This window comes from Hyalangium gracile, assembly GCF_020103725.1.
Taxonomy (GTDB): domain Bacteria; phylum Myxococcota; class Myxococcia; order Myxococcales; family Myxococcaceae; genus Hyalangium; species Hyalangium gracile.
On the sequence record NZ_JAHXBG010000004.1, the window covers coordinates 57,672 to 115,342 of the forward strand.

At 69.7% G+C, this 57,671-nt stretch carries 33 protein-coding genes and 1 pseudogene (2 of these 34 cut by a window edge); 13 read left to right on the forward strand and 21 right to left on the reverse strand.

Features of this window, described 5'->3' with window-relative positions:
* Both KY572_RS09210 and KY572_RS09215 read left to right on the forward strand, forming a co-directional pair.
* Window positions 1-15,103, forward strand: the 3' portion of a protein-coding gene (locus KY572_RS09210; protein WP_224242167.1) for a non-ribosomal peptide synthetase. The gene continues 5,024 nt to the left of window position 1, outside the view; the window shows 15,103 of its 20,127 coding nt (coding positions 5,025-20,127); its start codon lies off the left edge, out of view; it ends in the stop codon at window positions 15,101-15,103.
* Window positions 15,103-16,692 carry an MBL fold metallo-hydrolase gene (locus tag KY572_RS09215; RefSeq protein WP_224242168.1) on the forward strand — a complete coding sequence of 530 codons (1,590 nt, stop codon included), beginning with the start codon at window positions 15,103-15,105 and terminating at the stop codon, window positions 16,690-16,692. The genes KY572_RS09210 and KY572_RS09215 overlap by 1 nt, the downstream gene beginning before the upstream one ends.
* Window positions 16,693-16,804: 112 nt before the next feature.
* Here the strand turns inward: KY572_RS09215 and KY572_RS09220 are convergent, their stop codons facing one another.
* Window positions 16,805-17,380 (reverse strand): hypothetical protein, encoded by a 576-nt coding sequence (locus KY572_RS09220; RefSeq protein WP_224242169.1) that lies wholly within the window; start codon window positions 17,378-17,380, stop codon window positions 16,805-16,807.
* Between the two features lie 493 nt (window positions 17,381-17,873).
* On the opposite strand from KY572_RS09220, the gene KY572_RS09225 reads away from it, so the two are divergent.
* Entirely contained in the window at window positions 17,874-19,952 is a 2,079-nt protein-coding gene (locus tag KY572_RS09225; RefSeq protein ID WP_224242170.1) for a hypothetical protein, read from the forward strand.
* Window positions 19,949-21,289, forward strand: a complete 1,341-nt coding sequence (locus tag KY572_RS09230; protein ID WP_224242171.1) for a hypothetical protein — start codon at window positions 19,949-19,951, stop codon at window positions 21,287-21,289. Before KY572_RS09225 ends, KY572_RS09230 begins: the two co-directional genes overlap by 4 nt.
* Before the next feature lie 15 nt (window positions 21,290-21,304).
* Here the strand turns inward: KY572_RS09230 and cmdF are convergent, their stop codons facing one another.
* The 5 genes from cmdF to KY572_RS09255 all read right to left on the reverse strand — a co-directional run bounded on the left by cmdF (window position 21,305) and on the right by KY572_RS09255 (window position 27,067).
* Window positions 21,305-22,903: a tyrosine 2,3-aminomutase gene (cmdF, locus tag KY572_RS09235; protein WP_224242172.1), complete on the reverse strand. Its 1,599-nt coding sequence runs from the start codon at window positions 22,901-22,903 to the stop codon at window positions 21,305-21,307.
* A gap of 35 nt (window positions 22,904-22,938) precedes the next feature.
* Window positions 22,939-23,718 carry an aspartyl/asparaginyl beta-hydroxylase domain-containing protein gene (locus KY572_RS09240; RefSeq protein WP_224242173.1) on the reverse strand — a complete coding sequence of 260 codons (780 nt, stop codon included), beginning with the start codon at window positions 23,716-23,718 and terminating at the stop codon, window positions 22,939-22,941.
* An 8-nt stretch (window positions 23,719-23,726) separates the two neighbouring features.
* Window positions 23,727-24,722, reverse strand: coding sequence for an MBOAT family protein (locus KY572_RS09245; protein WP_224242174.1), 996 nt, complete (start codon window positions 24,720-24,722; stop codon window positions 23,727-23,729).
* Between the two features lie 84 nt (window positions 24,723-24,806).
* Entirely contained in the window at window positions 24,807-25,409 is a 603-nt protein-coding gene (locus KY572_RS09250) for a hypothetical protein (protein WP_224242175.1), read from the reverse strand.
* A gap of 95 nt (window positions 25,410-25,504) precedes the next feature.
* Window positions 25,505-27,067, reverse strand: a complete 1,563-nt coding sequence (locus KY572_RS09255) for an acyl-CoA carboxylase subunit beta (protein ID WP_224242537.1) — start codon at window positions 27,065-27,067, stop codon at window positions 25,505-25,507.
* Window positions 27,068-27,169: 102 nt separating this feature from the next.
* On the opposite strand from KY572_RS09255, the gene KY572_RS09260 reads away from it, so the two are divergent.
* Together KY572_RS09260 and KY572_RS09265 are read left to right on the forward strand one after the other, a co-directional pair.
* The gene (locus tag KY572_RS09260) at window positions 27,170-27,556 is read left to right on the forward strand and encodes a hypothetical protein (protein WP_224242176.1); all 387 of its coding nucleotides are present in this window, start codon (window positions 27,170-27,172) and stop codon (window positions 27,554-27,556) included.
* A 97-nt stretch (window positions 27,557-27,653) separates the two neighbouring features.
* Window positions 27,654-28,805, forward strand: coding sequence for a site-2 protease family protein (locus KY572_RS09265; protein ID WP_224242177.1), 1,152 nt, complete (start codon window positions 27,654-27,656; stop codon window positions 28,803-28,805).
* Between the two features lie 25 nt (window positions 28,806-28,830).
* On the opposite strand, the gene KY572_RS09270 is transcribed toward KY572_RS09265, so the two are convergent.
* The 6 genes from KY572_RS09270 to KY572_RS47100 form a co-directional block, all read right to left on the reverse strand.
* Window positions 28,831-30,966, reverse strand: a complete 2,136-nt coding sequence (locus KY572_RS09270) for a M4 family metallopeptidase (RefSeq protein WP_224242178.1) — start codon at window positions 30,964-30,966, stop codon at window positions 28,831-28,833.
* Between the two features lie 219 nt (window positions 30,967-31,185).
* On the reverse strand, window positions 31,186-32,577 hold the full coding sequence (locus KY572_RS09275; RefSeq protein ID WP_224242179.1) for a hypothetical protein: 1,392 nt from the start codon (window positions 32,575-32,577) through the stop codon (window positions 31,186-31,188).
* Between the two features lie 475 nt (window positions 32,578-33,052).
* Window positions 33,053-33,523 carry a GNAT family N-acetyltransferase gene (locus KY572_RS09280; protein WP_224242180.1) on the reverse strand — a complete coding sequence of 157 codons (471 nt, stop codon included), beginning with the start codon at window positions 33,521-33,523 and terminating at the stop codon, window positions 33,053-33,055.
* Window positions 33,524-33,949: 426 nt separating this feature from the next.
* On the reverse strand, window positions 33,950-34,993 hold the full coding sequence (locus tag KY572_RS09285; protein WP_224242181.1) for an SGNH/GDSL hydrolase family protein: 1,044 nt from the start codon (window positions 34,991-34,993) through the stop codon (window positions 33,950-33,952).
* A 35-nt stretch (window positions 34,994-35,028) separates the two neighbouring features.
* Window positions 35,029-35,172: a hypothetical protein gene (locus KY572_RS09290; RefSeq protein WP_224242182.1), complete on the reverse strand. Its 144-nt coding sequence runs from the start codon at window positions 35,170-35,172 to the stop codon at window positions 35,029-35,031.
* On the reverse strand, window positions 35,169-35,297 hold the full coding sequence (locus KY572_RS47100; RefSeq protein ID WP_263451539.1) for a hypothetical protein: 129 nt from the start codon (window positions 35,295-35,297) through the stop codon (window positions 35,169-35,171). Before KY572_RS47100 ends, KY572_RS09290 begins: the two co-directional genes overlap by 4 nt.
* A gap of 37 nt (window positions 35,298-35,334) precedes the next feature.
* On the opposite strand from KY572_RS47100, the pseudogene KY572_RS09295 reads away from it, so the two are divergent.
* Window positions 35,335-35,672 (forward strand): annotated as a pseudogene (locus KY572_RS09295) (NUDIX hydrolase).
* A gap of 3 nt (window positions 35,673-35,675) precedes the next feature.
* On the opposite strand, the gene KY572_RS09300 reads toward KY572_RS09295, so the two are convergent.
* The 3 genes from KY572_RS09300 to KY572_RS09310 form a co-directional block, all read right to left on the reverse strand.
* Window positions 35,676-36,701 (reverse strand): aldo/keto reductase, encoded by a 1,026-nt coding sequence (locus tag KY572_RS09300; RefSeq protein ID WP_224242183.1) that lies wholly within the window; start codon window positions 36,699-36,701, stop codon window positions 35,676-35,678.
* A 201-nt stretch (window positions 36,702-36,902) separates the two neighbouring features.
* Entirely contained in the window at window positions 36,903-38,222 is a 1,320-nt protein-coding gene (locus KY572_RS09305; protein ID WP_224242184.1) for a DUF1552 domain-containing protein, read from the reverse strand.
* Between the two features lie 23 nt (window positions 38,223-38,245).
* Window positions 38,246-39,913 (reverse strand): DUF1592 domain-containing protein, encoded by a 1,668-nt coding sequence (locus KY572_RS09310; protein WP_224242185.1) that lies wholly within the window; start codon window positions 39,911-39,913, stop codon window positions 38,246-38,248.
* Between the two features lie 258 nt (window positions 39,914-40,171).
* Between KY572_RS09310 and KY572_RS09315 the strand changes: the two genes are divergently transcribed.
* Window positions 40,172-41,449, forward strand: a complete 1,278-nt coding sequence (locus KY572_RS09315) for an MFS transporter (protein ID WP_224242186.1) — start codon at window positions 40,172-40,174, stop codon at window positions 41,447-41,449.
* 34 nt (window positions 41,450-41,483) lie between these two features.
* Here the strand turns inward: KY572_RS09315 and KY572_RS09320 are convergent, their stop codons facing one another.
* Window positions 41,484-43,919 carry an ABC transporter permease gene (locus KY572_RS09320; protein ID WP_224242187.1) on the reverse strand — a complete coding sequence of 812 codons (2,436 nt, stop codon included), beginning with the start codon at window positions 43,917-43,919 and terminating at the stop codon, window positions 41,484-41,486.
* Window positions 43,920-44,199: 280 nt separating this feature from the next.
* On the opposite strand from KY572_RS09320, the gene KY572_RS09325 reads away from it, so the two are divergent.
* Both KY572_RS09325 and KY572_RS09330 read left to right on the forward strand, forming a co-directional pair.
* Window positions 44,200-46,413 (forward strand): ATP-binding protein, encoded by a 2,214-nt coding sequence (locus KY572_RS09325; protein WP_224242188.1) that lies wholly within the window; start codon window positions 44,200-44,202, stop codon window positions 46,411-46,413.
* 155 nt (window positions 46,414-46,568) lie between these two features.
* Complete coding sequence (locus tag KY572_RS09330; RefSeq protein WP_224242189.1) at window positions 46,569-47,321, forward strand: hypothetical protein; 753 nt, start codon at window positions 46,569-46,571, stop codon at window positions 47,319-47,321.
* 24 nt (window positions 47,322-47,345) lie between these two features.
* Here the strand turns inward: KY572_RS09330 and sugE are convergent, their stop codons facing one another.
* Window positions 47,346-47,672 (reverse strand): quaternary ammonium compound efflux SMR transporter SugE, encoded by a 327-nt coding sequence (sugE, locus tag KY572_RS09335; RefSeq protein ID WP_224242190.1) that lies wholly within the window; start codon window positions 47,670-47,672, stop codon window positions 47,346-47,348.
* Between the two features lie 193 nt (window positions 47,673-47,865).
* On the opposite strand from sugE, the gene KY572_RS09340 reads away from it, so the two are divergent.
* Window positions 47,866-49,050, forward strand: coding sequence for a FadR/GntR family transcriptional regulator (locus KY572_RS09340; RefSeq protein WP_224242191.1), 1,185 nt, complete (start codon window positions 47,866-47,868; stop codon window positions 49,048-49,050).
* Between the two features lie 192 nt (window positions 49,051-49,242).
* Here the strand turns inward: KY572_RS09340 and KY572_RS09345 are convergent, their stop codons facing one another.
* The 4 genes from KY572_RS09345 to KY572_RS09360 all read right to left on the reverse strand — a co-directional run bounded on the left by KY572_RS09345 (window position 49,243) and on the right by KY572_RS09360 (window position 54,369).
* Window positions 49,243-51,213 carry a sulfatase-like hydrolase/transferase gene (locus tag KY572_RS09345; protein ID WP_224242192.1) on the reverse strand — a complete coding sequence of 657 codons (1,971 nt, stop codon included), beginning with the start codon at window positions 51,211-51,213 and terminating at the stop codon, window positions 49,243-49,245.
* On the reverse strand, window positions 51,210-52,790 hold the full coding sequence (locus KY572_RS47730; RefSeq protein ID WP_224242193.1) for a spermine/spermidine synthase domain-containing protein: 1,581 nt from the start codon (window positions 52,788-52,790) through the stop codon (window positions 51,210-51,212). Before KY572_RS47730 ends, KY572_RS09345 begins: the two co-directional genes overlap by 4 nt.
* Window positions 52,787-53,878 (reverse strand): spermidine synthase family protein, encoded by a 1,092-nt coding sequence (locus KY572_RS09355; protein ID WP_224242194.1) that lies wholly within the window; start codon window positions 53,876-53,878, stop codon window positions 52,787-52,789. Before KY572_RS09355 ends, KY572_RS47730 begins: the two co-directional genes overlap by 4 nt.
* A gap of 128 nt (window positions 53,879-54,006) precedes the next feature.
* Complete coding sequence (locus KY572_RS09360) at window positions 54,007-54,369, reverse strand: cupin domain-containing protein (RefSeq protein ID WP_224242195.1); 363 nt, start codon at window positions 54,367-54,369, stop codon at window positions 54,007-54,009.
* A gap of 137 nt (window positions 54,370-54,506) precedes the next feature.
* Between KY572_RS09360 and KY572_RS09365 the strand changes: the two genes are divergently transcribed.
* Both KY572_RS09365 and KY572_RS09370 read left to right on the forward strand, forming a co-directional pair.
* A complete protein-coding gene (locus tag KY572_RS09365; RefSeq protein WP_224242196.1) occupies window positions 54,507-54,992 on the forward strand; it encodes a hypothetical protein in 486 nt (161 codons plus the stop codon).
* Window positions 54,993-55,213: 221 nt separating this feature from the next.
* On the forward strand, window positions 55,214-57,671 hold the 5' portion of the coding sequence (locus KY572_RS09370; protein ID WP_224242197.1) for an aminotransferase class I/II-fold pyridoxal phosphate-dependent enzyme. It continues 611 nt past the right edge of the window; 2,458 of the gene's 3,069 nt are visible here — the first part of the coding sequence; it begins with the start codon at window positions 55,214-55,216; its stop codon lies off the right edge, out of view.

Sequence of the window (57,671 nt, forward strand, 5' to 3'; positions counted from 1 at the left end):
GGCGGCGCAGCCGAGCGTCCTCATCATCGAGGACGTGCTCGCCGCGCCTCGTGTCTCCGCACCGGCGCCGACGCGGGGCACTCGCCTGTCGGACCTGGCGTATGCGTTCTTCACCTCGGGCTCCACCGGCACGCCGAAGGGGGCGATGATCGAGCACCGGGGCATGCTCAACCACCTGTCGGCCAAGAACCATGACCTGGGGCTGAAGGCGGGGGATGCGGTCGTCCAGAACGCCTCGCAGTGCTTCGACATCTCGGTGTGGCAGATGCTCTGCCCGCTGCTGGTGGGCGGGCGCACGGTCATCGTGGATGACGAGATCGCCAGCGACGCGGGCGCGCTCCTGCGCGCGGTGGATGCGCACGGCGTCTCCATCTTCGAGACGGTGCCCTCGATGCTGCGGGCGATGCTCGAGGTGCTGGAGGCCCAGCCGGAGGCGGAGCGTCCCCGCTTCCAGGCGCTGCGGTGGCTCATCTCCAACGCCGAGGCCCTGCCTCCCGAGCTGTGCCAGCGCTGGTTCCGGCTCTATCCGCACATCCCGATGATCAACACCTACGGGGCGACGGAGTGCTCGGACGACACCAACCACTTCCACATCCTCGAGGCCCCCCAGACGGACATGCCGTACATGCCGCTGGGGCGGCGGCTGATCAACATCCGGCTGTACATCGTCGACGCGCACCTCAACCCGGTCCCGCTGGGAGTCCCGGGGGAGATCTGCCTGGCTGGCATCTCGGTGGGGCGCGGCTACCTCAACGATCCGGAGCGCACGGCGAAGGCCTACATCACCGATCCGTTCGTGGCGACGCCCAGCCGCATGTACCGGACCGGCGACATCGCTCGGTACCACTCGGACGGGCAGATCGAGTTCCTGGGTCGCCGCGACCACCAGGTGAAGATCCGCGGCTACCGGGTCGAGCTGGGAGAGATTGAAGCGACGCTGCTGGACGCGCCCGGCGTCAACACCGGCGTGGTGGTCGTCCGAGGCGAGTCGGGCGGCGCCCCCCGGCTGGTGGCCTATCTGGTTCCCCAGGCGGGAGCGACGCTCCAGCCCGGGGCGCTCAAGGAGCACGTCAAGGCACGGCTGCCGGAGTACATGGTGCCGTCCGCCTTCGTCATCCTCGACGCGCTGCCGCTCAACTCCAACGGGAAGGTGGATCGCCGCCGCCTGCCGGCGCCCACGTCCGCCGACCTGGCGCTCTCGGAGGCCTTCGAGGCGCCGCGCACGCCGACCGAGGAGCTGGTGGCGGGCATCTTCGCGCAGGTGCTCCACGTGGAGCGGGTGGGAGCCTCGGACCACTTCTTCGAGCTGGGCGGGCACTCGCTGCTGGCCACCCAGGTCATCTCCCGCGTGCGGCGCATGTTCCAGGTGGAGCTGCCCATCCGCGCGCTCTTCGAGGCGCCGACGGTGTCGGCCCTGGCGGAGAGGGTGGAGGTGGCGCGTCGCGCGGAGACGATGCCGGCCGTGCCTCCGCTTCGCCCCGTGGCTCGGGACCAGGCGCTGCCGCTCTCGTTCGCGCAGCAGCGGCTGTGGTTCCTGGCCCAGCTGGAGCCGGGCAGCGCCTCCTACAACATCCCGGTGGCCGTGCGGATCTCCGGCCCGCTGGAGCCCGCTCGGCTGGAGCGGAGCCTCAACACGGTGGTGCAGCGCCATGAGGCGCTCCGGACGGGCTTCATCGTCCGGGACGAGGTGCCCTATCAGCGCATCGAGTCCTCGCTCCACCTCCCGCTCGAGCAGGTCGACCTGTCGGCGCTCGCGGGGGAGGAGCGGGAGGTCCAGCTCCAGCAGCTGCTCACCGAGGCGGCGGCCCGGCCCTTCGAGCTCACCCGCGCGCCGCTGCTGCGCACGGTCCTGTACCGCCTGGATGCGAGCACCCACGTGCTCCTGATGAACCTGCACCACATCATCTCCGACGGCTGGTCGGAGGGCGTGCTGCTGGAAGAGGTGGGGGCCAGCTATCGCGCGCTCTCGGAGGGCGCCGAGCTCGCGCTCCCGGCGCTGCCCATCCAATACGCGGACTTCTCGCTCTGGCAGCGAGGCTACCTCCAGGGCGAGGTGCTCGAGGCGCAGCTGGGCTACTGGCGGGACCAGCTGAAGGAGCTCTCCACGCTGGAGCTGCCGACGGACCGGCCTCGGCCGGCCATGCGGAGCCACCGGGGCGCGCAGCTCTCCGTGACGCTGCCCGCGTCTCTGACCCAGGCGCTCAACGAGCTCAGCCGTCGCGAGGGCGTCACGCTGTTCATGACGCTGCTGGCGGGCTTCCAGGCCCTGCTCTCGCGCTACTCCGGCCAGGATGACATCGCGGTGGGCACGCCCATCGCCAACCGCAACCGCACCGAGCTCGAGGGGCTGATCGGTTTCTTCGTCAACACCCTGGTGTTGCGCACGAAGCTGTCGGGCGACCCAACCGTGCGGACGCTCCTGGAGCGCGTGCGCGAGGCGACCCTGGGGGCCTACGCCCACCAGGATCTGCCGTTCGAGCGGCTGGTGGAGGAGCTGCACCCCCAGAGAGACCTGAGCCGCTCGCCGCTGTTCCAGGTGATGTTCGTCCTGCAGAACGCGGCGATGCAGCTGCCGGCGGTGCCGGGCCTCGAGTTCGGCGTCCAGGACCTGGACACGGGCACCTCGAAGTTCGACCTGCTCCTGTCGCTCGAGGAGCGCCCCGACGGGCTCGCGGGCATGCTCGAGTACAACACCGACCTCTTCGAAGAGGCCACGGTCCTTCGGATGATGGGCCAGTTCCAGGAGCTGCTCGGGCAGCTGGCTGCCTCGCCCGAGGCGAAGGTGTCCCGGCTGTCGATCCTGCCGCCCGAGGAGCGGCAGCGGATGCTGGTCACCTGGAACCAGACCGAGCGCGCGGTGCCCGAGGTGGAGTCGGTCCTCCCGCTCTTCCAGGCCCAGGTCGCCCGCACGCCCGACGCGGTGGCGGTGGTGTTCGATGATGCCTCCCTCACCTACGCGGAGCTGGAGCGCCGCTCCAACCAGCTCGCGCACGCGCTGCGGGCACTGGGCGTGGGGCCAGAGGTCTGCGTCGCGCTGTCCCTGGAGCGCTCGCTGGAGCTCGTGGTGAGCGTGCTGGGCATCCTGAAGGCGGGGGGCGCGTACGTGCCGCTGGACGCCTCCTACCCGGTGGACCGCCTGGCGTTCATGCTCGAGGACTCCCGCGCTCCGGTGCTCATCACTCGCGCCGCGCTGCGCGACCGGTTCCCTGGCTACCAGGGGCACCTGCTGCTGCTCGACGGAGACTGGCCGAAGGCACTGCCCCAGCGCTTCGAGCCTCCGCCGCATCAGCTCGCTCGGGAGAACCTGTCGTATGTCCTCTATACGTCTGGCTCCACCGGGCGCCCCAAGGGCGTGGCGATGCGCCATGGCGTGCTGGTGAGCCTCATCCCCTGGCAGAACGAGCAGTCCGTGCGGGGCGGCGCGCTCACCACGCTGCAGTTCTCCTCCATCAGCTTCGACGTCTCCTTCCAGGAGCTCTTCTCCACGTGGACCTCGGGCGGCACGCTCGTGCTCATCTCCGAGGAGGGCCGGAGAGATCCCGAGCGGATGCTCCAGGTCATCGAGCGGCACCGCGTCGAGCGCATCTTCATGCCCTACGTGGCGCTGCAGAACCTGGCGGAGACCGCGTACCGGCAGTCGCGCCGGCCCGAGTCGCTGACCGAGATTGCCTCGGCGGGCGAGCAGCTCCAGCTCACTCCGCAGGTGGCCTGGCTGTGCGAGGGCTTCAAGGAGGGCGCGCTCCACAACCAGTACGGCCCCACGGAGACGCACATCTGCACGGCGCTGACGCTGTCGCGCGCGACGGCGGAGTGGCCCGTGAAGCCGTCGATCGGCCGACCGCTGGCGAACTCCCGAAGCTACGTCCTGGATGCGCACCTCCAGCCGGTGCCCGTCGGCGTCGTGGGAGAGCTGTTCATCGGTGGGCTGGCGGTGGCGCGAGGCTACCTGCACCGGCCCGATCTGACCGCGGACCGGTTCATGCCGGATCCGTTCAGCCCGATGCCGGGCGGGCGGATGTACCGGACGGGAGACACCGCACGCTACCTGCCGAACGGGGAGATCGAGTTCCTCGGCCGCAACGATCACCAGGTGAAGATCCGCGGGTTCCGGATCGAGCTGGGGGAGATCGAGGCGCTCCTGGGCCGTCACGAGGCGGTGCGCAGCTGCGCGGCGGCGGTCCGCGAGGACGTCGCGGGCGACCGACGACTGGTGGCCTACGTGGTCGCCGATCGCGAGGGCCTCAACGCCCGTGAGCTGCAGACGTTCCTCTCCAAGCAGGTGCCGGAGTACGCGGTGCCGTCCGCCTTCGTCTTCCTGGACGGCCTGCCGGTGACGCCCAGCGGGAAGGTGGACCGCAAGCGCCTGCCGGCCCCGGGCTGGTCGGACGTCGAGCGGCAGAGCCGCTACATCGCCCCGGAGACGCCGATCCAGAAGCAGCTCGCCGCGCTCTGGGCCGAGTCGCTGAAGGTGCCTCGCGTCGGGCTGCACGACAGCTTCTTCGAGCTGGGCGGCCACTCCCTGCTCGTGACGCAGGTGGTCTCGCGCATCCGGAAGGCCTTCGGAATCGACCTGCCGCTGCGCGCGCTGTTCGAGGCTCCTCGCCTGGACGAGCTCGCCGCGCGCATCGAGCGGATGGGGGCAGCCCACGCGGTCTCGGAGCCGGCCCTCGTCCCCGTGGCGCGGACCGGAGACCTGCCGCTGTCCTATGCCCAGCAGCGGCTGTGGTTCCTGGAGCAGCTCGCGCCGGGCGGGGCCTCGTACCACATCCCCGCGATGGTGCGCCTGAGCGGGCGGCTGAACCGCCACGCCATCGAGCAGTGCTTCACGCTGCTGCTCCAGCGTCACGAGTCGCTGCGCACGGGCTTCGAGGCCGTGGACGGTCAGCCCGTGCAGCGCATCCATCCCTCCGTGTCGTTCGAGCTGCGGTGGGAGGATCTGCGCGCGCTGCCGGCGGAGGTGCGAGAGGCTCGGGCGCGGGCGATGGGGCTGGCCTACGCGGAGCAGCCCTTCGAGCTGACGAGGGGCCCGCTGCTGAGAGCCGCCATGCTGGAGCTGGCGGAAGACGACCACGTGCTGGTCCTGTGCATGCACCACATCATCTCGGATGGCTGGTCCATCGGAGTGCTGGTGCGGGAGCTGGCGGAGATCTACGAGTCGCTGAACGAGGGCCGTGAGCCCCGTCTCCCCGCGCTGCCCATCCAGTACGCGGACTTCGCCGTCTGGCAGCGGCGGTATCTGCAGGGCGCCGCGTTGGAGGCGCAGCTCGGGTACTGGAAGGAGCGGCTCGGTGGGGCACCGCCGCTGCTGGAGCTGCCCACGGATCGTCCGCGCCCGGCGGTGCAGACGCATCGAGGCGCCCAGCTCATCTGGAACCTGCCGGCGGAGCTCCTGCGGTCGCTCCAGGCCGTGAGCCTGCGGGAGGAAGCGACGCTGTTCATGACGCTCCTCACCGGCTTCAAGGTTCTGCTCGCCCGCTACTCGCGGCAGGACGACATCCTGGTCGGCACGCCCATCGCGAACCGGAACCGGGCCGAGGTCGAGGGGCTCATCGGGTTCTTCGTCAACGCGGTGGTGATGCGCACGGATCTGTCCGGCAACCCCTCGTTCCGCGAGCTGCTGGGACGGGTGCGGGAGACGGCGCTCGCCGCCTATGCCCACCAGGATCTGCCCTTCGAGCGGCTCGTCGAGGTGCTCCAGCCGGAGCGGGACCTGCGCTGGAACCCGCTCTTCCAGGTGGCCTTCGTCCTCCAGAACACGCCATTCGAGCCCATCGCGCTGCCTGGCCTGACGTGCAGCTACATGGAGCCCGAGAGCCACACCGCGAAGTTCGACCTGGGCCTGGCGGTGACGGAGGGCGCGGAGGGGCTGACGATCGTCGCCGAGTACAACGTCGACCTGTTCGACGCGGCGACCATCCAGCGCATGCTGGGCCACTACCAGCGGCTGCTCGAGTCGCTGGCGGCGCAGCCCGAGCAGCGGATCCTCGAGGCCCCGCTGCTGTCGACCGCGGAGCTGCGGCAGCTCGCGGCCTGGAATGAGACGCACCGGCCGGTGCCCACCGAGCTGTGCCTGCACCAGCTCGTCGAGCAGCAGGCCGCGCGGACGCCCCAAGCCGTCGCCATCGCCTGGAAGGGCCAGGTGATGACGTATCAGGAGCTCAACCGACAGGCGGACCTGCTGGCCGTCTGGCTCCAGGCGCAGGGCGTGGGCCGGGAGACGCGGGTGGGCGTGCTGCTGGATCGCTCGCCCGAGTACGTCATCGCGACGCTGGCCGTGCTCAAGGCCGGTGGCGCCTACGTCACGATGGACACCGCCAACCCGCGCGAGCGCATCGCCTACATCGTCCGGGAGTCCGGCGCGCCCATCGTGTTGACCCGGGAGGGCTGGGGGGAGGGTGTCCCGCCCGAGGGCGTTCGCGTCATTTCATGGAGCGAGGACTCCTCGCTGTGGACCTCGGGCGATCCGAGCCGCCTGACTCCGGTCCCGAGCTCGCTGGATGACCTGGCCTACGTCATCCATACGTCGGGCTCGACGGGACAGCCCAAGGGTGTCCTCGTCCCCCACCGGGGCGCCATCAGCCTGGTGCTCTGGTACGTGGACCAGTTCCAGCTGACGGAGAAGGACCGCGCTCCGCTGCTGTCCGGGACGGCGTTCGACGCCATCATCCTGGAGGTCTGGCCCATCCTGGCCGTCGGCGCGACGCTCTGCATTCCGGAGAACGAGGTGCGCCTGCAGCCCGCCACCATGGCCGCGTGGCTGCGCGAGCAGCGCATCACCTTCACCTGGCTGCCCACCCCGATGGCGGTGGCCATGCTGAACGAGCCCGGAGTGGAGTCGCTCGAGCTGCGCTCCCTGGTGACCGCGGGCGATGCGCTCCCGGATGTGAGCTTCTCTCCGCTGGCGTCGCGCGTCGTCAACAACTACGGGCCCACCGAGATCACGGTGTGCGCGACGTTCATGCCGCTCGCGAAGCTGCCTCCGGGCGTGTCTCCGCCGCCGATCGGCCGCCCCATCTGGAACACCACCGTGCATGTGCTGGATGCCCGGCTCCAGCCCGTCCCCGTGGGCGTCCCGGGAGACCTGTACATCGGAGGCATCGGCGTCACGCGCGGCTACCTGGGCCGCCCCGAGCTCACCGCCGAGAGCTTCCTGCCCGATCCGTTCAGCAGCACGCCGGGCGCGCGCATGTACCGCACCGGCGACATCGTCCGGTACCTGCCGGATGGACTCCTGATGTTCATGGGGCGCGCCGATCGCCAGGTGAAGCTGCGCGGCCTGCGCATCGAGCTCCAGGAGATCGAGGCCGTCCTGCTCGCCCAGCCACGAATCCAGGAGGCGGTGGTGCTCCTCCAGGAGCGCGGCGAGAAGCACCTGGTGGCCTACGTGGTGCCCCAGGAGCTGGAGGGCTTCCAGGAGGCCGCGGTGCGCGCGGAGCTCCAGCGCCGGCTGCCCGCGTACATGGTGCCGAAGTTCTTCATCCCCCTCGCGAAGCTGCCGGTGCTGCTCAGCGGCAAGGTGGATCGCCGGGCGCTGCTGGAGCTCAGGCCCGTGGCGCCCACGAACGCGACGGAGGAGGAGCCCCCCTCCACGCCGACCGAGCGGAAGCTGGCGGAGATCTGGCGCGAGGTGCTGGGCGTCCAGCAGGTGGGCGCCCTCGACAACTTCTTCCTGCTGGGAGGGCACTCGCTGCTGGGCACCCGCGTCATCGCCCAGGCGCGGAGCGCGTTCCAGGTGGACCTGCCCATCCGCAGCCTCTTCGAGAACTCGACGCTTCGGGAGTTCGCCGCCTTCATCGAGGCCCTCGTCGCGAAGCGAGGCTCGCTCCAGGCGCCGCCGCTCACCCGTGCTCCGGCGGGAGTGACGTCACCGCTCTCCTACGCGCAGCAGCGCCTGTGGTTCGTCGATCAGATGCAGCCGGGCAACCCCGCCTACAACGTGCCGGGAGCCATCCGCATCTCCGGCCCGCTGGACCCGGACCGGCTGCTCGCCTGTTTGCACAAGGTGGAGGAGCGGCACGAGATCCTCCGGACGAGCTTCCAGCTCGTCGGGCACGAGGCGGTGCAGGTGGTGCACCCGCCGCATCGCCTGGTGCTGCCCGTGGAGGATCTGCGGACGCTGCCCAGGGAGGCTCGGGAGGAGGAGGTGCGGCGGCGCGCCCGCGCGGAGATGCTGCACGCCTTCGAGCTCTCCGCTGGCCCGCTGGTGCGCGTGCGTCTGCTGCGGCTCGAGGAGTCGGAGCACGTGCTGCTGATCAACATGCACCACATCATCTCGGATGGATGGTCCCTGGGCATCCTGATCCGGGAGGTGCTGGCGCTCTATGAGGCCGCGCTCGCGGGTACGACGGCCACGCTGCCCGAGCTGCCCATCCAGTACCGGGACTACGCCATCTGGCAGCAGTCCTGGCTGAGGGGCGAGGCGCTCGACGCGCAGCTCTTCTGGTGGCGCGAGCATCTGGGCGAGGCGCCGCCGGTCCTCAACCTGCCGACGGATCGGCCGCGGCCCTCGACGGTGGACCAGTCCGGGCGCACCCAGACGCTGGCCCTGCCGCCCCAGCTCTCCGAGCGCCTCCACGCGCTGAGCCGGCAGGAGGGCGTGACGCTGTTCATGACGCTGTTCAGCACCTTCCATGTCCTGCTCCACCGCTACACGGGCCAGGAGGACATGGTGGTGGGGACCTCCATCGCCGGGCGCACCCACGCCGAGATGGAGTCGCTCATCGGGCCCTTCCTCAACCTGCTGCCGCTGCGCACGCGGTTCGCCCGCGAGGAGAGCTTCCTCGAGCTGCTGCAGCGGGTCCGGCAGAACACGCTGGGGGCCTACGCGCACCAGGAGATTCCGTTCGAGCGGCTGGTCGCGGCGCTCGTCAAGGAGCGGGACACCAGCCGCGCTCCGTTGGCGCAGGTGCTGTTCGTCCTGCTGAACGTCCCCATGCCCCGGCTGGAGCTCTCTGGCGTGAAGTTCGAGCCGCTGAGCATCCCGGGCCAGACGTCGCAGGTGGACCTGACGTTCATCTTCGATGACGGCCCCGAGGGGCTGGTGGGCACGGTCGAGTACAGCACCGCGCTGTTCAACGACGACACCATCACCCGCATGCTGGGCCACTTCCAGACCCTGCTCGAGGCGATCGTCGAGACCCCAGGGGCGTCGCTCCAGGTGCTGCCGCTGCTGAGCGCTCCTGAGAGGGAGCAGCTCCTGCGGAGCTGGAACCACGCGCCAGTGCCTCAGCCCCTGGCTGGCACCGAGCCCATCTCCCTGGACACTCCCGTCGCCCAGCTCTTCGAGGCGCAGGCGGCTCGGACTCCCGATGCCGTCGCCGTCCAGAGCGGGGACGTCACGCTGACCTACCGGCAGCTCAACGAGACGGCCAACCGCCTCGCGCACGCGCTGAGAGAGGACTACCAGGTCCAGCCGGGCGAGCCCGTGGGCATGATGCTGGAGCGCTCCGAGCGGGCCCTCATCACGATGCTCGCCATCCTGAAGGCGGGCGGCGCCTACGTGCCCATCGACCCCGGGTACTCGAGCGACCGAGTGAAGTACCTGCTCGACGACCTGCGCCTGCGGACGTTGCTGATCGAGTCGCACTCCATGCACGAGCTCCCGGACTTCGAAGGGAACGTGTTCGCGGTGGATCTGCAGCTCGACTCGCTCACCACCTCGGAGGCCAACCCGGCGCCGGTGAACCGTCCGGAGGACCTGGCGTACATCCTCTATACGTCCGGCTCGACGGGACAGCCCAAGGGCGTGTCGGTTCCGCACCGGGCGATCGCGCGGCTGGTGTCGGACACGAACTACCTGCCCGTGCGTCCGAGCGACTGCTTCGGGCAGATCGCCACCATCACCTTCGACGCGGCGACGTTCGAGATCTGGAGCGCGCTGCTGTATGGCGCCCGGGTGGTCGTCATCCCGAAGGAGGTGCTGCTGTCGCCCGAGGCCTTCGCCGCGGCCATCGAGCGCCACGGCATCACCGCGATGTTCATGACGTCCGCGCTGTTCAACCAGGTGGCCCAGCGGGTGCCGCACGCGTTCCGCACCATGCGGACGCTGCTGGTGGGAGGCGACGTCGTCGATCCGCGCTGGGCCCGCGCGGTGCTCCAGGCCGGAGCGCCCGAGCGGCTCCTGAACGGCTACGGCCCCACGGAGTGCACCACCTTCGCGCTCTGGTACCCCATCCACGAGGGCTTCAGCGGCACCACCGTGCCCATCGGCCGGCCCATCGCGCACACCTCGGTGTACGTGCTGGACCCGGCGATGAACCCGGTGCCGGTCGGCGTGCCCGGTGAGCTGTACCTGGGCGGCGTGGGCCTGGCGCATGGCTACTGGAACGCTCCGGAGCTGACCGCCCAGAAGTTCGTCCCGAACCCGTTCCAGGATGGCCTGAGCGAGCGGCTCTACCGGACGGGGGACCTGGTCCGCTACCTGCCGGACGGCAACGTGGAGTTCCTGGGCCGCGTCGATCACCAGGTGAAGATCCGTGGCTTCCGGATCGAGCTGGGCGAGATCGAGACGGCGCTCCGGGCCCACCCAGCGCTGGCCGAGGCGGCGGTCCTGCTCCGGGTCAGCCCCGAGGGCGACAAGCGGCTGGTGGCGTACGTGCTGCCGCGGCAGGGCGAGACCGTGACGGTGCTCCAGCTGCGCGCCTTCCTCCAGCAGACGCTGCCCGAGTACATGCTGCCGGCGACCTTCGTCCTGCTGACCCGTATGCCGCTGACGGCCACGGGCAAGATCGATCGCGCGGCGCTGCCGGTGCCGGACCTCGCGCGGCTGGAGCTGGGTGAGGCCTACGAGGCGCCACGCAACGACATCGAGCGGGCCATCGCCGAGGTGTGGGGCGAGGTGCTGGGAATCGAGCGCGTGGGCATCCACGACAACTACTTCGCGCTGGGCGGGGACTCCATCCTGAGCATCCGCGTGCTCGCGCTGCTCAAGGAGCGGGGGCTCGAAGCCTCCCTCATGCAGCTCTTCGCCCAGAAGACCGTCGCCGAGCTGGCGGCGGTCGTGACGGCGGAGCCGGTGTCTGTCCCGGAGCAGGGGAGCACCCTGGCCCCGCGGACGTCACCCTTCAGCCTGATTGATGCGGAGGTCCGACGCGGCCTGCCGCCCGAGGTGGAGGATGCCTATCCCCTGTCGATGCTGCAGGCGGGCATGTTCTTCCACGGCGACTTCGACGGCTCGACGGCCTACCACGACATCTTCTCGTACCAGGTGCGGACTCGATACGACCACGGCCGGCTCGTGGAGGCGCTGCGAGAGCTGATGGCGGCCCACCCGGTGCTCCGGACCTCGTTCCACCTCACCGGCTTCCGCGAGCCGCTGCAGTGGGTCCACCGTGAAGTCGAGCCCGTGGTCTCGGAGGAGGACCTGACCGCGCTCGGCTCCGCTCAGCAGGACGCGGCGGTGCGCGCGTGGTTCGAGGCGGAGAAGCAGCGCGGCTTCACCCTGGAGCAGGCCCCGCTGATCCGGGTGCGGCTGTTCCGTCGTGGTGAGGCGCACTTCGAGATCGGCCTGAGCTTCCACCACGCTCTGCTCGATGGCTGGAGCTTCACGCGGCTGCTGTCGGAGCTGCTGAGCCGGTACCAGGCGAAGGTGACGGGGGCCCGGGCGGAGCTGCCCGCGCCGTCCCCGGTCTCCTACCGGGACTACATCCAGCTCGAGCGGGAGGCGCTCGCCTCGCCCGAGAGCCGTGGCTTCTGGGGCCGCTACCTGGAGGGAGCCAGCTTCATCCACATCCCGCGCTCGCCCGTGCCTCCCACGTCTGGGGCGCGTCGTTCGTTCTGGCGGACCGTGGCGCTCGGAGAGTCGCTCTCCAGCGAGCTCCACCGGCAGGCGGCTGCCTGGGGTCTGCCTCTCAAGAGCCTGCTGCTCGCGGCGCATGGACGGGTGCTGGGGCTGCTCGCGGGACAGCAGGACATCGTCACCGGCATCATCACCAACGGTCGGCTCGAGGCGACTCGAGGCGAGGACGTGCTGGGACTTCACCTCAACACCGTCCCGCTGCGCCTGCGGCTGGACGCGGTGAGCTGGAAGGGCCTCGCCGCTGAAGCCTTCGAAGCGGAGCAGCAGCTCATGCCCCACCGACGCTTCCCGCTGGCGCAGATCCAGCGCGTGCTCGGTGGCCAGCCGCTGTTCGAGACGGCGTTCAACTTCCTCAACTTCCACCAGCTCTCGGAGGACCTCGGCGGCTTCGCCGGGCTCGAGGTCTCCGAGGGCCTCAACTTCACCGAGACCCACTTCACCCTGGCCGCCACGTTCGCGATGAACCCGCGCACCCGGGGGCTGGATCTCGCGCTGGAAGGGGCGAGCACCGAGCTGACCGAGGCGCAGGTGGACCGCTTCGCTCGCTACTACGTGCGCTGCCTGGAGGAGCTGGTGTCCCAGCCGGAGGCCCGCCACGCACGGGCCGTGCTGCTGCCGGAGGCGGAGCGCCATCAGCTCGTCGTGGAGTGGAACCAGACCGAGGCTCCGCTGCCCGAGCCGACCCTGGTCCACAGGGACATCGAGGCGCAGGCGGAGCGGACTCCCGATGCCATCGCGGTGAGCTTCGAGGGCACGCACCTGACCTTCCGACAGCTCAACCAGCGCGCGAACCAGCTCGCCCACGCCCTGCGGGCGCGAGGCGTGGGGCCGGAGTCGCGGGTGGGCCTGTGCATGGAGCGCTCGCTGGAGCTGGTGGTCGCCATCCTCGGCGTGCTCAAGGCCGGGGGCGCCTATGTCCCGTTCGATCCGCAGTACCCGGCGGAGCGCCTGCGGTACATGTTCGCGGATGCCGGAGCGGCCCTGCTGCTCACCCAGGAGCACCTGAAGCCGCGCCTGCCCGCCGCTGGAGCCGGGGCCATCGCCCTGGACACCGACTGGCCGACCATCGCTCGCGAGAGCCCCGAGAACCCGCGGGTCTCCCTGAGCGGCGACAGCCTGGCCTACGTCATCTACACGTCAGGCTCGACGGGCACTCCGAAGGGCGCGATGAACACGCACGCCGGCCTCTACAACCGGCTGCGCTGGATGCAGGACGCCTACCGGCTGACGCCCGCGGACCGCGTGCTGCAGAAGACGCCGTTCAGCTTCGATGTGTCGGTGTGGGAGTTCCTCTGGCCGCTGATGACGGGCGCCCGGCTGGTGGTGGCTCGCCCTGGAGGCCATCAGGATCCGGCGTACCTGGTCCAGCTCATCCAGCGCGAGCAGGTGACGACGCTCCACTTCGTGCCGTCCATGCTGCACTTCTTCCTGCAGGAGCCCGGCAGCGAGCGCTGCGACAGCATCCAGAGGCTGCTGTGCAGCGGAGAGGCGCTGTCGCTGGAGCTGCAGCGCAAGTGCGCCGCTCGCCTGTCGTGCGAGCTGCACAACCTGTACGGCCCGACAGAGGCAGCCATCGACGTGACGGCCTGGCACTGCGCGCCGGACCATGGCCTGTCGACCATTCCCATCGGCAAGCCCATCGACAACATCCGGATCCACCTGCTGGACGCGATGCTGAACCCCGTGCCGGTGGGCGTGCCGGGCGAGCTGTACATCGGTGGCATCGGGCTGGCTCGCGGCTACCTGGCGCGGCCGGAGCTCACCGCGTCGGCGTTCGTGCCGGACCCGCTGGCGACGCGGCCCGGCGAGCGGCTGTACCGCACGGGAGATCTCGCCCGTTACCTGCCGGGCGGAGAAATCGAGTACCTGGGCCGCATCGACCACCAGGTCAAGGTGCGAGGCTTCCGCATCGAGCTGGGGGAGATCGAGTCCGCGCTCGCGGCCTTCCCCGGTGTCCGCGAGGCGGTCGTGCTGGCTCGGGAGGATGTGCCCGGGGACAAGCGCCTGGTGGCCTACCTCGTTGGAGACGTCTCGCTCACGGAGCAGCTCGACGCGCTGCGCTCGGCGCTGAGGGAGCGGCTGCCGGACTACATGGTGCCGTCCGCCTTCATCCGCCTGGAGAGCCTGCCCGTCACGCCGAACGGGAAGCTCGACCGGCGTGCCCTGCCGGCACCGGAGCAGCAGCGCGTGCCGCGCGCGGCTCGGGTCGCTCCGCGCACGGAGTGGGAGACGTGGCTCGTCGAGCTCTGGAGCCGGCTGCTCCAGGCGCCGGAGCTGGGCGTGGAGGACGACTTCTTCGAGGTGGGCGGCAACTCCCTGCTCGCGCTGCAGATGATCGCCACGCTGCGCGAGGAGCGGGGCTGCCAGCTCCCGGTGGGAGCCATCCTCGAAGCGCCGACCATCGCGGCGCTGGCCCGCCGCCTCGAGCAAGGCGCGGAGGGCCACCGTCCGTCGCCCCTGGTCCGGCTCCAGGCGGACGGAGTCCGTCCGCCCTTGTTCCTGGTCCACCCGGTCGGTGGCGGAGTGTCCTGTTACGCCGCGCTGACGCGCCACCTCGGCCCCGCTCAGCCAGTCCACGCCTTCCAGGCGCCGGAGCTGGAGACGTCCGGAGAGTCCCAGGTCGAGCTCTCCGAGCGGGCGGCGCGCTACCGGGAGGTGCTCGAGCAGGCCTGGCCCGAGGGCCCGGTACTGCTCGGAGGCTGGTCGTTCGGCGGGCTCGTCGCCTACGAGATGGCGCGGCAGCTCGAGGAGAAGGGGCGCCAGGTGGCCATGGTGGCGCTGATGGACAGCGCCGTGCTCTCCCACCTCACGCCCGAGCAATTGGACGAGGAGGCGTTGTTCCGCTACTTCGCCGTGGATCTGCTCGGCCCCGGCATCGAGCAGCTCTCGGAGGAGGCCGCGCACCTGAAGGCGCTGCCCGGTGAGGAGCGGCTGGCCTACCTGCGCGAGCGGGCCATCGCGCTCGGACAGCTCTCTCCGGCGCTGTCGCTGGAACAGCTCGAGCGAATCCACCAGGTCTTCACGAGCAACCTGAAGGCCGGCACGCGCTACGAGCCGCGAGGCTACCGGCGCAACGTGGTACTCCTCCAGGCGGCCGGGGCCTCGGCGGAGCAGAAGGCGCGGCAGCTCGAAGGCTGGAGGCAGGCCACACAGGGAGCGCTGAAGGTGATCGGAGTCTCCGGAGAACACTACACACTGCTGGAGTCGCCCCACGTGGAGCCGCTCGTCCAGGCCTTGGCCGCCGAGCTGGAGCGCGCGCTGGAGGCGGTGCGGCAGCAGGCCGCTGGAGAGGCGCGGAGTCGGTGATGAGTGACAGCCCGGTGTACGTGAAGCCGAACCTGGTGATCGAGCCACTGTTCAACCAGTGGTACGCCTGGTCCTACCTGATCCCGCCGGCGACGGCGGCGATGCTCACGGCCCATCAGCACGTGAAGATCATGAAGTCCTACGTGCAGAACCCGAAGCTGCACATGGCCGCGGTCAAGCAGCCGGGGATGCTCGGCGGGCCGGTGATCGACTACGAGACCGATCGCAGCGCGGACGTCCGTGAGCTGCTGAAGCGCACCCAGGCCTCGCTCGCCGACCTCCTCCAGCTCGCCGAGGCCATCTCGGAGGCCACGGCCCTGCTCGAGCGCGAGGCCGTGGGCTACTCGATGGACGCGCTCTACGCGAAGCTCCCCGACTGCCTCCGGGGCTTCGTCGAGCTCACCTACGACTCGGCGAACCGCCCCGGGCTGCGCTTCCTGGAGGGCCTGCTCTACCGCGGCCGCTACTACCGGAGGGACTTGCAGAGCGTCATGCTCTATCCCATCGAGCAGGACCAGCGGCCCTTCATCCTGAGCACGCCGCGGCTCGAGCAGCCGGACCGACTCCACCTGCCGCTGCCCTTCGACCACTCGGGCATCGACACGCTCTTCCAGATGCAGCGAACCCCGAGGCCCGCGGGTGAGCTCTACGAGGCGCTCGGTGTCTCCTCGGGGCAGCGGAAGCTCGTGGACTCGCTCCTCACCCCGACTCCGCCGCGGCGCACGCCCCGTTACGAGGGAGAGCAGCCGAGGGTCCGATACTTCGGCCACGCCTGCGTGCTGTTCGAGAGCCGGGACGTGTCCATCCTGCTGGACCCGTTCATCAGCTACGAGTACCCGAGCGACGTGCGGCGCTTCACCTTCCAGGACCTGCCCGACACGCTCGACTACGTCGTGCTCACGCACAACCACCAGGACCACGTGCTCTTCGAGGCGCTGCTCCAGCTGCGCCACCGCATCAAGACGCTGGTCGTCCCCCGGAGCGGTGGAGATGCGCTCCTGGATCCGTCGATGCGGCTCATCTTCAAGCAGCTCGGCTTCAAGAACGTCATCGAGCTGGAGGAGCTGGAGGAGCTGGAGGTGCCGGGCGGCTCCATCATGGGCATTCCCTTCATGGGGGAGCACGGAGACCTCAGCATCCGGAGCAAGCTCGCCCACCTCATCACGCTCCAGGGGCGGCGCGCGCTGTGCGTCACCGACAGCGCCAACCTGGACACCCGGGTGTACCAGCACGTCCACCAGCACGTCGGCAACGTGGACACGCTGTTCCTCGGGATGGAGTGCGAGGGCGCGCCGCAGTCCTGGCTCTATGGCGCGCTGCTGACCCGGAAGCTGGAGCGGAGCATGGACCAGAGTCGCCGGCTCAACGGCTCGGACAGCCAGCGAGGCCTGGAGCTCATCCACCAGTTCGGTTGCCGCAACGTCTACGTCTACGCGATGGGGCAGGAGCCCTGGCTGAGCTACGTGGCGAGCATCCGCTACACCGCGCAGTCCAAGCCCATCGTCGAGTCCGACAAGCTGATGGCGCAGTGCCGCGGCGAGGGCATCACCGCGGAGCGCCTCTTCGGCTCCAAGGAATTCCCCCTGTAGCTTCCGCCGCTCCCGCTGTTCTGGCGGGCGTTGAGGCCAGACAATGACAACCACGGTGGGAGTGGACTCCCACCATGGCGCGCGTCATGGGAATGGCAGACGCTGCTTCAAATCACTGGATGCCAACGCCCACGAAGAGCTGGCACGAGGTGGGATCAACGGCCGAGCCGGTGTCGATGTGGCACAGCCCTCCCTGCGCGCCGTACGCGGTCACGCTCACGCTCGCCGTACAGGCGCCGTTGACGACGTTGACATTGACGGTCCAGATGCAGGTCTTCGCCTGTCCAAAGGGATCGGACGGGTTGGTGGTATAGCCAAACGTCTGGGTCCACGGGGTGAGGACTGGTACGAGCGCCTGGGCCGCGCCCGAATAGGTATATGGCGTGGTGAAGTTCAGGGGGTTGGGCAGCGGGTACGGAACGCTGGAGCCCGTCAGGCTTCCGCCCGCGTAGGTGACCACGCCCGTCCAGTTCCCGATGTAGAAGGTCTCCGTGGTGTCCGCCAGCATCGGAGCGGGCCGCCCCTCGCTCCGCATCTCGCGCAGCTCCACCGTCTCGGTGGGCCGCAGAGGCGTGTACTCCGACCGCTGGGAGACGAAGTCCTCCGCGGCGGGTTTGGCGGCAACCGCAACCATGGGCGCAAGGGAAAGAAGGGGGAGGGCCAGGAAACGCTTCACGTTCCTCGTCATGAGCACTTCTCCTATGTCTGTTTGGGGTTTGGCCAGCGGCCGGGCAGATTCCTAACATGAAGATTTCCCCAATGGCAATTCATAACGAGGAAAACCTGCAATTCTTTGTTGGTGGAATCTTTGAGTCTGGGACGAACGTAGGGGCAGGCCCAAGGCACGCTGCGTCAGGGATTGCATGGCATTTCTGCGATGATTGTCCTCTCAGGGCCTCCCCGCAAAAGAGACGTCTGTAAGAAGGTAAGTCCTCACGTGAGAGGGCGCGTCATCGAGGAGCGCCGCGCTGTCCAGTCTCCTCCTCCTGGGAGGCGCCCTGTGCGCGGGCTGGTTCCCGACTGGTATGACAAGCAGACCAGTACATACAGGCCGCCAGACCGCGCCAGACTTTCCGTGGCGTCGTCGGCGAGGGCAGCGCTGTTCTAAGGTGGAGCCTTCGGAGGGGGGGATTCACATGAGGACGCTTCGTGCCTGGGTTTTGGCGCGCCCGTGGAGGGGAGTGGGCGCGTTGTGGCTGTTGGCGTGGGTGCTGGCCATGGGCTGCGCGACGGTGCCGGCGCCGCGCGGCTCGACAGGGCTCAGCCGGCAGCGAGCGGAGCGCCGGGAGCTGGCCCTGGCGTGGGGCCTGGGGCCGCTGCCGGCAACGCGGAGGGGTGCGCAGGAGGGCGAGCAGGGGGAGGCGTCGGCCGCAGGCTGTGAGCCCGTGCCCGAGGGCTGGCCGCGGGAGGCTGACAGCGACGAGGAGCTGCTGGCGCCGCTGCTGGCCTGCCCTTCGGTGAGGGAGTACCTGGGTTTGCAGCGCGGTGTGGGGATGGCGCGGCTGGTGGAGCGGTTGGGGGACTGGAGCGCGGTGCGGCTGGGCGCGCAGGGCCCCATGGTGGACGCGAAGGCCTCGCAGGCGCTCATCGCCAAACGGGCTGCCTTCCTGCTCGAGGCGACGCGGGACTACGGCGCCCATGCCGAGGTGTTCGCCCTCTTCATCGTCCACACCAGCTTCGACGACGAGCTGGACGGGCTGTTGCGGCTGCTGGCGCGAGACAAGCAGCTGAGCCAGACGCTGGGGCGCATGGAGGCGGTGCGCCAGGAGCTGAAGCGGCGCGGCCTGAGGCTCTCCGACTACCCGGAGCGAGGCGAGCAGGGCTCGGACGTGCTGAGAGGGCTGAGGCTGGCCGCCACGGACGCGCTCAACAGCAGCCCGGTGAGCGATGGGGCGCGCTACCTGAAGATGAGCGCACGGCTCCAGCAGTTGCCGCCCGTCTACCAGCAGGCGCAGGCGGTGCTGGAACGCGAGCTGGCCGAAGAGCACTTCACCCCCGGCAACACGGCGCTGGGAGCCTTGGACCAGCTGAGCTTCGGGGTGCCGCTGGGCTTCTACCACCTGGCGGCGGGCACTGCGCACGGGCTGGGCGAGCTGGTGCAACGACAGTACGAGCAGGCCACTCGAGAGCTGGCCCCGGCGGCGTTGGTGGTGGGGCTATACGTCGGGGGCAAGGGCGCCCGGTACCTGTCGCGGACGGCGGAAGGGAGAGCACGGCTCTCGCTGCCGGAGCTGAGGCTGGTGGCGCTGCGGAGTGCGGCGTGGCAGGTGACGGAGCGCCTGGGAGTGGAGGGGGTGGGAGAGCTGGCCCGCTACGTGCGCGCCAGCCGGGAGGCGGCGGTACTCGTGGGAGCCGGGGGCGAGCGGGCCGCCGTGGCGCTGTACGAGGCGAAGGGCAACGTGGCCAGGGCGCAGGCGTGGTTGTCCGAGGCTCGCCCCGAGCGCCCGGGAGCCCTCGAGCCGAGGACTGCTCTCACGGGAGCACGGAGCGGGCTCGCCTCGCTGGTGGATGAGGCCGCCGGCCTGAGCGTGGAGGTGCTGGAGGCCAGGCTGAGGGAGGCCGAGCTGGAGGTGCAGGGCCCGCGCCTGCCGGCGACCGTGGCCCTGTTGAGGAAGCTGCACGCCACGCTCTCCGCGCCGCCGCCGGGAGTGCCCGAGGGCTACGCGCTCTGGGAGGACTACCGCGCCTACCGCCAGGCACGGCTCAAGGAGCTGGAGCAGGGCCAGACGACGAGAGGGCCACTACGCTGGGAAGCGTACCAGCGGCTGCGCGGGACGTTTGCCCGGGGGCTGGCCTTCGAGCGCGCCATGGTGGAAGTGCTGCGCGGGGATGCCCGCCTGCCGCGGGCGCAGCGCCAGTGGCTCCAGGACTTCCACCAGCCGCGCATCGAGACACATGTGGGCGTGTCCAAGCCGGATGCGCCTGGCATCCGTTATGTGGATGTGCTCGTCATCGAGGAGCGGCCCTCCGCTGGCCAGTCTCCTCGCGTGGAGACCTTCAGCTTCAAGAGCCGCTACCTCAAGTCGTTGCAACGCGACTCTCTACGTAACCAGGTCCGCACGGATGCCCAGGCGGCCCTGGACTCCTACGGGGGGACGGTGGACATTCGGCGGCCTTCGCTCCAGCAAACTGCAGGGGTGCAGCGCGTTCACCTCGTCTACGAGGGTGGAGAACTCTTGCCGATGGAGTCCAAGGATTTGAGAACGGCCGTGAGTGAAGCCAAGGCGAAAGTCCAAGGAGTCGAGGTGCGGTTTCAATGACGGTTCGAGCGATGCAAGACCTGGAGTCGGAGGACAGCCTCGATCTCTACTGGAAAGGGTCTTTCGATCCCCAGATGGAGATCGAGCGCGCTTTGACACCTTTCTTCGAGGTACTCGAGAAGTACGCCGGGGAGTGGGTGCCGGACTTCGTCAAGGGCAAGCGCCGCCGTAAGTACAGCCGCGCCGCTGTCTGGAAGGCACTGGAGGAGCGCCTGGACAAGTACGGTTCGGGCTGTGGGCTGTTTCACACGACGTACCCCTTGTTGGACATGGCGCTCAGCTTCGGGCTCCAACAGTCCCCTCGCGTGTTGAGTGTCAGTCTGGGAGTGCAACCGCTCACCTTCTTCAACGAGGAGGAGCGCTGCCGACGGCTCGTGGAGCTGGTGCGTGCCTGGTCCTCCCACTACCCCGTGCCCCATGCCACGGCCCACAGCGGGGCGGATGAGCACCTGGCGGGCGCTCCCAACTACGGCAGGGACGACAGGACCATGTACCGGGACGGGTTCGACAAGATCTACGAGGTGTGCTGGCTGAACGTGTTCGGGCCCCAGCTGGTGGAGACGGTGGGGCGCGAGCGGATGCTGTCCACTCCGGCCCACCGGGTGGAGGAGCTGCCCAACGGCTCCATCCTCCTGGTGACATGGCCCACCGCCGCCGACTTCACCCGCGAGGAAGCCCGGCAGGCCCAGGCGCGCGCTCTCGTCCACCTGCGCCCGGAGCTGGACTACGACACCGTGCTGCGCTCCCTGCACGAGCGCAACGCCGCCCTCGTCCCCGTGGAGCCGCGCTTCTCCCCGGAGGTGGCCCCCTTGTTCTCGCGGCTGGTGGCGCACAGGGGCGTGGCCACGCGCCAGCGGATGATTGCCGAGCTCAACGCCCACCCGCCCCCCGAGCCGGAGGAGTGGCTGCCCGCGAGCGCCGCCCTGCCTTCGGACGTGCCGGATATCCAGGCCGCGCTGGAGCACTACTCCCTGCTGGCCGAGTACATGGTGGCCATGCGGCACGTCGAGGTGCCCTCTCTCTTCAAGGAGAGTCCCGAGTCCCTCACCGACCTGGACTTCCACTTCTGGCTGGAGGACTTCCCTCGCATCTTCGAGCGCGAGCTCATCGACCAGCGCGCGGTGCCTGGAGTGGGCGCCTACCTGGGGCAGGTGCTGGTGCGCCACCTGGGCGGGCAGTGGATTCCACGCAAGAAGCTGGAGGAGGCCCAGGTGCGTGTGGGCCAACGGGTATGGCTGCCCTTCGTGCGCGCCTACAAGTACCTGCGCTCACGCCAGGCCCTGCTGGACTTCTCCCTCACCCAGCTCTACCGCGTCGCCGAGCGCCACCGGAGCTGAGCCGGCCCCAGGACACTAGGCGCAGCCCACCAGCTCGAGGCCCGCGTTGCGCTGCTCGCGCAGGAGGGTTCCCGCAGCGAGCAGATCTCGCACGCCGTAGAGCTCGTCGCTCATGTAGCGGTCGGCCTCCAGCATCGGCACGCGGGCCCGCAGCGTCTCGTAGGTGGTCCTCCCCGCCTTGCCGAGCTGGTCCCGCACGCCCAGCAGATCCACCGCCTGGGCCGCCGCCAGCGCCTCCACCGCGAGGATGTAATAGTTGTTCTCCAGGATCCGCCGCGCGTTGCGCGCCGAGATCAGCCCCATGCTCACCACGTCCTGGTTGTCTCCGTTGGACGGGATGCTCTGGATGCTCGCGGGCGTGGCCGTAACGCGGTTCTCCGCCACCAGCGCCGTCGCCGGGTACTGCGCGCCGGCGAAGCCGCAGTTCAACCCCGGGTTGCTCTTCACCAGGAACTCCGGCAGTCCCCCGCTCAGGTGTTGGTTGAGCAGCCGGTTGGTGCGGCGCTCCGACATCACCCCCAGCTGCGTGAGCGCGATGGACGTGAAGTCCATGACGAACGCGATGGGCTGCCCGTGGAAGTTGCCGCCGTGGAACACCTCGCGGTCCTCGATGAACAGCGGGTTGTCGTTGGCGCTGTTGAGCTCCACCGTGAGCGTCTTGTGGGTGTGCGCCAGCGTGTCGCGCACCGCCCCCAGCACCTGGGGCACGCACCGCAGCGTATACGCCTTCTGGAGGTACACCTCCGTGCGGGTAGCGCCAGCTCCCTGGCTCCGCTGGGCGTCCAGCTCCTCCCGAAGCTGCTGGTGGGACGGGATGAGCCGGCTGCCGGCCAGCAGCTGGCGCAGGTTGAACGCGCAGTCGATCTGTCCCTTGTGCGGACGCGCCAGCTCATGCCCCTCGGGCTGGAAGGCGCTCGACGAGGCGCGCAGCACCTCCAGCGCCAGCCCGGTGATGATCTCGGCCTGCAGCAGCTGCTCGGAGGCCTGGTGCGCGATGAGGCTGCCTACGCCCGTCATCGCCGACGTGCCGTTGATGAGCCCCAGCCCCTCCTTGAACTTGAGCTGCAGCGGCTCCAGGCCCCGCTTCGCCAGCACCTCCCGGGTGGGCACCTTCTCGCCCTTCTCACCGAACACGTACCCCTCGCCGATGAGCGTCACCGCCATGTGCGCCAGCGGCCCCAGGTCCCCGCTCGCGCCCAGCGAGCCCACCGCCGGAATCACCGGCACGATGTCCTCGTTGAGGTAGAGCGCCAGCCGCTCCACGAGCTCCTGCCGGACCGCCGAGAACCCCCGGCACAGCGCGTTCAGCCGCGCCGCCATGATGGCCCGGGACTCCTCTCGCGTCAGCGCCGCTCCCACGCCGGCGGCGTGGCTCCGCACCAGGTTGGTCTGCAGCTCGCTCTCGTGCCGGTTGTCGACCAGCACGTACACCATCTCGCCGTAGCCGGTCGTCACCCCGTAGATGGGGACGTTCTCCCGAGCCAGCCGCTCCAGGTGCTCCCGGCTCCGGCGGATCCGTGTCACGGCCTCGGCGGGGATCTCCACCTTCCGGGCCTGCACGGCCACGTCATACACATCCAGCGGGCGCAGCGTGTGTCCATCAACGACAACCATGGTGCTCACTTCTTTCGTCTCGGTGGGGCCAGAGGTCAGGCCTGGGCGCTGCTGAGCAGATCCCGGAACTGGATGAGGGTGCTCACTTCGATCTGCGTCAGGTCCGGGTGCCAGACGTCCAGGAGCAGGATGACGCGCAGCCGCTCACTCCGGTTCCACACCTCGTGCTCGTAGGTGTCGTCGAAGAGCAGGCACTTGCCCTCCTCCCAGGTGCGCACCTCGTCCGCCACGCGGATGGCGCAGTCCGGCGGGACGATGAGCCCCAGGTGGCACGTCAGCTTCGCGTTGAACTCGCTGCAGTGCGGGCGGATGTAGCCCTTCGGCGCCAGGCTGGCGAACATCGCCTCGCCCGCCACCGGCAGCTGCTGGATGAGCTGCGTCGTCTTCGGGCAGCGGGCCTGGTTCTCCGGGAAGTCGATCCGGATCTTCGTCCCGCTCCCGGCCCGGTAGAAGTAGAACTCCTTCCAGCCCTGCTTCTCGAAGTCCGTCCGGTCATAGAACTCCTCGAACCCGCGGCCCACCCGCAGCGCGCTCTCCAGCTCCTCCCGCACCATGGAGAAGGACTGCTCGAGCCGCGGCACCCAGGACAGCCTCGAGGTGTCGTGCCAGGGCCGCGCCGTCAGCCCCGGGAAGTAGTTGCGGCTGACCTTGCCGTTCATCTGCCGCGGATCCGCGGCCACCGGCGTCCGCATCCCCAGCATGTTCTGGACGAACTCCTCCACGCGCTCCAACTCCGCGGCCTTGTAGCGCTGCCGCGCCTGCGACATGACGTGCTCGAGGGCCATGGCGAACTGCTTGAGTGTCTCGGCGTCCATTCCACTCCTCACTCGGAAAGTCCTGGGGTCATAGAGGCTCCGTGGGGGAGCCGTCCAGCCCACGAAAGTTCGCGCTCGCGCAGAGGCGCGTACATGAGCGCAGCCCCGCCCCACGTGTCGACGATCCGCAGCACCGGCTCGACGAAGAGGGGAGAGCTGACGAGCAGCAGGCCCAGGGTCCACGCCCGGGCGAGCGGGGCGGGCCAGCGCGCCACTCCCAGCGCCCGCTCCGCCCACAGCAGCGGTAGCTGCAGCAGGAAGAAGGCGCCCATCACCCCGGCCCAGAACAGCCCCACCGCCGGCAGCATGAAGCCGAAGTGGAACAGGGCGCTGAAGAGGAAGGCCAGCCCCAGCCCCAGCTCCGTGTAGCCCCGGCGCGCCACGGGGGCGAAGAAGGTCTGCTTGAGGAAGCGGTGCACCACCCGGTTCCAGCGGCGGCTCCAGAACTCGGTGATCGTCCGCGCGCGGATCGGATCGTCATGGAGCGGCCGGGGGTCGATGCCGAGGGCACCGTAGAAGAGGAGCACCAGGGAGACGACGACCTCCACGGCCGTGTACACGAACAGGACGCCGCAGGCCCAGCGGACCGCGAGCCGGGCCGCGCCCGAGAGCAGCTCACTGCCGAGCGAGACGCCCGCCCACCCGGCGACCACCAGCGGCCCGCAGAGCAGCAGCCGGCTCAGCGCGGACCTGTCCACGGTGGGAGCGATGCGCCGGACACGGAGCGTGTCCACCAGGCCCACGGCGTGCCAGAGGCGACGGCCCACGGGCACCGGCCGCGGCTCCCGGACGAGCTCCACGGTGCGGGCGGTGAACCACAGGCTGACCAGCGCCACGACGGCTCGGAAGGTGGGGTACTCGGCGGGCGCCAGCCAGGGGATGGGGAGGCCTGCCCCGACGACGAGCAGCGCGGCGCCTCGCCGCCAGGACGGGCCCTTCGCCAGCAGCGCCGCCAGCAGCGCCGCCGCGTAGACCAGCCCCACGTAGAGGACGAGGAGCAGCACCCGGTGAATCTACCACGCGGGTGATGCGCGCTCTCGTCGACTTTTCCTCAGGGTGCGGCGGGGAGCGCCGCGTCAAACCACAGGCTACTTGCGCGTGGCGCTCAGGTAGCGCTCCATCAGGACGCGCGCCTCGCTCAGCTTCGCCTCGACGAAGCGATCCTCCTCGTCCGGCTCCGGGGGGGCGGGCGGCGCCTCGGCCGCTCCCTTGCCGTCCTCACCGAAGTCCACCGCCGCCGCCAGCAGGTTGCGCGCGGGGTTGTTGCCCAGCAGTCGAGCGAGCACCGTCGTCTCCACCTCCAGCCACTTGGCCGCCTGGCGCAGCACGTCGAGGAACTCGCCCTCCAGCATCTTCGAGGGCCGCCCCGGGCCGCCCACGCACACCCGCGCGTAGCTGTTGGCGCGGTCGGCGAACAGGCCCACGGCGCGATCCCGGAAGTCCTGCGCCAGCGCCTGCGTCAGCTTGTCCAGGTGCTCCTCCAGGTGGCTCTCCCGCGGCTTGCGCCCCGTGGGCAGCGTCACCTCGGCCACGTGCCAGCCCGCATCCGCCAGCGCGTTGTGGCTCTGCGTCCACTTCACTTCTGGCATGGACTGACCGAGCTCCTCACATACCCGTCGCAACGTCTGGCGCAGGGCGGTGAGGTTTCCTTCGACGTCGGACAGGAACAGGATGAGGCGCGGGTGGGACAAGAGATCTCCTTGAGGTGAGCACCCTACAAAGCTCAAGCGCCGCCCGAGAATTTCCCGGACGGCGCGTGCCTGCCTGCTTGCTGTAGCTTCGCGGCCTAGAGCGGAATGTTTCCGTGCTTGCGCGGCAGGTTCTCCTGGCGCTTGTCCTTGAGCATCTCCAGCGCGCGGATCACCTTGGCGCGCGTCTGCTCGGGGCGGATCACCTCGTCGATGTAGCCCAGCTCCGCCGCCTTGAAGGGGTTGGCGAACTTCTCCCGGTACTCGTTCACCAGGCGCGCGCGCTCCCCCTGCGCGTCCTTGGTGCTGCCCAGCTCGTTGCGGAAGATGATGTTCACCGCGCCCTCGGGCCCCATCACGGCGATCTCTCCGGTGGGGTAGGCGTAGTTGATGTCCGCGCGGATGTGCTTGGACGCCATCACGTCATACGCCCCGCCGTAGGCCTTGCGGGTGATGATGGTCACCTTGGGCACCGTGGCCTCGGCGAAGGCATACAGCAGCTTGGCGCCGTGGGTGATGATGCCGCCCCACTCCTGGTCCGTGCCCGGCAGGAAGCCCGGCACGTCCACGAACGTCACCAGGGGGATGTTGAAGCAGTCGCAGAAGCGCACGAAGCGCGCCGCCTTCACGCTGGCATCGATGTCCAGGCACCCGGCCAGCACCGCCGGCTGGTTGGCCACGATGCCCACCGGGCGCCCGTTCATCCGCGCGAAGCCCACGACGATGTTCTTCGCGTAGTGCTCCTGCACCTCGAAGAAGTGCTTGTTGTCCACCACCGCGCGGATGATGTCCTTGATGTCGTAGGGCTTGTTCGGGTTGGACGGGACGATGTCCTTCAGGCTGTCCTCGGCCCGGAACGGATCGTCGTCACACGGCACGACGGGCGGATCCTCCTGGTTGTTGGAGGGCAGGAAGGACAAGAGCTCGCGCGTCATCAGGATGGCGGCCTGCTCATTCTCCGCGGCGAAGTGCGCCACGCCCGACTTCTGGTTGTGCGTGAGCGCGCCGCCCAGCGCCTCCTTCGTCACCTCCTCGTGCGTCACCGTCTTGATGACGTCCGGGCCGGTGATGAACATGTAGGAGGTGTCCTTCACCATGAGGATGAAGTCCGTGATGGCCGGCGAGTACACCGCGCCGCCCGCGCATGGGCCCATGATGAGCGACAGCTGCGGCACCACGCCCGAGGCCAGGGTGTTGCGCAGGAAGATGTCCGCGTAGCCGGCCAGGCTCTCCACGCCCTCCTGGATGCGCGCGCCGCCCGAGTCGTTCAGGCCGATGACGGGTGCGCCCACCCGCGTGGCCATGTCCATGATCTTGCAGATCTTCTGCGCGTAGGCGCCCGACAGCGAGCCGCCGAACACGGTGAAGTCCTGCGCGAAGACGAACACCTGGCGGCCCTCCACCGTGCCGTAGCCGGTGACGACGCCGTCGCCGAGGATCTTCTTGTCCCCCATGCCGAAGTCGTTCGAGCGGTGGGTGACGAACTTGTCCAGCTCGCAGAAGGAGCCGGGATCCAACAGCAGATCGATGCGCTCGCGCGCGGTGAGCTTGCCGGCCTCGTGCTGCTTGGCGATGCGGTCGGCGCCGCCGCCCAGCTCGGCCTGCTTCTCCATCTGCTCGAGCCGTGCGCGAAGTGGGTCCTTCTCGGGGGTTCCGTCCATGGGCATGAAGCGCCGTCTAGCACGATGGACAACAGGCTTCTACCGAGAGTGAGGGTTGCTCTTGGGGGCTTATTGGCACAGGGAGTATCACCCGGAGACACCATGAGCCTGAAGGACTCGGAGACCGCCGCGCTGCTCGAGACGTTCGAACGCTTGCCAGAGCTGCTCGCGCTGGCCCGGAGCGAGGAGGAGCGCAGCGGGGGAGACCGCCACGCCATCCAGGAGCGGCTGGCTCGCGAGCACCGCGAGCACTTGCGCCCCTTCGTCCTGGCCATGCCCATGCGCCACCGGGAGCACTGCGCCTCGGGGGAGCACCAGTTCGGCGCCGTCCGGTACGAGCTGATCGTCCCCCAGGGCCGAGGCCTCTTCGGCCCGCGTGAGCTGTCGGTGAGGTTCTCCGAGGTGGACCTGCACGAGGCCCGCGAGCATGGGGCCGCGCTCCCGCCCGAGCTGGCGGACGTGCTCCGGGAGCTGCCTCCCTCTCGCTAGGAGAGCCGGCGGCCAGGGAGGCCCTCCTCCGTCACGTGCTTCCCTCCCTGGCGGGACGGAACTTTTCCGTGTGCCAGGGTTCTCCAAGGAGGCGGTGATGCGCGGCAGGCGTGGGTCGTTCCAGATGGGCTCGTTCCGGGGCATCCCCATCCGGATCCACTTCTCCCTGCTCCTCGTGCTGCCGCTGCTCGCCTTCCTGTTCGGAGGCGTCTTCCGGCAGGCGGCGGCCGTCGCGAAGGTTCCCCCGGAGGCCGTGGGGGGCGCGCCCGTGCTCTGGGGCCTGGCGGTGGCGGTGGGGCTGTTCGCCTCGGTGCTGCTCCACGAGATGGCCCACGTCGTCTACGCCCTGCGCGCCGGTGGCCAGGTGCGCTCCATCACGCTGATGATCGTCGGCGGAGTCTCCGAGGTGACGGAGATGCCTCGGCGCTCCCGCGACGAGGTGCTGATGGCGCTCGTCGGCCCGCTCACGAGCCTGGGGCTCGGCGGCCTGTTCCTGCTGGCGGCATGGCTCCTGCCCCAGCCCGGCTCCTTCAGCCCGAGGTTCGCGCTCACCTACGTGGGCAGCCTCAACCTCTTCCTGGGCGCCTTCAACCTGGTGCCCGCCTTCCCCATGGATGGCGGCCGCATCCTGCGCGGACTGCTGGTGGGGCGCATGGGGATGGTGCGCGCCACGCGCACGGCCGCCTGGGTGGGCAAGGGCTGCGCGGTGCTCTTCCTCGGGGTGGGGCTGTTCACCTTCAACCCCTTCCTCGCCTTCATCGCCTTCATGGTCTACACCGGCGCCGAGGGCGAGGCCCGCCAGGTGCTGCTCCGCGAGGTGTTCGAGAAGCTCCACGTGGAGCAGGTGATGACGCCCCGGTTCCACGGGGTGGAAGTGGACGCCACGCTGGAGGACGCCCGGGGAGATATCCGCCGCGCGAGGCGGCCCGCGCTGCCCGCCACCGAGCAGGATCGTCCCGTGGGCTGGGTGGTGCTCGAGGACGTGCTCCAGGTGCCCGAGGCGGAGCGCTCGCGCCGCACCGTCCGCGAGCAGGTGCGGCCCGCGGTGGTGGTGAGCCCGGAGGACAACGTGTGGGTCGCCATTCGAAAGATGGCGGAAGCACAACCGCCCCTGCTCCTGGTGCTGGAGCGGGGGCGGCTGGTGGGAACCGTGGACGGTGATGACCTCAACGCGGCGATGGCGCTGCACCTGTCCTCCGGAGAGGACACGAGGCGCTGGCCGCGCTGGCGTCAGGAGCGCCCGGCCTGACGCCAGCCTGGGCTGGAGACGCTGACTACTTGGTCTCCACGCCGACGGCGCTCCAGGCCTCCTTCACCTTCGCCACCTCGGTGGAGTTGGCGCCGTACAGGTCCGTGGCCGCCTTGATGGTGGCGTCACGCGCCTGGGCGAACGTGGTGCGCGGCGTCATGTAGGTGGTCAGCGCGCGGCCGAAGATCTTCAGGCTCTTCTCCATGCCCACGCCGTCCTTCACCTCCTGGCCGGAGGTGCGGTTGGTGCCGCCCTGGGACAGCAGGTAGAAGGCGTTGTTGGCGATGCCGCTGGAGCCGTGGACCTCGGTCTGCTTCGGGTAGTTCTTGTAGTGGTCCACCGAGTAGCCGTCGGCCGTCGGATCGTTCATGTAGCGCAGGGCGTCGTTCGGGTCGCCGTTGGTCGGCGTCCAGGCGTCCTCGCCCACCGCGAAGTCGAACTTCACCGCCTGGTTCTTCTGGCTGGCGTACCACTCCACGCCGGTGCCCATGATGTCGCTGAAGGCCTCGTTCAGGCCGCCGGACTCACCGCTGTAGATGAGGCCCGCGGTGCGCTCGGTGAGGCCGTGGGTGATCTCGTGGCCGGCGATGTCCAGCGTGGTCAGCGGGCCCGCGTCGCGCCCGTTGCCGTCGCCGTAGTTCATCTGCGTGCCGTCCCAGAAGGCGTTCACGTAGTTCTTGCTGATGTGGACGTTGGACACCAGCTTCTCGCCCTTGCCGTCCAGCGAGTCGCGGCCGAGGATGTCCTTGTAGAAGTCGTACGTCATCTGCGCGCCGTAGTGCGCGTCCACCGCCGCCTTGGTGCGCGCGTCATCGCCCGCCTCGCCCCAGGTGTTGTTGGCGTCCTTGAAGGGGGTGGTGCTGGTGGGGCGCTCCTTGTTGTTCGCGTCCTGCGTCACCACGCCCTTGCCACGCGTGCCGTCCTCCAGGCTGTAGGTGCCGTCCGCGTTCTGCTTGGTGGAGAGGTCCACCTTGCCGCTGTACAGCGAGGTGTCGTCGCCCGTGCCCGTCGGCGGGTTGGTGGGCGGCTCGCCCGGCTTGGCGGTGGCCGTCAGGCTCCAGCTCTTCAGGGTGCCCGTGTCGCGCTTGGCCTTGTCCTCCACGGTGAGCGTCCACTCGCCCTGGGTCTTCTCGCCGGCGAACTCGGACAGGTCGAAGCTGCCCTTGAGGTCGTCCGCGCTGCCGCCCTTGCGGTCGCTGATGGTGGCCGACTTGCCCGAGGGGCTGGTCAGCTTCACCACCAGGTCACCCCGGTAGGTGTGGGCCAGGTCCAGGTCCAGCTTCAGCTTGTCGATGGTGACGTCCTCGGGGAGGTTGATCTTCGAGGTGGTCGTCGCCAGGTCCTGGATGGCCGCGTTCGGCGAGGCGGTGCCCGTCACCGTCGGCGGGGTGGTGTTGTTGCGCGCCGGCAGCTCGATGCCGCCGATCTGGTTGAACTGCTCGTGTATCTTCCCGGTCTCGCCGTCGATGAGGTAGTTCATCCGGCGGGGGTGGTCTTCGGTGCTGGTGGTGTTGGTCAGCTCCGCGCGGTAGCCGGAGTGGTACTTGCCCTCGGCGTCCTGGAAGATGACGCGCTCGAGCGTGGGGGCGCGGTCCGTCTTGCCGGCGAACTCCTTCTGCGCGATGGCCAGCGCGTCCTTGGCGGACAGCTTCGGCTCCTGCTTGCCCAGGCCCTCGGGGATGACCGAGGCCTCGCCCGTGACGCTGTCCATCTTGCCTTCACGGTCCAGGTGGCCAATCACCTGCTCGCCGAACACCTTGATGCCCTCGTGCACGCGGTCCATGCGCACGTGCGTCATGCCCAGCTCGTCCCGCTCGATGGTGCGCGGGGTGAAGGCCTTGGCCGCGTCCAGCCCGGGCTGCGAGCCACCGCGCATCAGCGCCGAGGCGGAGCCCTGCTGCTGGTTGAGGTAGTTCAGCGTCGTCTGGACGGCGGCCTGGCCCTCCTTGCTGCTGGGCGACAGCGGGCCGGGCAGGGGCACCTCGCGAGCCGCCGCGCCAGTCAGGTTCGTCAGCGCCTTGGTGGCGGGGGTGAAGCCGGACTTCTGCGCGGCCGCGGCGGGGTTCTGCGCGGCGTTGGGCTTCACCTGGTTGGGCTGCTTCGTCTCGGTGGCGCGGGTGGTGGGGAGGACGGGAGTCTGATCAAGGCGGCGGATCGTCACGGAAGACCTCGGGAACTTGTGGGGGATGCAGCGTGAGGGACACCCGGATTATCGGCGTGGGGTGAAAGGTGTTGCTTCGTGCGATTAAATAGGTGGAGGTAGGTGTGAGTAGCTGCCGAACCTACCGGTTTTCCTGGAGTTTGAGAGGACGGCCTCCGTGCCTTTCCAGCCAAGGCGCAGTTTTCCGGGATGCTAGCACTTCTGGCGGATTTCCACCTTCTAAGGGGCGGGTTTTGCGCCCGAGGCCGGCATCGTCCAGGTGAGGGAGAAGCGGTGGCCTCCGCCCGGAGCGCTGTCGAGCCACCCGCTGAGGCGCTCGCTGTTGGAGAGCAGCGGGCCCACCTCGGCGCTCATGGCGAAGAGGCCGGCGAGCTGCTGGTTGGACATGATGTCCAGCAGCGACACCTGGGAGAGGGCCCGGGCCGCGCGCTTCGGGTCGGCGGTGAAGTCCACGGCGTGGGGCAGCTTCGCGCTCTTGTCGGAGAGCGCGTCGAGCAGGCTCTTCACCACCGCCTCGTCATTGCCCACCACGAGGTGCTTGCCCTTCTGGCGGACGAGGACGGTGCCGCCCTTGAGCGCCAGCGCGTAGCCGTCCTCCAGGGCCTGGGCGCCGGGGAAGCCGGCCAGGGGGGAGAGGGCGGCCTTCACCTTGGAGGGGTCCTTCACCTCGGCGGCCACCACCTGGCGCGGGGCGAAGAAGCGACCCTCGGGGGTGCGCAGCGAGGCCTTCACCTGCACGTTGTCCACGAGCACCAGCAGGTGGCCGGTGAGCTGCTGCGTCACCGCCTGCGTCACGGTGTTGATCTGCTCGGGCGGGCACGCGGCGCACAGCTGCTGGATGCTCCAGCGCACCGAGCCCACCGCCTGGGAGAGCCCGGCGGGGGCCACCTGCGCGCGGCTGAAGAGGAGCCCGGGCTGCGTCATGGCGCCATAGGGGCTGGCGCTCGCGGACTGGAAGGGGGGCAGGGGGAGCTGGGTGGCGGTGCCCTCCACCTGGAGGCCGTCGGCGGTGCCGTCCAGGCCCACCACCATGCGCGAGCCCTGGAGGACGAAGACGGAGCCGGGCAGCTTGCCGAGCCGCGCGTCCGGCGCGGGGGCCTTGCCCATGAGCTTCACGGTCTCCTTGAGCAGGTCGTCATCGTCATAGAGGGTGGCGAAGGAGCAGACGTCCTGGCCCTTGAGGACGTAGCCGGCGCGGCCGGTGCCTCGGGGGGCGCTGGCCGTGGTCAGGCCCTTGGAGACATTGCTCTTCACCTCGCCGCCGGTGGCCAGGGCCTCGTTGGCCTTGGCCTGGAAGGCCTTGGCGTCGGTCAGCCGGACGCAGGAGACCTTGCTGCGGGTGATGAAGGAGAGGGTGGCGGGCGCGGTGGCGTCGATGCCCACGGCCGAGAGGGACTCGGGGCGCATCGGGTCCAGCGAGAGGAAGGGGTGGAACTCGGGGCTCCAGGTGGAGGGGCGCGCCAGGGCGGCGTAGGTGCCGGCGCGCGACATGAAGCCATGGAGGCCGGAGAGCTTGTCCAGCTGGGGAATGTGGATGACGGTGTTCGCCGAGGGCGCGGCGCGAGGCGCGGGCGCCGCCGCGAGGGTGGTGGCCAGGAGGAGCGAGAGCATGGCCCCAGGTGAGAGCAGCCGTGCTCCCACCCTGTCAAGCGCGTCACGGCGCCGACAACTCCGGCTGACATGCATAGGACCGGTCCGGTCTGTGCTGCCTGCACACCTAGCCCTCGACGCAAGGATGCGGCTTCCCCGGCTCGCAAGGCCTCGCGGACAAGGAGTCTGCTGGCACTGGGGCCGTACACCTCCGCCCTCACACGTGGGCAGGCATACCGGCTCCGGCTCCGTATTCGCGCAGAAGAAGCCTGTGGGACATGCCTCTGCCCCCTCCGACTGGCAGGGCCGGGCACACCACCCTTCATGAGTACCCTGCCGCCTGGCGCGCACCTCGGTGACACAGCCGAGAGGGGGCTCACACTCCGGACGGCCTTGTTGACCCTGTCCGCGAGGACGACGGCGTGCTTGCCGTCGGGCGTGTAGCGGAACTTCGCGTCCTCGCTCGCGGGGATCTTGCTTGCAGTGTGAAAGCTGTTCACTGCCGCGCCGGGTGGAGATTCATGCGCATCAGGACGGCCTGCCCGAAGCGCGTGGGCGTCTCGCCGATCCGCTCGAAGCCGCACCGTGCATAGAAGCCCTCGGCGCGCGGACTGGCGATGACATGCAGGGCGCGCACCCCAGTCTCTCTCGAGCGAGACACGGCATGCTCCACGAGTTGTCGGCCTATGCCCTGGCCCCACGCCTCTGGCTCGACGAACAGACCGTCGAGCTCCGCACCGCCGTCCTCGCGCGGCAGGACCACCGAGAACCCCAGCACGCGGCCGTCCGCCTCCGCCACGGTCACCTGCCCGGCCTCGAGCTGTGCCCGTGGCAGTTCGATGGCCTCGGGGTGGGCGAGCAGGGCTTCTCGATAGTCGTCCCCCGCCAGAGAGGCGCGGCGTTGCACATCCTCCAGCGCCAGACGCTCATCCGGGCGTGCGGTACGCAGGGCGATGCGAGGGTTCATCAGAGCTCTCTCCCTTTCGGACGAGGGCCTACGGTAGCTCAGTCGCCTCGGGTCGGAGGTGGCAGGGAAGAACCGCGTCGAACCCGGCCGGACGTGCCGTGAACTGGTATGACAAGCATACCAGTAGCTGGCGCTCTGGCCCGGCACAGGCACCTCCTCGGGGGAGGCGGTGGGGCTCAGGCTTGGGGTAGAAGCATCCGCCACGGTCCTTCCTCTCGGAGCCAGTTCATGTCCCTGCGTACCCGCCTCCTTGCCGCCCTCATGCTGCTCGCGGTCTCCAGTTGCGCGGGGGCCCGGCACGCTCCCTCCGCCGACAGCGAGGCCCTGGCCCGCGTGGTGGCATGCACCTTGTCGCGCCGAATCAGTGCTTGTCTCAACCGCACCATGCTCAGGGACGAGTGGCAACCGACCCGCTGGCTGTCCGACTCACACCCCGCGGCTCCAGCTCAGCACCGATGAGAGAACAGGCTCGAGCTGCTCCGCCATCTTCCGGTGGCCCGTGACGCTCGGGTGCGAGTCACAGCCGAAGTCTCCTGGCATCTCCAGGGTGTCCTCGATGAGCGCCAGATGCGTCCGCCCGCCATCCCTCGCGCGCTGGCGCTCCACGATGGTTCGGAGCCAGTCGGTCGCCGGGTCCATCATGCGCGGACCCGCAACGCTGAAGATGGGCACCTCCGGCCAGGACCGCCTCACGTCGGCGATGAACACCTCGTAGCACTTCGCGAACACCTCCCAGGGAGGGTGCGGCCGGGTGGAGAAGTCGTTCGTCCCCAGGTTGATGATCACGGCATGGGGAGCCGGGTAGCGGAAGTCCCAGTCCGGCTGCGCCTTCTCCGCCAGGGCCTGGGCGAAGTAGCGGGGCATCGGCTTGGGGGAGGTCGGCGTCAGCTCTCCGTAGTTGCGCACCACGCCGCGCCCGGACTTCGCGAGGATCTCGTACTCGGCACCGAGCCGCTGGGAGACCATGGCCGCGTAGGTCTGCTCGACGTTCTGCGTCTCGCGTGAGAACGCGTCTCCGAGCTGCCCCTCGTTCCCATAGCCCGCGGTGAACGAGTCCCCGATGAAGAGCAGCCTCCGCTCCGGCCTCGGTGGCAGCTCCACGAGGCCACGCCCTGGATCGAGAAGGAAGCCGTGGAAGACAGCCTGGCCCCACTCGGACTCCGTGCGCCGCGTCAGCCGCACCGTGTGCCGGCCCGCCGGAAGCTTCCGCGCCAGCACGTACACCTGCTCCGAGGTGGTGCGGAGCACGGTGGAAGGCTGGCCGTCCACGGACACATTGTAGTCGTTGTTTCCATCCTCGAGCAGGACGGCGCAGGTGGTGCCTTCGAAGGCTGCCTCGATCGTGACGCCCGGCCAGTCGAAGGCCGGCGCCTTCGCGTCGGAGAAGTCGAAGCGGCCGGTGTAGCGGATGAGCGGGTGATCCGCATCCACCCGGGCCCCATGCTCGACTGTGGGGAGAGTCCTCTTCACTGAGTCCAAGCTCATGCCGACGCGTTCCGCTCTGCTCACAGCCTGGCGATCTGGGCCGGGGTCTCGGCCGCGAGGTTGGCGGTCGTCACCACCGGCCCGTGACCAGGGACGATGAGGGTGGGCGGATCCTCCGCGAGCAGCGCGTTCAAGCGCTCCTTGAGTGCGCGCCGGTCTTTCACGACACCACCAGCCCGTCCGTGCCCCGGAAGACCAGCGTGGTCGCATAGGCGCCCTTGTTGAACTGGTACTCGCGCCAGAGCACGGCGCGCTCCTCATCGATGACGTTCCAGCCTCGGAGGTCCATGGATGTGACGCGCTACTGAGAGTCGAGCAGCCCTGCAATGGGAGATTATGAGCGGGTCCATGAGCGCGGCTACGATTCGCTCACCGCTTTTGCCGAAGCACGCCCCACGGCCTCGCTGGTGGCGCTGGTCGAGGAACTCGGGGCGGATGACATCGCCGCAGTGCAGGTGTTCAGCGGGTTGGTCGCGGAGGCGGAACGGAGCCGTCGAGTCACACGTCTGGTGCGCGGGCAAGTACCTATACCCCCGAGACTCATCAGGAGCGCGTCGACCAGGTTGGCGATGCGCTCCTCGCCACGCCTCCGCCGCCAGGCTGGCGCCCGCTCGGCCCCGACGACGAGCTGCTCCTCACGCTTCTTCCCGACGAGGAGGTCTGAGGTTCAGTTCTTCTGAGGCTGCGGGTTGACCTGCGCCGCCAGCGGACCCAGCCACTCCGGGTTCTTGGTCGTGCCGTCGAACCGCTGGCTCGTCTTGTACTTCTCGAAGGAGCCATCCTTCGCCGCCTTCTCGGTCTTGGCGAGCAGCGCCGCCACCTCCTTCTCCGACAGGGGCTTGAACCCTCGCGCCACTTGGAGCGCCTGGTCCAACCGCTCCATCGTGTCGATTCCGGTGATCACCACGCTCACCGGCAGCGACAGGCTGTAGCGCAGGCACTCGGGCGCGGTGACAGTCTTGCTGTCCAGGATGATCTTGCCGCCCATCGGCTTCATCCCCAGCACGCCGATCTCCTCACGCACCAGCACGGGCAGCACCCGCTTCTCGAAGCTGTCGAAGTGCGCGTCCATCACGTTGAGCGGCATCTGCACCGCGTCGAACCGGAACCCGTTCTTCTTCGCCGTCTCCAGCATCTTCAGGTGCATCGCCGGAGACTTGTGCCCCGTGAAGCCCAGGAAGCGCGCCTTGCCCGCCTTGCGCGCGGCAATCATCGCCTCCATCACGTTACCCTTGGCGAAGGCCAGCTCCGGGTCCTTCTCGTAGATGACCTCGTGCAGCTGCAGCAGGTCCAGGTGATCGGTCTGCAGGCGCTCGAGCGACTCGTCGATCTGCGCCTCGGCCGTCTTCCGGTCCCGGCCGTCGATCTTCGTCATCAGGAACGCCTTGGACCGGTAGCCGTCCCTCAGCGCCTTGCCCATCCGGATCTCGCTCTGCCCCTCGTTGTAGTCCCAGCAGTTGTCGAGGAAGTTCAGCCCGTTGTCGAGCGCGCGCCGGATGAGCTGGATGCTCTCGTTCTCGTCCTTCTGCGTGCCGATGTGGAAGCCGCCCACCCCGATGCAGGAGATCTGCTCTCCCGTCCGGCCCAGCTTCCGCCGCGCGATCGGCTGGGCCGAAGACGCGCCTGTCTCGGCGAAGGCCGTCTGGGACACCATCAGCGCGAGCGTGGCTTCGAGGAACTCTCTTCGGTTCATGGGCGCGATCTCCGGTGGTGCGCACGCAGGTGCGTGACGCGGGAGCCTCATCGCCACCGAGGCCCCGAGCAATCCACCTTCCACCCAACTGTGTCCTCCCGGAGAGGACAGGGGGCACGTGCGTCAGCCGGTGCACGTGTCCCCGGGGCAACTGTCTCGTGCGCCACACACCGAGACAGCCCGCCCTCGTCAGCCCATGCCTCAGACGAGGTTCGGCAGCGGGCCCTTGCAGTGCGCCGGGTTGCCGAACTTCGTCGCCGGCACGCCCATCGCGTTGAGCACCGAGACGAGCAGATCGTTGTGCCAGGCGTTGTTGTACTTGAGGTACCGGCCCGTCCGGAAATAGCCGCCGCAGCTGCCCGCCAGCACGAAAGGCACGTCGTTGCGGGTGTGGCTGTTGCCCTTGCCCAGCTCGTTGCCCCAGAGCACCGCCGTGTTGTCCAGCAGCTTCTTGTCCCCCTCGGTGATCGAGTTCAGCTTCCCGAGCAGGTAGGCGAACTGCTGCGCGTACCAGGTGTTGATCTTCGTCAGCTTGTCCTGGACCACCGTATCGCTGTCGCCGAAGTGCGACAGGTCATGGTGCCTGTCGGCCACGCCCGCCCAGGGGTGCGACACCTGGCTGACGCTCCTGCTCCACTGGAGCGTGGCCACCTTCGTCAGGTTGCACGTGAGCGCCATGGCCAGCAGGTCCATCTGCAGCCTGCCCACCGCCGGGTAGTTCTCGTTCTTCATGTGGTCCATCGACGCGGGCTGCGCCGGCTTCACGCAGGCCGCGCCGGGCGCCGTCGCCTCGAGATCCAACCGCCGCTCGATGTCCCGGATGGACTCCAGGTGCGCGTCCACCTTCTGCAGGTCCGTTCCTCCCAGCCGCGTCTTCAGCCGCAGGAAGTCATCCTTCGTGCTGTCGAGCACCGACTGACGCCGGAAGCGCAGCTCGGCCAGCCCCTGCGGGTCCGTGTTGAAGTTGGCGAAGATGCGGTCGAACATGCCGCGCGGGTTGTCCTCCGGCGGCAGCGGCGTGCCCGGCCCCGAGTAGGACATGCGCGACCAGATGTTGGCGCCGCCCGTCTGCACCCCGAACAGCAGGGACGGGAACCGGTCGTTCTGCCCCACCTTGTTGGCGATCTCCTGATCCACGGAGATGCCGCCGCCCCAGCCCACCGTCGACGAGTCTCCGCCGGGGAACAGGGTGCCCGACTGGAGCTCCGTGCCGGTGAGCAGCTGGGCCATGCCCTTCTGGTGCGCATCGCCCGGGCCGAACCCAGCCGACTGCATGTTCAGGTTGTCGAGGATGAGCAGCTTCGACTTGAACTCGTTCAGCGGCGCGAGGATGGACCCCAGCGTGAAGGCGGTCTCCGTGCCGGTGGGCGTCCAGTTGGGGGGAATCGTCCCGTTGGCGCTGAAGACGAACACGAAGCGCTTGGGCGCGGCCGCCGTGGCGGCTTGGGCCTCCATCGCCTCCAGGAACGGCAGCGCGATGCCCACTCCGGCCAGGCCCCGCAGCAGGGTACGACGGCTCAAGGGTTTGCGGATCATGGGGGTCCTCACTGAGCGGCGAGAGCCGGCTGGCGGTAGCGGAAGGCGTCGGACAGGGCGAGCTGCACCATCAGCTCGCGGAGGTTGTAGCCGGTGGCGGCGAACTGGCGCTGGAGCTCCTGCAGCTCGCACTTCTCCGCTTCCACCTCGGCGCGGCCGTTGGCGAAGCGGAACCACTGCGTGGCGATGCAGTCCTTCACGTAGGTGCTCTCGGCGAAGCGGCGAGACATCTCCACCGCGCCCACGAAGTTGCCGTTGGCGTCCTCCGCCTTGGAGACGCCGCCGCTGGCGTCCACGGGCAGGGCCCCCTCGTGCGTCCGGTAGCCGCCCACCCCGTCGTAGTTCTCGAAGGTGAACCCGATGGGGTCGATGAGCGCGTGGCAGCCCGAGCACGCCGGGTTGGACGTGTGCTCGGCGAAGCGCTCGCGCGTGGTGGAGTCCGGGGTGGGGTCCGGCGGCATGCCCACGTCGTCCGGCGGCGTGGGCAGCGTCTGGCAGAGGATCTGCTTGCGCACGAAGACGCCGCGGTGGATGGGCGAGCTCTGGTTCGGCTTGGCGTGGCTCGCCAGGAAGCTGGCCTGCGTCAGGAAGCCGGCGCGCTGCAGCGGGTTGACGGCCACCTTCTCGAAGGCCGTCCCCGTCGGGCCGTTGATGCCGTAGAAGGCCGCCAGCTCCTTGTTCGCGAAGGTGAAGTTCGCGTTGAACAGCTGCGAGGCGTCCCCCTCGAAGAAGACGTAGTCGAGGAACTTCTCCGTCTCCGTGCGCATGGCCGCCTTCAGCGGCTCGAAGCTCGGGTAGAGCGTGTTGTCCTTGGTGACGTGCTCCAGCTCGTCCAGCATCAGCCACTGCTTGTGGAACTCGGCCACCATGCGGTGCGCCTTCGGATCATTCAGCATCCGCCGCACCTGGGCCTCCACCTGCTCGCGGGTGGAGAGCTGGTCCGCGTCCGCCGCCTGGAACAGCGCCGGGTCCGGCATCGTGCCCCAGAGGAAGTACGAGAGCCGGGACGCCATCTCATGGGACGTCGTCTGCACCGGGCCGCCCTGCGTGCTCGGCCGGCCGGACTCGACACGGTAGAGGAAGAAGGGCGACTGGAGCAGCGACTCGATGACCATCCGGATGCCGGTGGCGAAGTCCTTCCGCGTCCTGCCGGCCTGGTACACGCTGCCCAGCCGAGCCACCTCCTCGGCCTCCAGCGGACGGCGCCAGGCGCGCTTTCCGAACTGCTCGATGAACTGCCGGGCGCAGGTGGCCTCGGTCGCGGCGGTGGGCTGGCAGGGCAGAATCTTGGAGAGATCCGCGGCCGCCGCCAGGGTCTCCGAGGCCGTCATCCACTGCTCCACGTGCAGCAGGGTGACGTTGAGCGCGTAGGCGTTGTTCTTGAAGCCGAGCGACTCCTCCTCGGGAGCGAACGCCTTGGCCGGCTGCAGGGTGGTTCCCAGCAGATCCCGCACCGTGTTGTCGTACTCGAAGCGGTTGAGCCGGCGCAGCGGCGAGGGCCCCGGCTGCACGGCGGTGGCCGGGCAGGACGTGGCCTCCGGGCCTGTGGGCTGCTCGGGGGAGGGCACCTCGGGCCCGCTCGGCAGCTCCATGTCGGCCTGCCCGAAGCAGCCGCCCAGCGGGAGCGCCGCCGCGATCAGCCAGGTGAGTCCAAATGTACGCAGGGGTGAGCTCAAGGGGGTTTCCTCAGGGGATGAGGAGGTGGGGTGCAAAACACCTAGGCAAGGCCCGGGCCAAATCCAGAAACTCATGATCTCAGTGATTTGGGGCTGCCCTGGAGGGAACCCACATGCGCCTGGACACTCCAGTTGGTGTGGACAGTCCACCACACTCTTCTCACCGGGAACAATCAACCCACCTGGCAGGCGGAGCCCTGCCGGCGTCCAGCGGCCCCCGAGGCGGAGGGCCGTGGCCTGTTCAAACGGGGTGCGTTGATGTCAGATACCGACGTGCGTCAGCGGCTGCTCTCCATCTTCGGCGGCTCGGTCGGCAACCTCATCGAGTGGTACGACTTCTACATCTACTCGGCCTTCTCGCTGTACTTCGCGAAGGCGTTCTTCCCGAGCGACAACCCCCTCGTCGAGCAGCTGAACTCCGCTGGAGTGTTCGCGCTCGGCTTCCTGGTGCGCCCCATTGGCGGGTGGGTGATGGGCCTGTACGCGGACCTGCGGGGGCGCCGCTCCGCGCTGTCGCTGTCCGTCTTCCTGATGTGCCTGGGCTCGTTCGTCATCGCCGTGTGCCCCACGTACGCGCAGGTTGGAGTGCTGGCGCCGGCGGTGCTGCTGATGGCCCGGCTGCTCCAGGGGCTCTCGCTGGGCGGGGAGTACGGCACCAGCGCCACGTACCTGAGTGAGGTGGCCACCTCGAAGCACCGGGGCTTCTACAGCTCCTTCCAGTACGTGACGCTCATCATGGGCCAGCTGCTGGCGACGGTGACGCTGCTGGTGCTGCAGCGCCTGGTGCTCACCCACGCGCAGCTGGAGGCGTGGGGCTGGCGCATCCCGTTCCTGGCCGGCGCGGCGCTCGCGGTGGTGGGCTTCTACCTGCGCCGCAACATGGTGGAGACGGAGGCCTTCCAGGCGGAGGCGACGCGGAAGACGGAGCACCGGCCCATGCGCGAGCTCTTGCGTCACCCGAAGGAGCTGGCGCTCGTCGTCGGGCTGACGATGGGCGGCACGCTCGCCTTCTACACGTACACCGTCTACATGCCGAAGTTCCTGGTGAACACGGTGGGGCTGACGAGGGATAAGGCCACGCTCATCTCCGTGGCGTCCCTGTTCCTCTACATGCTGCTGCAGCCGGTGTTCGGCCTGCTCTCGGACAAGGTGGGCCGAAGGCCCGTGCTGATGGGGTTCGGCCTGCTGGGCACGCTGTGCACGGTGCCGCTGCTGACGGCGCTGACGCAAACCCGGGATGCGTTCACGGCCTTCCTGCTCGTCATGGCGGCGCTGGTCATCGTCTCGGGCTACACCTCCATCAACGCCGTGGTGAAGGCGGAGCTGTTCCCCGCGAGCATCCGCGCCCTGGGCGTGGGGCTGCCCTATGCGCTGACCGTGTCCCTGTTCGGCGGGACGGCCGAGTACGTGGGCACGTGGCTCAAGCTGGCCGGCCACGAGCCCTGGTTCTTCTGGTACGTGACGGGCTGCATCCTCTGCTCGCTGCTCGTCTACACCTTCATGCGGGACACGCGGCGGCACCACCGCTTCGGCTGAAGGCCCCGCATCCTTATATAGGGACGGATGGTCCTCACTCGGCGCGCAGCGCCACGACGGGGTCCACCCGGAGCGCGCGGCGCGTGGGCAGGTAGCTGGCCAGCAGCGAGGTGCCCATCAGCGCCACCACTCCCGCGGCGAAGGAGACAGGGTCCGTGGCGCTCAGGCCGAAGAGCAGCCCCTCCAGCACCCGGGTGAGCACGGCGGCCCCGGCCAGTCCCAGCCCGATGCCGACCAGCACCGCCGCCATGCCCTGGCCCATGACCAGGCGCAGCACGTCCCTCGGCCGGGCGCCGAGCGCCACGCGGATGCCGATCTCCCGCGTCCGCTGCGCCACCGACCAGGAGACGACGCCCGCGATGCCCACCGCGGCCAACCCCACCGCCAGCGCGGCGAACAGGCCCAGCAGGAGCGCCCGGAAGCGCGGCTGCGCCATCGCCCCGGACAGGAGCGCCTCCGCGGTGCGGATGTTGAACAGCGGCATCTCCGGATCGATGCGCCGCGCCACTCCGCGGACGGCGGCCAGCAGCGTGCCCGCGTCGCGCTCCGCGCGGACCACCAGCGTGTACTGCCACGCCGGCACCTGGAGCTGGGACTGGTAGAGCTCCGGCGAGGACTCCTTCTCGAGCCCGAGCTGCCGGACATCTCCCACCACGCCAATCACCTCCAGCCAGGTGGGGCTCGCCGGGTTGCCCACGCTGACCTTCCGGCCGACCGGATCCTCCTGAGGGAAGAAGCGGCGCGCCATGGCGCTGTTGATGACCGCCACGCGTGGGGCGCTCTCCGTGTCGCGCGCGTCGAACACCCGCCCGGACAGCAGCGGGATGCCCAGGGCGCGGAAGTAGCCGGGGCTGCTCGTGCGCGCCTCCGCGCAGGGTGGCGGCCCCGAGCCCAGGGGACGCCCCTCGACGAGCACCGGCTGGCACGAGTCCACCCCGCTCAGCGGCAGCAGGTTGATGGTGCCCGCCTCGACCACGCCCGGCAGCGCGCGCACCTCGTCCAGCAGCCGGTGGGAGTTCGTCAGCACCTGATCGGGCCGCGTGGTGTTGGGCCTGGGCGTGGTGAGCTCCACCATCAGCACCTGCTCGGGCTGGAAGCCGGGATCCACCTGGTGGAGCCGCCAGAAGCTCTTCAGCAGCAGCCCCGCGCCCACCAGGAGGATGAGCGAGAGCGCCACCTCGCCCGCGACCAGGGACTGGCGGGTCCACTTCTGCGAGCGCCCCGCGGACGTCGTGCGTCCCGCCGCGCCGGAGGTGGCCTGCAACGCGAGCCGTGAGCCCTGCAGCGCGGGGAGCACTCCGAAGAGCACGCCCGTCGACAGCGACACCGCGAGCGCGAAGGTGAGCACCCGCGCGTCCACCTGCACGTGCTGCACTCGGGGAACGGCGCCCCCGCTCAGCGCCACGAGCAGGTCAGTGAGCCACAGCGAGAGCAGCAGCCCCAGGGCTCCACCCAGGAGCGCCACCATGAGGCTCTCCACCAGGAGCTGGCGCAGCAGCCGTCCCCGGCTGGCCCCGAGCGCGGAGCGGATGGCCAGCTCGCGCTGCCGCATGACGGAGCGGGCGACGAGGAGGTTGGCCACGTTGGCGGTGGCGATGAGCAGCACGAAGCCCACCGCCCCCAGCAGCAGGAGCAGCGCCGGACGGACCTCCTGCACGACGGAGTCGGCCAGCGGCATCACCAGGGCGCGCTGGCCGGTGTTGGTGGCGGGGAAGTCCTTCGCCAGCCGCTGGTTGATGGCGTCGAGCTCCTCCTGGGCCTGAGCGACGGTGACGCCCGGGCGCAGCCGGCCCAGCACGGAGATCCACCGCACGCCGCGCATCACGGGCGGAGCGCTCAGCGAGCGGGGGTGCCACAGGTCCGGCACGCCTCGCTTCTCCACGATGGGGGGCTCGAGGCCCGCCGGTGCCACGCCGATGATGGTGTTCGGAGCGCCCGCCAGGAAGACGGTGCGGCCGAGCACGGACGGGTCCGCGCCGAAGTGCCGCCGCCACAGGGGCTCGCTGAGGACGATGACCTTGTCCTCGGGCTTGCCGTCGGCGCCCGTCTCGAAGAATCGGCCGAGGACCGGCGTGACGCCGAGCAGCGGGAAGAACTCCGGAGAGACGGAGCCGGAGCGCACCTGCACCGAGCCCGTCGAGTCCACCAGGGTGGCGGCGCCGCTGCCGTAGGCCACCAGAGTCTCGAACGCACGGCTCTCCGCCTTCCAGTCGAGGAAGTCGTTGCTCGACACGCCGTAGTCCGTCCGGCCCGCGTCGCCGGCCTGCCTGGCCCGCTCCTCATCCACGCCCCACACGCGCACCAGGCGCTCGGGCTCGGCGAAGGGGAACGGCCGCAGGAGCACGGCGTTGATGACGCTGAAGATGGACGTGTTCGCGCCGACACCGAGCGCCAGCGTGAGAACGACGACCAGGGTCAGACCGGGTTGCCGGGCCCACACCCGGAAGCCGAAGCGAAGGTCTTGCCACATGCACATTCACCCAAGGCCACGGGGACGCCCGGACGGAACCCTCCTCCGCCTGGACTCGCCCTGGCGGCGGCAAGGACGTGCAACGCATATGCCTCCAAGCGGGTTGAAGTGGCAAGGAGCGCGGCCGAGGGAGCAGGGGTGCCACGCCCCGGAGGGAGCCAGCCTGGCTGTCCGCATGTGGGATCGCCCATTCCAGGAGCGGGAGCAGGAGCGCGTATTCCAGGGCCCCACGTGATAGAGCGGCTCTCGGGGGCCCGGGGCCGAGCCGGGAGCCTGCGCCATGACCGCCACTTCCACTCCCCGCCTCAGAGCCTCCCTGGCCCGCTCGACACTGGTCAAGATGGGGGTGGGAGTCGCTGGCATCATCGCCCTGACGACCTTCTTCAGCTACCGCCACATGGTCCGCTCCCTGCGGGCCGAGGCCCTGGGGTACCTGGAGAAGTACGTCTCGGAGCGCGCGCAGCGCGAGCAGGCCCTCTTCCTGCTGGCGGAGGACAACCATGCCCTCCTGAAGCGGGCGCTGGAGGAGCGCATCCGCGCCCTGCGCCAGGAGGATCCGAACCCCCGCTTCGAGAGCCTCTTCACGCGGATGCCCGACGGGACGATCCGCAGCCGCCCGGAGCGCTTCGATGGCCGGCGCATGCCTGGCGTCTTCGTCTCCAGCGGGACGCCGCTCGACGAGGAGCTGCGCCGCCGGCTCCTGGCCACCTACGACGTGCTCCACCAGTACGGGCCGGCGTTCCACACGCGCTTCACCAACACCTACGTCACCCTGCCGGAGAAGCTCCTCGCCATCTACTGGCCGGAGAGCCCCGCCTGGGTCCAGGAGGCGCAGACGGACTCGCCAGTCACCAGCCTGGAGCTCTTCACGATCAGCCTGCCCGAGCACAACCCGAGCCGGCGGACGGCCTGGTGCGGCATCTTCGCGGACACGGTCATCGGCAGCTGGATGGTCTCGGTCTCCACGCCGCTGGACCTGGATGGCCGCCACGTGGCGACGTTCAGCCACGACATCCTCCTCAAGGATTTGATGGGTCGCACGCTCAACGAGCGGCTGCCGGGCTCGTACAACATGATCTTCCGGGACGATGGCCTGCTCATCGCCCACCCCGAGCTGATGAAGGAGGATGCCGTCGGCACCTACAACATCCGGGAGGCCGACTCGCGCCTGGAGTCTGGCGAGCTGCTGAAGCGCATCTTCGAGCGGGTGAGGAACCGCCGGCCGGAGCAGACGGTGCTCGAGGAGGGCGACGTGTTCCTGGCGGTGGCTCGGCTGAGGGGGCCGGAGTGGAACTTCGTCACCGTGCTGCCCAGGAGCGAGGTGACGAGGCCCGCGGCGCTCGCGGCCCGCTATGTCCTGGTGCTCGGCGGGCTGGCCCTGCTCATGGTGCTGGGCATCATGTACGGGGTGATGCGGGGGCAGATCACCCGCCCGCTGCAGGGCTTCACGCGGGCGGCGGATCAGGTGGCCAACGGGGACTTCAAGGTCCAGATGGACACCTCGCGCGAGGATGAGCTGGGGCACCTGGCGCGCGCCTTCCAGGTGATGGCGGACGGCGTCCAGCGGCGCGAGGAGGCGCTGCGGCAGGCCAACGACGAGCTGGAGCAGCGGGTGCGGGAGCGCACGCGCGAGCTGAAGGAGATCCACCGCCGGCTGGTGGACAGCGCGCGCCAGGCTGGCATGGCGGAGATCGCCACCAACGTGCTGCACACCGTCGGCAACGTGCTCAACAGCGTGCAGACCTCGGTGCTGATGGCGAAGGAGCGGATGGATGCGATGAAGCTGGACCGCGTGGGCAAGCTGGGGGAGCTGCTCGAGGCGCACCAGGCCGACCTGCCGACCTTCCTCGCCCAGGACGAGCGGGGGCACATCATCCCCGCCTTCTTGAGCCGGCTCGGGCGGAGCCTGGAGGAGGAGCGCCGTCGGCTGCACGAGGCGCTCGAGGAGGTCCGCCGCCACACCGAGCACATCAGCGCCATCGTCAACTTCCAGCCGTACGTCGCCAAGGTCCCGCGCTCGCTCGAGCCGGTCGCCCTGGGAGAGCTCATCGAGGAAGTCCTGCGGCTCGACTCGGCGGCGCTCAGCCGCCATGAGGTGAAGGTGGAGCGGCACCTGGCCGAGCTGCCCCCGGTGCTGACGGAGAAGCACACGGTGCTCAGGATCCTGATGAACCTGATCAGCAATGCCAGGTACGCCCTGGAGGCCAACAGCCCGGGGGAGCGGCGCCTGACGTTGAGGCTCGAGCCGCTCGCTGGCGGGCGGGCCCTCCTCGAGGTGAGCGACAACGGCATCGGAATCCCGTCGGAGCTGCTCACGCGCATCTTCGAGGCCGGCTTCACCACCCGGGCGGAGGGGCACGGCTTCGGCCTGCACTCCAGCGCCATCGCGGCCCAGGAGCTGGGCGGTTCCCTGAGGGCGTACAGCGATGGGGAAGGGCTCGGTGCCACCTTCCGGCTGGAGCTCCCCTGCCAGCCGCATTCGGCTCCTGCCTGACGCGGGGACTGCGCCTCCATCCAGTTATTCTGGCAGGTGTAGGACCTGATCCTCCCGCGAAGGATTCCTGGCGGGGGAGACGGGGTGAGGCGTCTCGCATTCGTGATGCCGTGGGCGGCGGTGCTCGGGGTGACAGGGGGGGCTCGCTGCGGAAGATGTCCCGGACGGCGGCCTCGGGCGCCATCGAGTCGCTGGGAGCGCCCGGAGAGGAGGAGGAGTTCCGGCGCAAGGTGGGCCGCCTGGCGGACCACCTCGTGGACGACGCGCTCCAGAACCCGAAGCCGAGCCCGCGTGAGATTGCCCGCGAGCCAGCGGCCGGCATGCTGGAGGGCCTGGAGGGCTACCTCGCCCAGGAAGGGCAGGGCGAGCAGCTCGGCCAGGCCGGGGCGAGCTCCTTCCACGAGATGGGCCCGGTGCTGTCCGCGGAGGTGCGGGGGATGGCGCCCGCGACGCGGCTGCTCTTCGCGGAGAGCGGGCGAGGGCTCGTGGACGGGCTCTCCTCGTGCCGCGAGGAGCTTGCCACCCTCATGGGAGAGATTGCCGACGAGGTGGGCCGCTCCATGGCGCGGGCCATGGCCGAGCAGCTCCGGGCCGAGTTGCGGCAGCAGCTGGACGCTCCGCCGGATCCGGCGCTGGCTCGGGCCGTCGAGGGTGTGGCGGCTGGGGCGGCGGCCGCGGGCGTGCGAGGCGCCATGGCCGAGCTGGGCCAGACGGTGCCCGCGTGCAAGGACGGCCCGTGCGCGCCTCGGGTGGTTTCCCAGCTCAGCCGGTCTGCGCTCGGGGGCGCGGTGGCGGCGATGGCTCCCATCGTCCTGGTCGGGCTCGCGGCCTTCGCGATTGGCGTGGCTGTGGCGGTCCTGGCCGCGCGGGCGATGGCACGGCGTCACGATCTCCGCCGCCGGGCGTAGCGTGGCGGAGGTGAAGCCCGCGCTTCAGTGCGAGCCGCCCGAGGTGAGCTTCAGGCCGATGATCGACGTGAGCAGCAGCGCGAGGAAGAAGAGCCGTGGTGCCGTCACGGCCTCATGGAAGAGCACGATGCCCAGGATCGCCGCGCCCAGCGCGCCGATGCCGACCCATACGGCATAGGCGGTGCCGATGGGCAGGCTCCGGGCGGCCATCGACAGCAGGACCATGCTGGCGATGATGGCCAGCACCGTAAGGATGGTGGGCACCGGACGGGTGAAGCCCTCGGTGTACTTCAGACCGATGGCCCAGCAGACTTCCAGCACCCCCGCGATGATCAGCAGTACCCATGGCATGACGGGCTCTCTAACCTGTTTCAGGGAAGGCCGGTAAGGCACAAGCGTGTGAGTAGGCAAAAGGCAGCATTCCGCCATCACCCCATCGTTGCTGCTCGCGGAGATGAACGCAGCCCTTCCCTCGGACTGCCGCACGCGTTGTCAGAGGCCTCTGCTTGGATGGGAGCGGCTTGCAACGCGAAGGGTGGCGGGGATGGAACACAAGGGGCTGGTGTCGAGAGTGGCGGAGCAGTTGGAGCGAACGATTGCCCTGGGGCAGTGGCCTAAAGGCAGGCTGCCTTCCGAGCGGCAGATGGCCCAGCGCTATGGGGTGTCGCGCACCACCATCCGAGGCGCCCTCCAGGGGCTGGCCGCCAGAGGACTCATCGTTCAACACCCCGGGCGACAGAGCCGTACGGTGCCCCTGGGTGAAGCGCTGTCGCTGGAGAGCCTGAAGCTGCTGCTGCCCGAGGGCCGCCAAGACATGGACCGCCGGCCGCTGCTCGAGGGGTACTTCGCCCTCAAGCGGGAGGTGACGGTGGAGCTACTGGCCGCCTGCTGCGAGCACGCCAGCCAGCCCGCTGTGGAGCAGCTGCTCAATGCCAGCTTCGCGTTGAGAGATGAGGCCCGCTGGCAGGAGAAGCGCACCCGGTGGGTGGAGCGAGAGTTCGACCTGCTGAGGCTGGCGGCCCAAGGCGCGGACCGTCCCGGCCACCTGCTGCTCCTGATGTCGTTGGAGAAGGCCTTCCGAGGCTTGGCGGACGCGCTGCTCCCCGCGCTGCAACCCGCGGCCCTCCAGCAGTGGGCCCAGTGCGTGTTCAACGCCCTGGCCGACCGTGACGCTCAGGCCCTTCGCCAACAGCTGCCGGCGCTGCTGAAGGCCGCTGACGAGCCGCTGCTCGACCGCCTGGCCCCGGTGCGCGACGCACATACCGCGCCCAAGCCCCCACCGCCTGCCGGGGAGGTGCCCGTGTCGGGCGAGAACGCCAGCAACTGGTATGCTTGTCATACCAGTTCGCAACAAGTCCGGCCGGCAGGGGCGGGCCCGGTCCAGGCGGAGGTGAGCGCCAGCGCGTGTGCCACTTCGAGCCGGAACGCACCCTCAGCTCCACCAGCCCCGTTCTCCGCTGTCGAGTGGCAGGGGGATTCCGGCGAGCCCGAAGCCATTCCGGCCCCACCTGCCCCTTCCTTCTCCACTGGAGGTGTTCCTGGAACGCCCTGTTATCCGCCCACACTGATGCTGGCCTGGCCGCATCCTTCCTCCTCGGCACTCCCGGCGGCAGATGCCGAAGGTCCACCTGCCCCGTGCCCGGACGCTTCCACTGCTGAGGAAAGAGGGCTTGTCCCCAGCGAGGATCAGGCCGCTCTGCTGTTGGACGCTGGGGAGGCGCCTGCGTAGCTGGTCCCAGCGCCGCGCCAGGGGTGGGCGCTCTCCAGCGCTCAGGTGGGAGCCTCGGGCCCGAGGCGACAGTGCCGTCTTGTCCGCGACACCACTGGCCTGCTCGTTGGCTCAGGTCTTCTCTGGCGCCTGGCTTCGCGTCCTACTCCTTTACCCAACTTCCCTGAAGGGGGTAGCACGAGCCGAGGCGCGCTACTCCGCGGGAGAGGCCACGCGAGGCGGGGAGACTCCGAAGAGTTGCTGGTACAACGCCTCCCGATCCTTCACGGCGCCGCTGTGCTCCACGGCGCCCCAACGCTCGCCCCAGTATTGGAGCCAGCCGAAGTACCGCGCCTTGAGCGCACGCCCCTCCTCCTGCCGCTCGGCCCACAAGTCGTGCCGCTCGCCAGGGTCCGCTACCACGTCATAGAGGCGCTCGTCTGGGGGCTTCATGCCCAGCGGGGCCACGTACATGTACTTGAGGCGTCCGTGCACGATGGCCCCACGCATGCTGGCCACGTCCAGGTGGCTGATGAGGTACGCCGTCGACGAGGCGCGCTCGTGGAACACCGTGCTGCCCGCGTTCAGCACGGGCCGCGCGTCTCCCGCAAGCCACGTCAGCGTGGCCGCCACGTCCTTCTGCTGCACCACCCGGTCATCGCGCTCGCCGTGGAAGAGGCGCGGGTTGATGAACACCAGCGGGATGTGGACGGACATATCGAAGAGCCTGTCCCCATGCGCCGAGCCCGCCTCGGGGTGCTCGCGGAAGGCCTCGCCGTGGTCGGCCACCAGGACGATCACCGTGTTCTCGAAGAGCCCCCGCCGCTTCAGCAGCTCCACCAGGTCTCCAATGACGAGATCCTGGTACGCCACCGCGTCCCGGTACGCCGCGAAGGAGTTGGGCGGGTGCGCGTTCTTCATCGGCGCGGGGAACTGGTAGGGCAGGTGGGGATGGTGCGGCCAGAGGATGGCTCCGAAGCGCTGGGTGGGGGCGCCCTCGATGAAGCGATCCAGCGCCTTCACCAGCGTGCGGTCCGTGATGGGCGTGTCCAGCGCGGCCAGGTCCTCCCTCATCGTGTAGTACGAGAAGCCCCGCTTCGTGATGAAGCCGGACTCGCCCATGAAGGGCACCTCGTTGTGGCTGATGAAGGCGTTGCGCATGCCGAGCGCCGCCCAGCGCTCGCCCACCGAGTCCAGCGGGATATCCGGGAACCTGCCGCCCGCGGTCTCCCAGTAGGGTGACGGGTAGATGCCGAAGAGCAGCGACTCCAGCCCCTTGGTACTGAGCGGCTCGTGCGCGTAGGCGCGGGTGAAGACGGCCGAGTGGGGCGCGAGCGCCTCCATCCGAGGCATGGGCGGAGCCTCGGGCGAGGGCCAGAAGATGCTCGCGCGCACCGACTCCAGCACCACCACCACCACGTTGAAGTCTCGCGGCGCGGCGGCCAGCGCCTGCCAGCGCGCATCCAGCTTCGTGGCAGGCGCCCAGTCCTCGGGGGACGGCTGGCCCCGGGGCATCTGGCCCAGCCGCTCGGGCAAGCTGTTCACCAGCAGCAGTGTGAGCGGAGAGTGGGCCGCCGCGGGGAAGGCCAGCGGGTAGCGCACCAGCCGGTAGACGGCGCCGCCAGCCGCCAGCGCGAGCACCAGCAGCAGCAGACGCATGCGCAGCGCCGGGCGCTGGCGCTCCACCGAGCCCTCCCGCCCGAAGAGGAGCGAGACGCCTACCGGCAGCACCAGCGCCGCGAGCGTGGCCGGCCCCAGGTAGCCCCGCGCCATGCGGCCCAGCTCGGGCAGCGACAGTCCCGAGAGCTGGAAGCCCTTGGCGTAGGTGTTGATGACCATGAACACCTGGGTGCCCACCAGGTTCAGCCACAGCAGCGCGAGCAGGCCTCCGCGCGCCACCCAGCGCGCCGCTCTTCCGCCTCGGGCGAGCCGGCACAGCAGCAGCAGCGCGAGCAGCTCGAAGCACAGCGAGGAGACGAAGAGCTGCACCACGCCGATCGCGCCGGTCGGGTCGCGCCGCCACGCCCCCAGCAGCTCCTTCACCGAGAAGCCCACACCATCCGAGGCGAACACCACGCCGCGCAGGGCCAGCAGGAAGAGCGCCACCAGCAGCAGCACCCCTCCGGAGCCCAGGCCACGAGCCCCGGCCGGTCGGGGGCCCAGGGTGATGGGCAGCGGCTTCATTTCACCCGCCCCCACAGGCTCCCCCAGCTTCGGGCGGAGTCATGGAAGCGCAGGCCCGCCTTGTACTCGGTGGCCATGTTGTCGTCGGTGATGACGGGCAGGTCCGTGCGGGCCCGGGAGGCTTCTCCCTCGTCCGGCAGCGGCATCCGCACCATGGCCTGAAGGGAGGCCTCCCGCTTCGGGTCCTCCGGAGGGAAGGGGAAGACGGGCTTGCCGCGGTGGGTGAAGGCGCGCAGGGCCTGCTCCTTCTCCTCCTCGGAGCGGGTGAAGGGCGTGTCGCTGCCCACGGCGCTGTTGTGCACCATCACCACGTGCCGGAACACGTGGGCGAGCGTCACCTTCACCTCTGGCGAGCCGGTGGTGTTCACCAGCACCGAGCCGCCCGGCAGCAGGTGCTTCTGGCAGAGCCGGAAGAACTCCTCGGACAGCAGGTTGGTGCTGTGGCTGCGCCAGTTGAAGGTGGTGTTCATCACGATGAAGTCGAAGCGCTCGTCCGGGTTGCGCACGAGCCACCGGCGCCCATCGTCGATGTGGATCTTCACCCGCGGGATGTCCAGCAGCGGGGCGTGCTCCGGGAAGCGGCGGATGGTCTCCAGGTAGCCCGGGTTGATCTCCACCGCCTCGAGGCGCTCGATGGCGGGGTGCTCCGCGAGCACCTGGGCCCACGAGCCGCTGGCCAGCCCGATGACCAGCACGCGCTTGGGAGCGGGGTGGAGCGCCGGCACCATGTAGGCGCGCTGGATGCCGTTGATGTTGCGCACCGGGTCCAGGTTGAAGGCGCCGTCGTAGACGCCTCCCCCGAAGATGGTGTCATCCCCGTTGGGGCCGCCCACCGCGACGATGCCGCTGCGCGTCTCCACGAGGAAGCGGTAGGGCTTGGCGGCGGTGAACTCCTCCTTGAAGTGCAGCCGCTCCAGCAGGAACTGGTACTGGTCGTGGTGAGAGACAGCCACCACGGCGGCCGTGCCCACCACCGCGGCGAGGAAGCCCGCGCGGCTGCGGCCCGGGGCCGGCAGGGTGAACACCGTCACCGCCGCCGCCACCAGCGCCACCGCCGTCACCATCAGGACGATGGTGGGCAGCGGGTACAGGTCCATCAGCACGAAGGTGGTGAACAGCGGGCCGAGGATGCAGCCCAGCACGTTGAAGAGGTAGAGGCGCGACAGGGAGACGCCCACCTCATTGCCGGCGCGGATGCCGAAGTGGCAGAGCAGGGGGAAGAGCAGCCCGCCCGGGAAGCCCACCAGCGCCACGGAGAAGTACGCGTAGGCGGTGCCCGTCGCCTCGCCGAGCTGGAACATGCGGGCGGTGGCGGGCAGGGTGAAGTAGCCGAGGATGGCCGAGGCGAGGAACAGCGAGCCCAGCACCACCGGCGCGGGCAGGCGCTGGCTCTTGATGACGCGCTCCGCGCACAGCGAGCCGATGGCCAGCCCCGTGAGGAAGCACGCCAGCAGGTACGCGAAGGCGCTCGGCGCGCCGCCGGTGCCGTAGGAGATGATGCGGTACCAGAGGATCTCCTGGCTCAGGGCGATGTAGCCGGCGACCAGGGACAGCAGCAGGGCGACGATGGGCTTCACGCGCTGGCCCTCCGGCTCTCGGGGGCGGGCAGCTCCACGTGGGGGCCCTCGGAGGAGCCGCTGCCGCGTGACGCGAGCGCCTTCATGTAGCGCCAGGCGAGCGCGCCCACCACGAGGTTGAGCACGCCGGCGCACAGCACGGCGGCCTGCTGTCCCCCGAGCACGAAGAGGACGGACGAGGTGAGGTAGCTGGAGGCGGCCGAGCCCAGCGTGTTGACGAAGTAGAGCAGTCCCACGGTGCGCCCCACGTGCTGGAAGTGCTGGTGCAGGTGCGCCACGAGGATGGGCAGCGTGGCCCCCATCATCAGCGTGGGCACCGCGAGCACCGCGGAGATGACGAGCGCGGCGACGGGCAGGGAGCTGTTCACCACGGCGGCGCCCACCGTGCGGATGAGCGGGAGGCTGATGATGCCGAAGGCGCCCACCACCACCTCGCACAGGAGGAACAGGCGGGGCAGGGCATGGGGGTAGCGCTTCGACAGCGCTCCGCCCAGCATCGAGCCCACCCCGAGCCCGAACATGAAGATGGTGACGATGAGGGTGACCGACTCGATGTTGACGCCGAAGGAGGCGAACAGGACGCGCTGCCAGGTGACCTGGTAGACGAGGGCGGCCATCCCCGAGAGGAAGAAGAGGAAGCCCAGCCACCCGGTGGAGCCCATCAGGCGCGGGCGTGCCGCCTCCTCCGCGCGCAGCACCAGCGTGAGGTTGAGCCCGAGGAACAGCGCGCTGAGCGCCAGCGGCATCACCGGGCCGGGCAGACGCAGGCCCGTGGCTCCCACGGCGGTGAGGAGGAAGACGAGCCACGTGGCCGGGTGCCGGGCGCGCACCACCGCTCGCGCGGAGGGCTCCACGATGAAGCGGTCCAGCAGGCGCAGGGCCAGCCGCTGCCCGACGGTGAAGAGGACGGCGCCCGCGACGGCCGACAGCGCCAGCCACAGCCACAGCGCCTGACGGGAGGGCGGATGGGTGATCTGCTCGGCGAGCCGGTTGAGCAGGACGCAAGCGCCGGTCCCCAGCCCGGCCAGGGGCGCGAGGAGCCAGCTCCAGGATCCCGGGGGCGGGGAGTTCCGCTCGGTGGCTGTCATGGAGCGGAAGTCTCAGGGGGGATGTGCCGCTTGTAAAGGCGACGACCCTCTGGAGGAAGGCTGTCGGCCGGCCTCGCCCCTACGGAGGACCGCTCCCCCGGGTGCCTGCTCTCCAGGGCTGGAGCCTGCTACGGGTCCCGGTGGACCGTGTCCATGGAGAAGGCCGGCAGGCAGATGGCGATGTACTCGGCGCCCTCGGCGTCGGGGGTGCTGTAGCGGACCCACTCGCCCGGCTCGCACACCACGGCCTGGCCGGCGCTCACATCGAGCGCTCCCCCCTTGTGCTCGACGTGCAGGCGGCCCTTGATCACCACGGTGATCTCCCGGAACTCGGGCGTCTGCCCGGGCTCCACCCAGCCGCTCGGGCTGCGCATGTGGGCCACGCTGAGCTCGGAGGTCTTCGAGTTCACCCGGCCGACGTACTCGTCGATGAGCTTCGGCTTGTTGCCGGCGGCGGCGACGCGGGTCGGGGCGGGGATGAGGGTCGGCATGGTTCGCTCCTCGGAAGGTGTGAGGGGGGCGAAGCTATCAGCGTGAGCCTCCCGAAGGGCGACGAACCATCGGGTGTAACCCTCCTTGGGAGTGGCGCGTACGGCCATCACCTCGACGTGTGCCCTGGAGGCCCCGCGTGAAACCTTCCCGTCCATCCCTGCTCGTCCTCCTCGTGCTGGCCTGCGCCTGTGGCGGCTCGGAGGAGGGGGACTCGCCCACCGTGGGAGGGCTCGACACCTCCGAGGCGGGCATCGTCGCCTTCGTGAAGGACCGGCGCTACCAGGGGTGGCTGGCCGAGCCCTCGGTGCGTGACTCGACGGGGCCCCACGGCAAGGTGCGAGTCTTCTTCAATGGCAGCGCCGTGGACTCGCTGCGGGCGGGCAAGGAGCTGCATCCGGTAGGGACCATCCTCGTCAAGGAGCTCTACTCACCCGATGGGGAGCGCCTCATCGGCCATGCGCTGGACGTGAAGGTGAAGTCCGGCGCGGGCAAGGACACCTGGGTCTTCTTCGAGGGCGTCCTGCCCGACTACCAGGACAACTATTACGGCCGCGGGCACGACACGTGCCATGGGTGCCACGAGGCGGGGACGGACTACGTCACCACCACGCTGCCGGAGTGAGGTGGATCCACTTCCCACCGAGACAGAGGCCCGAGCCCGCCCCCCGCCTGGTCCTCCCTCCTGCCGGGCGCACTCTGGGCGAACTGGTCTGCTTGTCATACCAGTTCGCAACCGGTCCGCGCACAGGGGCGGCGAGCTGATACCAAACGTTCGAGAGAGGACTCGGGCGCCATCGGAAGCCGCGCGGGCCCGGGGGCGGCGTGCCACCATCCGCGCTGCGTATGGTCACCTACCCCGAGTCGGCTCGTGAGGCGGTGCAGCAGCTTCGTGGGCTCGCCGAGTCCCTGGCTGTTCCCGAACGAAGGGCCGCGGCGCTGACCGAGCTTCGCGCGCTGGCGCTGCTGTGCCGGGGCAAGCCGGAGGGCGCTCCGCTGCGGCTCGTCACGGTGACGGCGGCGGTGGGCTCGAAGCAGGAGCGGCTGGAACTGCTGCTGCCGCCGTCCATCTTCGCTCCCGAGGCGTGGGCGTACACGTTCCTGGAGGGGATGCTGAAGGTCCCCCTGGACGAGTACGACGGGAAGCGGCTGGTGGAGGTGGGCACGGGCTCGGGGTGGATCTGCATCGCGCTGGCGAAGTTCACGCGCCTCTCGCGCATCCACGGGGTGGACCTGAACCCGCACTCGCCCTGGGTGGCCATCTGCAACGCGTGGCTCAACGGGGACGAGCGGATGGTGGCGCGGCTGTCCTTCGGGGAGAGCGACCTGCTGCGAGGCCTGCCCGAGGGCGCCGTCTGGGACTTCGTGGTGGGCTGCATCCCGCAGGTGCTGCGCACGGACGGCCTGCCCGAGGCGCCCGCGGAGGCCGACACGCAGGAGCTGTATGACCTGTCCAACTACACCGTGCTGCAGAACGTCTACGAGGACCACTTCGGCCTGGGGCTCATCGCCCGGCTGCTGGACGAAGTGCCCGAGCACCTGGCGCCGGGAGGACGGCTGCTGCTGAACCTGGCGGGCCGTCCGGGGCGGCCCATCATCGAGCGCATGTTCACCCGGCGGGGGCTCACCACGCAGGTGCGGGTGGCTCGGCGAGTCATGCAGGCGGCGGACACGGACATCCGGCCGCTGGTGGCGCTGGAGCAGCGCACGCAGCGCGAGTTCGAGTTCTTCATGGAGGCGCACAGCGCCGAGCCACTGCGGGCGGCCACCGCGCTCGGGTGGCTGCAGGCCGGGCACCCCATCTGGCACGAGGTGGCGGTGTGGGAGGCGCGGCTGGCGCTGCCGCGAGAGACGCTGGCCCTGCGCGCCGCGCTCCGGTCCCTGGGCCTGATGAAGCTGACGGAGGAGCTGGACCTGGGCATGGTGTCGCAGGAGCAACTCGGCTTCGTGGCCGCGCTGGCCGAGCGGCTGGCGCATGCGTCGACGATGCCCTACACGCACGAGGCGGGGGATGCGTCCTTCCGCCAGCTCGTGGCCCGGTACCTGGAGCGCTTCTTCGAGCTGCGGCTGCCCGAGGAGGCGATCTTCGTGGCCCCCGAGCGCGAGCAGGCCGTCTACTCGCTGCTGCTGGCGCTGTGCGATCCGGGAGATGGGGTGCTGGTGTCGCGCCAGCTGCTGCCGGTGTACGCGCGGGCGCTGGAGCGAGCCGGGGTGCGGACGACGGTGACGCACAGCACGCTGGCGGAGATCCACCAGCTGCTGGGCGCCTTCGACGTGAAGGTGGTGTTCCTCTCGGTGGAGAGGGGCGAGCGCACCAACCTGGCGGTGCTGCGGGAGATCGTCGCGGAGGCGGCGCGGCGGGGCATCTGGGTGGTGCTGGACGAGAGCGCCTTCTTCCACATCACCAGCGAGGTGGAGCCGCTCACGCTCTTCGAGTTCCTGGCCCGCGAGCCGCTGCCGCCCAACCTGGTGGTGCTCTATGGCCTCATCAAGAACGCGGTGTGGCCGGACCTGGAGCTGACGCTGCTGCTGCCGGTACCCGAGCCGCTGCGAGGGGACCTGGAGGTGGCGGCGGAGGTGACGTACTCGCGCATCGGCACGCTGGCGCAGTGGTTCTACGAGCGCACCTTCGCGGAGCTGCTGACGTTCCGCATCTCGTTCGCGGAGCAGGAACGCCCCCTGGCGGGCCGGGCTCCGGCGGTGGCCCTTCCGCGCTCGGAGCGCATCGAGCGCCTGGCGGGCTTTCCAGCCTTCGCGCCCAAGGTGTTCCGAGAGGGCGACCCCGAGCTGGTGCGCCTGGACTACGGCGAGAACGAGGGCGCCATGCCCCAGCCGCTCATCGAGGGGCTCATCGCCGCGCTCGCGGCGCCGCGAGAGGCTGGCAAGCAGCACGGGCTGGCGGAGGCGGTGGCGGGCTTCCTGCTGGAGACACGGGCGGCGCGGTATGCACCGGAGGACATCGTGCTCGGCCAGGGTGTCTGGCCGCTGGTGCATCACCTGGGCGTGGCCTTGCGTCAGCGGCTGGGGCGGGCGCCGCGCGTGTTCATCGCCACGCCCTGTTACGGCGTCCTGCCGCCCACGTGGGTTGCGGCCGGATGCGAGGTGGAGCAGGGGCCGCTGGCGAAGCTCCAGGAGCGGCGAGGGCCGGGAGGCCCGGACGTGGCGGTCATCTCGCAGCCGTCGAACCCCGAGGGCTGCTACCTCTCGCACGAGGAGCTGGTGGCGCTGGCCACGTGGGCGGTGGAGCAGCGCGCGCTGCTGGTGTCGGATGAAATCTTCGGGCTGGTGAACCTGACCAACCCCA

Excerpts from the sequence above, each read along its gene's own strand:
- KY572_RS09215 (WP_224242168.1), top strand. The coding sequence starts at position 15,103 with ATGAGTGACAGCCCGGTGTACGTGAAGCCGAACCTGGTGATCGAGCCA.
- KY572_RS09220 (WP_224242169.1), bottom strand. The coding sequence starts at position 17,380 with ATGACGAGGAACGTGAAGCGTTTCCTGGCCCTCCCCCTTCTTTCCCTT.
- KY572_RS09230 (WP_224242171.1), top strand. The coding sequence starts at position 19,949 with ATGACGGTTCGAGCGATGCAAGACCTGGAGTCGGAGGACAGCCTCGAT.
- cmdF (WP_224242172.1), bottom strand. The coding sequence starts at position 22,903 with ATGGTTGTCGTTGATGGACACACGCTGCGCCCGCTGGATGTGTATGAC.
- KY572_RS09240 (WP_224242173.1), bottom strand. The coding sequence starts at position 23,718 with ATGGACGCCGAGACACTCAAGCAGTTCGCCATGGCCCTCGAGCACGTC.
- KY572_RS09255 (WP_224242537.1), bottom strand. The coding sequence starts at position 27,067 with ATGGACGGAACCCCCGAGAAGGACCCACTTCGCGCACGGCTCGAGCAG.
- KY572_RS09260 (WP_224242176.1), top strand. The coding sequence starts at position 27,170 with ATGAGCCTGAAGGACTCGGAGACCGCCGCGCTGCTCGAGACGTTCGAA.
- KY572_RS09265 (WP_224242177.1), top strand. The coding sequence starts at position 27,654 with ATGCGCGGCAGGCGTGGGTCGTTCCAGATGGGCTCGTTCCGGGGCATC.
- KY572_RS09275 (WP_224242179.1), bottom strand. The coding sequence starts at position 32,577 with ATGCTCTCGCTCCTCCTGGCCACCACCCTCGCGGCGGCGCCCGCGCCT.
- KY572_RS09280 (WP_224242180.1), bottom strand. The coding sequence starts at position 33,523 with ATGAACCCTCGCATCGCCCTGCGTACCGCACGCCCGGATGAGCGTCTG.
- KY572_RS47100 (WP_263451539.1), bottom strand. The coding sequence starts at position 35,297 with ATGGACCTCCGAGGCTGGAACGTCATCGATGAGGAGCGCGCCGTGCTC.
- KY572_RS09300 (WP_224242183.1), bottom strand. The coding sequence starts at position 36,701 with ATGAACCGAAGAGAGTTCCTCGAAGCCACGCTCGCGCTGATGGTGTCC.
- KY572_RS09315 (WP_224242186.1), top strand. The coding sequence starts at position 40,172 with ATGTCAGATACCGACGTGCGTCAGCGGCTGCTCTCCATCTTCGGCGGC.
- KY572_RS09320 (WP_224242187.1), bottom strand. The coding sequence starts at position 43,919 with ATGTGGCAAGACCTTCGCTTCGGCTTCCGGGTGTGGGCCCGGCAACCC.
- KY572_RS09325 (WP_224242188.1), top strand. The coding sequence starts at position 44,200 with ATGACCGCCACTTCCACTCCCCGCCTCAGAGCCTCCCTGGCCCGCTCG.
- KY572_RS09330 (WP_224242189.1), top strand. The coding sequence starts at position 46,569 with ATGTCCCGGACGGCGGCCTCGGGCGCCATCGAGTCGCTGGGAGCGCCC.
- sugE (WP_224242190.1), bottom strand. The coding sequence starts at position 47,672 with ATGCCATGGGTACTGCTGATCATCGCGGGGGTGCTGGAAGTCTGCTGG.
- KY572_RS09340 (WP_224242191.1), top strand. The coding sequence starts at position 47,866 with ATGGAACACAAGGGGCTGGTGTCGAGAGTGGCGGAGCAGTTGGAGCGA.
- KY572_RS09345 (WP_224242192.1), bottom strand. The coding sequence starts at position 51,213 with ATGAAGCCGCTGCCCATCACCCTGGGCCCCCGACCGGCCGGGGCTCGT.
- KY572_RS09355 (WP_224242194.1), bottom strand. The coding sequence starts at position 53,878 with ATGACAGCCACCGAGCGGAACTCCCCGCCCCCGGGATCCTGGAGCTGG.
- KY572_RS09360 (WP_224242195.1), bottom strand. The coding sequence starts at position 54,369 with ATGCCGACCCTCATCCCCGCCCCGACCCGCGTCGCCGCCGCCGGCAAC.